The sequence below is a fragment of the Nocardia sp. NPDC051321 genome, assembly GCF_044455225.1.
GTDB lineage: Bacteria > Actinomycetota > Actinomycetes > Mycobacteriales > Mycobacteriaceae > Nocardia.
This window is the reverse complement of the sequence record NZ_JBITEM010000001.1, coordinates 704,532-761,052: the sequence shown is the minus strand read 5'-3', so window position 1 is coordinate 761,052 and position 56,521 is coordinate 704,532. Positions and strand designations below refer to the sequence as shown.

The following is a 56,521-nucleotide window of genomic DNA, read 5'->3' as shown; positions in this document are numbered from 1 at the left end:
GCAGGATGACCCCGCCCCAGACGATCGCCTGCACCTGGCCGCCGGGCAGCCCGGTCCGCTCGAGCAAACCACGGACCGCGGCATCGGCGAGCGCGATGGAATCCATCCGGGTGTATCCGGTGAACGCACGCACGAACGGCGTGCGCGCACCGGACACGATAACGGCACGGCGAGCAGCCTTGGTGGCCATGCGATTTCCTTTCGAGAGATCTATGACCACCAAACTTACTCCATAGTAAGTTCACCGTCGACCCCCTTCGCCGACGGTGATCCCGTGCGCAGCGGCGTTCCCCTCCACCGTCGCTGATTCCGGCCTGCCGCGCGCCGTTGCGCAACAGACCGGAGGCGCCCGTCCCGACGAACGCCCCTGCTCGTCTCGGAACGCGCTACAAGGCCGAAGTCGGGTGCGACTCGGCGCATCAGAACAGTAGCAATATTGCCACTGATTTTTCAAACATTTTCTATTGGTTTGCCTTTGCCGCTGCTCGCGCTTACCCTGGAGCGCACTATGCATAGCCCTTCGGAGCTGTCGCGGCGCCAGAAGAGATTCGGCCGAATCATCAAGGAACGCCGGGACGAGCTCGGACTCACGCAGTTACAGATCGGCGACCTCGGCGGGCCTTCGGCACCGACGATTCGCAAGATCGAGGACGGCGACGCGGCGATCAGCACGACAACGCTGAACAAGCTCGACGCGCCGCTGCGCTGGCTGCCGGGCAGTGCCGCACGCACCTACGCGGGCGGCTCGCCCGCCGTCGCCGACCCCGCGCTGTCCGCCCGCCACCCCGGCGAGTCCGTGGTGGCCGGGCCCGACTCGATCCGCTTCGAAATCGCCGATCTCACCGGCCTTCTCGCGACCGCGGGCCGGCTCAACGACGCCGTCGACAAGGGCACCGCGTCCGATCCCCAACTGGTCGCCGCGATCAGCGAGCTCAACCGGGTGGTCTCCACCCTGTCGGCGCGCTACGCGACCACGATGCTCGAACGCAACGGCGGCCCGGGCCGAGTACTCCACCCGCTCGTCGAAATGGCGTTCGCGCACCTGCTCGAGGTGCCCGCCGAGGCCAGCGACGCGACCGAACTGCAGGAACGGCGATACCGGCGCTGGCTGGCCGGCCGATCGGAGGACGTGGATGCTGCGACAGAAGGCCAGTTCCAGGCACGGTGGCTGGCTGCCAACCTGGCCACGACCGCGAGTCGAAACGGTGAGCACTGAGATGGCAGACAACGCGCCGACCGACGGAACCCTCACGCTGAGCCACAAGATCAACCGGTTGTTCGCGGTCGTGCACCCCCGCTCCGCGCCGGAGCGCAGCAACGCGGCGGTAGCCGAGCAGGCAGGCGATTACCTACGCCGAGCCGTCCCGGCGAGCCAGCTGGAGCGACTACGCAGCGGCGAATTCGACGGCGAAAATGCCCTCGGCACAGTCGAATCGGATCTGCTCGCGGCCATCGCGCAAAGCTTCGGCGTTGCCGCCGATTACCTCACCACGACAGGTCCGGCGGCCGCGGCCATCGACCGTGAGCTCGAACTGCTCGCGACCATGCGCGACGCCAATGTCTCCAGCATCGCGCTGCGCGGTTCCAACGTGGACCAGTCGATTCTCGCCAGGATCATCGAGAGCACGGATCGGCCCGTACCGCCGAGTCGGTAATATCGCTACCTACTGGGGGCAACGAGCTTGCTGTAGGAGAACGATCGCATGGCCATGCAGGCCCGGTTCCGGAACCTGACCCGAGACGTACCGATTCCGCACCCGTGGGATCTGTCGAGCTATCTCGACGATGTCGCGCAGTATCGCGGCCGCAGCATCAGCCTGCTGCCGATCGATACCGCGCTGCTCGCGGGCACCGGATGCGGCACCGGCAGCGGACTGTGGATCGCCAAGCAGGACAGCGATGTCATCGTCCATGGCGCGGACACCACCGAGTGGCACGCCGAGCACATCATCGTGCACGAGCTCGGCCACATGCTGCTCGGCCACGGCCCGGAGCGGCCGGCCGACGGCGAGCCCGCGCCGAGCACACCCACGGTGGCCGCGGTCGCCGAACTGCTGCCGTCGATCTCGCCGGAATCCATCGCGCACGTGCTCGGCCGCACCGACTACGGCACCACCCGCGAACGCGATGCCGAGACCTTCGCCGACATGGTCATGTTGCACGCCATGCGCCCACCACGCCGAGACTCGTTGCTGCACCGGACATTCTTCCGCGACCGCCGTCGGTGAGCTCGCCGGTCCCCCCGGTGTTCGCGGTGCCGGTGATCATCTTCGTCGTCGCCGTGTTCCTCGGGCGCCGCGTGCTGCTCAACGGCACCGCGATCGACCGCCTGCTCAACCGCGCCCTGGCCTGGACCGCGCTGTCGCTGATACTGCTCGAGCGGGGCATCGCGCCGCGCTTCGGCAGCCTGCTGCACCAGCTGTCGATGGGCGCGACCATGCTCGGCATCGCGAGCCTGTTCGGCGCCGCGCTGCTGTGGGCCGACGCCGCCCCGCGGCTGGCCGCGCGCCGCCAGCGCTTCTTCGACCTGGCCGCCGCCGCGTCCGTGCTACTGATCCTGATCATCGGCACGCCTTACCGGCGGGCCGGGACGCTGCTCGGGCAGGACAGCAGCTGGCAGGAGTTCGTGGTGTCGGCGGTGATGTGGATTCCGCTGATCGCGGTGGGCACGCTGGTCTGGCGGGCCGGCCTGCGCGAGCTGCGCGGCGGCGAGGTCACGCGGTACGAGCGCGTCGTCTTCACCGCCCTGCTGGCGACGCCGTTCATCGCGAGCGCGAGTCTGGCCAGTTCGATCGCCAGGCACACCGGCCATTGGCAAGCCGACGACCCGGGGCTGACTCGTTGGGCCGCACCTAATTTCGGCACGGTGTTCGTGCTGGCCGCGATGCTGGCCGTCCCGCTGATCGAGCTGTTGTCGGCGCGCACCGGCTGGAACCGGGCCGGGCGGTACTGCCGCCGACTGCGGCCGCTGTGGCGCGATCTCACCGCGGCGGTACCCGAAATCGTGCTTCCCACAACAGATTCGACCCCGCCGGACGCACGCTTGCTCCGCATGACGGTGGAGATCCGCGACGCACTGATGCAGTTGCACCGGTACCTACCCACCGACAAGGCGACGGAGCTCGGCCCGCCGAGTAGCACGCGCTACGCCAGGCAGCTGCGGCAGGCCATCGCGGCCAGGCGCGACGGTGCCGCACCGGCCACCGCCCCGCGCGAGGCCGATCGTTTCGGCGCGCCGTCGAGCGATATCGACTCGGACATACGTCGCCTGCTCGACCTCGCACGGATCTGGCGCAGCCGCGAAATCCGCACCGCGACAACGGATATGACGGATTTCGTGGCGAAGCCTAGCCTAGACGGCTGATCACTTCGACCAGAGCGGGTCTCCGGGCACCCAACTCGAGCGCTGACTGCCCGGAGCGGCGGATTGGTGAAGCCTTTGGACTATGCGAGCCGGATCAGGCCGTAGTCGAAGGCGTGCCTGCGATAGACAACCGACGGTCGGTCGGTCTCGCGGTCTTGGAAGAGGAAGAAGTCATGGCCGACGAGTTCCATCTGGTAGAGGGCGTCGTCGACGGACATCGGGGTCGCGGTGTGCACCTTGGTGCGAACGATATGGCCGGGCCCGGCCGCGTATTCCGAGTTTTCCGGCATCCCGTCGGAGCGGCGGCGGGCGTCGCCGTCGGGGTGGTCGTGCGCGGTGGTGGAGCCGTTTCCGTTCGGCTGGGCGAACAGGCTCTCGTCCACCAGGTCGGCGGTCGCCTGGGCGACGGAGACGGGGGTCTTGTCCCCGTAGTGCACCTTGCGGCGATCCTTGGTGCGGCGCAGGCGGCTCTCCAGCTTCGCCGTCACCGACTCGAGCGCGGCGTAGAAACTGTCGGCACATGCCTCGGCCCGTACGATCGGGCCCTTGCCACGCGCGGTGATCTCCACCCGCTGACAACTCTTGCGCTGCCGTCGATTTCGCTCGTGGAACAGTTCGACGTCGAAGATGAAAATGGACGGATCGAAGCGTTCGAGCCTGGAGAGTTTCTCCGCGACATAGATTCGATAGTGATCCGGAACTTCGACATTGCGACCCTTGACCACGACGTCCGCGCGGGGCGTCTTGGCTTGGTCGGCAAGGGATTGTTCGGTCACGTCCAAGGTGCTGTCATCCAACACCGAAGGATCGGCGTCTTGCACTGAAGGTCGTGAAGAAGTCGTCACGCGTACCTCCCGAATATGGCCGCACAAACGAACGTGCGTGCGGCGGGAATGAGCCGTGCCGATCGACGATCTCTCGGCACATGTTGTCCGAGGCGCCACCTCCAAACTCCCGGTTCGGGTGTGTGTTCGCGACGCTAGTACGACATCGGGGAGTGCGCCAGTGTTCACGCAAATTTCCCGGAGTCAAGCAGCACAGATAACCAGTACGGCGTGTGGCCGGAGGCCGATTCGAGTCAGCGCGCGCACCGACGCACCGGCCGTCGCACCGGTTGTCAGCACGTCGTCGACCAGCACTACCTCGGCGTTTTCCGGCATCTCCGGCGTGGCCGGGCGGCCGGGTAGTGTGGTGACACGACCGCCGAGATTGTGAACCCGCTCACCGGGTGTCAAGCCCACCGAATCACGCACACCCCACCACACTCGCAGCAGAGATACCATTTGGCTATCGGGCAGCCAACTCGTGGCTACCTGAGTCATGCGCAGCACCGGATCCCCGCCCCGCCTGCGCGCCGCGACCGTCCGGCTCGGCGCGGGCACCAGCAGCAGCGGCCGGTCGCCGGCCCGCAAGCGGGCGAGACCGCCGGCGAGCGCCAGCCCGAGCGGCTCGGCCAGATCCCGGCGCCCCTGCTCTTTGGCCGCGAGCACCGCCCGGCGCCCCGGCCCCGCATACGGGCCGAGCGCCCAGCACGGCACCCCGGGCTCGGTCCTCGGCCATACCCGCGTCGGCGGACCCGCCAGCGCCGCCGCGCATTCGGCGCACCAGCCGACGCCAACGGCGCGACAGCCCGCACACGAGGCGGGCAGGATCAGATCAAGCAGGGTCCGCATCGCCCGAGTGTGCGCGCACCCACCGACAACGTCTCGATGCCCGGCCCGGCACATCGCTGATCCCGTTGCCGCGGAACCATTTACCGGAAAGCGCTCAGCTCGGCAGCACCGGGACGGCGTTCGCGCCGAGCCCAGGTACCTCACGCCAGTACGGCTCGCCACCATCCGGGTTGCTGGTCAGCTCCAGCACGGCCCGAGAATCCGCGGCGTACTGGTGTTCCGGAGTGGCACTGACCTGCCGCACGGGTGCCGTCAGGTTCCGGCTGGTCTGCGGGATCGGCTGCGACCCGTCGATCGACACGGTGCCGACCGGATCGACATTGCCCTCCCTGGAAATGATCAACCGGTCGCTACCGAACCACGACAACGACACGGCCGCCGCACTCGAATTGACGCCGACGGGCAACGGTGAGGCCAGCGCGAAGCCGCCGCCCGGCTTCGGAATGACCACCGCGACATAGACTTTGCCGTCGGCGATCAATGCGGCCCGCACGCCGGTACGGGAGATCCGCAGCTCGGTGATGGGCCCGTGGAAGGTCGATCCCGGTCCCGCCGAGGTGAGCGCGGAGGTGTCCACGTCCTGTATCGAGACGGTGTTGGTGGTTCGGTCGTTGACCGCGCGGATCACCCGCTCGCCATCGATGACGGCCCACGCGGCGGTGCCGTCGATGTTCCAGGACGGCCGGGTGATGGTGGTACCCGTTTCCACCGGAATCGCATTGCCGCCGTAGGTGCCGATCATCAGCGTGCGCGGCGGCTCCGCGGGCCGTCCGGTATCCGCGACACCGGCGACCAGCTGACTGTCCGGCGAAAGCGCGGCGGACAGCAGGTTGTTCACGGTGCCGAAGTAGCCGGGTGCGGGCACGATCGGGGCGTTGTTCTCCGGAACCTGCACCAGCGCGCCGCCGCGCAGCGCGTGCAGCCCGATCTGACTGTTGCCCAGCGTCGGCTGGCTGTACTGCTGGACGTCGGTAATCGACCAGCCGCTGCCGGTGAACCGGTCGTCGAACGGTTTGCCGTCGGCCAGCAGCATGTAGGGGCCCTGCACGTCCGCGCCCGCGAGGGTGAGCACCACCTGCGCGGCGAGTAGCTCACGATCGTGCGGATTGAGCGCCGAGGCGCCGGCGAAGTCGATCTTCACGCCGCCGAGCCCGACGCCGACCTCGTCCGGATCGCCGTTGGCCTTGGTGATGGGGCCGCGCAAGGTGATCGGCGCGGCCAGCTCGTTGCGCAGCACCGGGGCGAGCGCGGGTTGGGTGCCCTCGCCGAGCATGCCGAGCAGCCGCTGGGTCGCCTGCGCCTTGGGCACGGCGGCCCAGCGCAGGTCGGGCACCACGACGCTGCTGGTCGGATCGACGAAGTAGAGCACGTAGCGCCGGTACATCTTGCCGAACGCGATGGCATCCATCACCACACCGTCGGGCAGTTCGTCGATGCGCCACTCGTCGTTGACCTTGGTCATCTCGATCTTGTTCTCCAGCGGCGGATCCGCCGAGGCGCGGTACGCGCCGTTGCTTTCCAAGTCGGCGACCTTGCGCGCGCGGATGCGATACGTCGCCTTGTCGCCAGTTCGCGACTCGCGCAAGGTATCCGGCTTCTCCACGATGGTGGTGCCCGCGGCGTCGTCCCACTGCGCCGCGGCCGACGGGGTCATGTACTGACGGGCCGCCAGATGCCGATTGGTGGGGTCGGCGGTGGCCAGCAGAAAGTCACGCAGCAGCAGATCGGGGTCGCGTCCCTGGATGGGGGCCGGTGGCCCCTCCGAGGTCGGCTCGCGGTTGATGGTGCCGAGCGCCTGCGGCGCCGAGGATTCCGGCAGGCTCGCGCACCCGGGGAGCACGATCAACGCGGCAAGGGCCGCCGCGGCGAACGCGAACAGCCGCCGCACTTTCGCAGCACCGACACGCATGCTCATCAAACCCCTTCCCCGCAACCGCCGCCGCGGGCGCGCTTCGGATAGCCTGAGCCGGGCGGGTAACGCCAACTCATGACGGTACGTCCCCGGATTCGGTCACCGCGTCGGCACCCGGCTGCGCTGGTGCGACGGGCGCCGATCCGTTCCCGGTGACCGGCGCGGCCGCACTATCGCCCGGCGTCGTATCCGGCTCCGGCTCAGCCGAATTCGGCACGATCTCCAGTTCGACCTGTCGCCCGGCCGCCTGCTTGCGCACCGGCTCCAGGGAGAGCGGGCTCGCGCCGAGCTTCTTGCCGCGCACCAGCGGCAGCGTCAGCCGGAAGCTCGCGCCGATCCCGACCTCGCCCCAGGCTTCGAGCCTGCCTTCGTGCAGATTCGCGTCCTCGACGCTGATCGACAGCCCGAGACCGGTGCCGCCGGAACGGCGCATCCGGGACGGATCCGATCGCCAGAACCGGTTGAAGACCAGCTTCTCCTCGCCGGGCCGCAGGCCGATGCCCTGGTCGCGCACCACCACCGAGACCGCGTTGGCGTCGCTGTCGCCGCGCATCCTGATCAGCACCGGCTTGCCCTCGCTGTGATCGATCGCGTTCGCGAGCAGATTCCGCAGCACCCGCTCGACCCGGCGCGGATCGACCTCGGCGACCAACGGCTCCTCCGGCAGATCCATCACGACCTCGACGCCTGCGTCCTTGGCCAGGTGGCGCACCGTCGAGATGGCCGCCCGCGCGCACATCCGCACGTCCAGCGATTCGATCTGCAGCTCGGCGACGCCCGCGTCGTGGCGGCTGATCTCGAGCAGATCGTTGAGCAGTCCCTCGAACCGGTCCAGCTCGTTGACCAGCAGCTCCGCGCTGCGGGCCAGCGCCGGATCCAGATCGTCACTGCTGCCGTGGATCAGGTCCGCGGCCATTCGCACCGTGGTCAACGGGGTGCGCAGCTCGTGGCTGACGTCAGAGGTGAAGCGGCGCTGCAGGTTTCCGAATTCTTCCAGCTGGGTGATCTGGTTGGACAGGCTCTCGGCCATCTCGTTGAACGCCTGCGCCAGCCGGGCCATGTCGTCCTCGCCGCGCACCAGCATGCGTTCCTTGAGCCTGCCATCGGCGAAGCGACCGGCGATCCGCGCCGCCGAACGAATCGGCAGCACCACCTGTCTGGTCACCAACGCGGTGATCGCGGCAAGCAAGACGAGCAGCACGATGCCGCCGATCAGCATGGTGCCGCGCATCAGCGACAGGCTGCGCGCCTCGCTGGCCAGCGGGAAGATGAGGTAGATCTCCAGCGTGGGCACCTCGGTGCTCGGGCTGCCGATGATCAACGCAGGCCCGTGATACCCGCTCGAGTCCGAGACGGTGGTGAACTGACGGCTGACCTGTCCGCGCCGCACGAAGTTGCGCAGCTCGTTGGGCACGTCCTGGATCGGGCCCGCGTTGACCTCCTGCTGGCCGCTGCTCATCATCACCAGCGCCACGTCGTAGCTGCCCGCGACACCGGTCTGCGGGCTGCCGTCGCTGGACAACGCGTTGCGCGCCTCTTTCAGCTGGGCGCCGGTGTCGTGCGTGCCGACCAGCTGCTGGTGCACCGCGTTACGCGCGCGGCCCATCTCCTCGACCGCCGCGTTGATCTTGGTGTCCAACATCCGGTTGGTGATCTGGTCGGTCAGCACCACGCCGAGGATCGTGATCACGATCAGCGACAGGGTGATCGTCGAGACCGCGACGCGCAGTTGCAGCGATCGCTGCCAGAGGTGACCGAGCGCGGTGCCCAGTTCGGTGAACCGGACTCCCACCGCGGCCAGTCGCCGCTCCAGTTGGTTTCTGGAGCGATCGCTCACTGCCGCGCCTCGTCGGCGCTCGATGCCTCCGTCCGCACGAACGCTGCCACGATTCGCGAAACGCGACCGATCACGGCGGTCCGGCCTTGTAACCGACACCGCGAACGGTCAACACGATCTCCGGATTCTCGGGATCCTTCTCGACCTTGGCGCGCAGCCGCTGCACGTGCACATTCACCAGGCGGGTATCGGCGGCATGCCGGTAGCCCCACACCTGTTCCAGCAGCACCTCGCGGGTGAACACCTGACGCGGCTTGCGGGCAAGCGCGACAAGCAGATCGAACTCGAGCGGCGTCAGCGAGATCTGCGCACCGCCACGGGTCACCTTGTGCGCGGGCACATCGATCACGATGTCGGCGATGGACAACAGCTCGGCGGGCTCGTCCTCGGTGCGGCGCAATCGAGCGCGCACCCTGGCGACGAGTTCCTTCGGCTTGAACGGTTTGACGATGTAATCGTCAGCACCGGACTCGAGTCCGAGCACCACGTCGACCGTGTCGGTCTTCGCGGTGAGCATCACGATCGGTACTCCGGAATCGGCCCGCAGCACGCGGCATACATCGATGCCGTTCATGCCGGGCAGCATCAGGTCCAGCAACACCAGGTCTGGGCGGATCTCGCGAACCGCCGCCAGGGCCTGTGTGCCGTCGCCGACCACGTGCGGGTCGAACCCTTCCCCGCGCAGGACGATCGTGAGCATCTCTGCGAGTGCCATATCGTCGTCGACGACCAGAATCTTCGGCTTCATAATTACTATGTTGTCATCTCCCAGGCCAGGATCGGGCTGCCACGCCAACACTGGTGTGAACCCGCCGCACATCTAACCCTAATGGGTAATCAAATCGGCCAATCGCGCAGCCAGCGTGGCTGGATCGTCACCGGATCGGAATATCCACCACGGCCCATACCAGTTCCGTTGAGCGAGCTCACGGTACACCGCGCCGGTACGGTGCTGCAGCCCGCCATCGCGTTCATACGCGTCGAGCGCCCTGCTGTCGTCGAGTTCGCCGCGCCTGCGCGCCCGCTCGGCCGCGACCTCGGTCGGCACGTCGAGCAGCACCTGCAGTGCGGGCACCGGCAATTCAAATCGCCCGAACTCCAATTCCCCTACCCAGTGCACGAATTCGCCGTCGCCCGACTGCGCCGACCGGGCCGCCGAATATGCCGCATTGGACGCGACATACCGGTCGAGCAGCACGATGTCATTGTCGGCCAGCAGCTTCGACAGCTCGCCTCTCGCTTCCGCTCGATCGAGGGCGAACATCAGCGCCATCCCGTTGATCGACTCGGCCAGATCGCCGTGTCCGCCGCGCAAAGCCTCGGCCGCCAAGTCGGCGTGCACGGATTGCCCATAGCGTGGAAATGCCATTGTCCGCACGCGCACCCCGCGCGCCTGTAGATCACCGACGATCGCATCGATCAGTGTGCGTTTCCCAGCCCCGTCGAGGCCCTCCACCGCAACCAATGCACCCATGCGCAGCAGGTTAGTGGCTGGACGCCGAGTGCCGGTGCGCGGGTTCGCCTGCCAGGTAACGTTTTCGCGTGGGATCGCGACTCACGCACCGTCTACCTCAGTTGAACACGATCCATCTGGAGAACCATGAGCTCGTCCGTCCTGTCACGCAGTTCGATCCGCATGACCCTGGCCGCCGTCGGAATCGGCGCGGCACTCGTCCTCGGCGGCGGTACCGCCGCGGCGGCGCCACTCGGCCTCGGGTCCGCCGCATCGCCGGTGGCCGGCGACTCGCCCACCGCCGCTGTCGCCGATAGCGGTTCGGGCACGAGCGGGTCGGCCGGCCCCGGCTCGGTCCTTTGCTGGCTGCTGCACCCGAGTCCGACCTGCCAGATCTGACGTCGGCCGATCAGCGTCGAACCTGCCCTGCCGGTCCGGAAGGACCGGCAGGGCAGCTGTTTCAGTAGCGGTAGTGCTCCGGCTTGTACGGGCCGTCGACATCGACGCCGATGTACTCGGCCTGATCCTTGGTGAGCTTGGTCAGTTCGCCGCCGAGCGCCTCGACGTGGATCTTGGCGACCTTCTCATCGAGGTGCTTGGGCAGCCGGTAGACCTCGTTGTCGTATTCGTCCGGCTTGGTCCACAGTTCGATCTGCGCGATCACCTGGTTGGAGAAGCTGTTGGACATCACGAACGACGGGTGGCCGGTGGCGTTGCCCAGGTTCAGCAGGCGGCCCTCGGACAGCACAATGATCGACTTGCCGGACTCCTTGAACGTCCACTCGTCGACCTGCGGCTTGATGTTGATCCGGGTCGCGCCGGAGCGCTCAAGGCCGGCCATGTCGATCTCGTTATCGAAGTGACCGATGTTGCCGAGGATCGAGTGATCCTTCATCGCCTTCATGTGATCGAGGGTGATGATGTCCTTGTTGCCGGTGGAGGTGATCACGATGTCGGCGTCGCCGATCGCGCTCTCCACGGTGACCACGTCGTAGCCGTCCATCAGCGCCTGCAGCGCGTTGATCGGGTCGATCTCGGTGACCTGCACCCGGGCGCCCTGTCCGGCAAGCGATTCCGCACAACCCTTGCCGACGTCGCCGTAGCCACAGATCAGCACCTTCTTGCCGCCGATGAGCACATCGGTGCCGCGGTTGATGCCGTCGATCAGCGAGTGGCGGGTGCCGTACTTGTTGTCGAACTTGGATTTGGTGACCGAGTCGTTGACGTTGATCGCCGGGAACACCAGCTCGCCGGCGGCGGCGAACTGGTACAGCCGCAGCACGCCGGTGGTGGTCTCCTCGGTGACGCCCTGCACCGAATCGGCGATGGCGCTCCACTTACCCTTGTCGGACTCGAAGCGCTCGCGCAGCAGGTTCAGGAACACCTTGTACTCGGCCGAGTGGCTCTCGTCCGCAGGCGGCACCACGCCCGCCTTCTCGAACTGCGCGCCGCGCAGCACCAGCATGGTGGCGTCACCGCCGTCGTCGAGGATCATGTTGGCCGGCTCGTTCGGCCAGGTGAGCATCTGCTCGGCGGCCCACCAGTACTCCTCCAGGGTCTCGCCCTTCCAGGCGAAGACCGGGACACCCTTTGGCTCGTCGATGGTGCCGTGCGGGCCGATCACGATGGCGGCCGCCGCATGGTCCTGGGTGGAGAAAATGTTGCAGGAGGCCCAGCGAACCTCGGCGCCGAGCGCGACCAGCGTCTCGATCAGCACCGCGGTCTGCACGGTCATGTGCAGCGAGCCGGAGATGCGCGCGCCCTGTAGCGGCAGCACATCGGCGTATTCGCGGCGTAGCGCCATCAGGCCGGGCATCTCGTGCTCAGCGAGCCGGATCTCCTTGCGGCCGAATTCGGCCAACGCCAGATCTGCCACCTTGAAGTCGATGCCATTACGGACATCGGCGGTGAGTTCAGTTCGGGCGGGAAGTTCTGAGGTCGTCATAGCCTCTGTCTGCCTCTCCTGGAATGTCGGTACCAACACGCAAGGTTAATCGCTGGCGCGGCGGATGGGTACACCGTACTCACCCTTGCTAGCTTGGCGCGATGCCGAACCTCCGCGCCATAGTCACGACCGCCGTCGCCGGGTCCCTCGTCCTCGGGGTGAGCGCCGCCTGCGACAGCCGATCCGACTCGTCACCGGCTACCCCACCGCGAACGGTGGAGCTGCAGGCGCACCGCGGCGGCCGCGGTCTCACCGCCGAGGAGTCGCTGCCCGGCTTTGCCAAGGCGATCGAGCTCGGCGTGAGCACGCTGGAATTGGACATCGTGCTCACCGCGGACAAAATGCCGATGATCTGGCACGACCCGACGGTGCTCGCGACCAAGTGCGCGGACACCGCGCCGGTGGTGCCTGCCGATCCGCAGTTCCCCTACGTCGGCAAGCTGGTGCACGACCTGACCTACGCGCAGACCCAAACACTGGACTGTGGCAAGACCCTCACCGACTTCCCCGGCCAGCAGGCGGTGCCCGGCAACAAGATAGCCACGCTGCCCGCCCTGTTCGATCTGGTGAAGACCTACCGTGGCGCGCACCTGCGCTACAACATCGAGACGAAGGTGGAGGCCGAGCATCCCGAGCAGTCGGCGGCGCCGCAGGAGTTCGTCGATGTCATTCTGAGCACGGTCGCCGCGGCGGGCGAGACCGGCAACGTCGACGTCCAGAGCTTCGACTGGCGTTCACTTCCGCTGGTGCGCAAGGCGAATCCGGCGATCCCGCTGGTGGCGCTCTATGACGACACCACCTTCGTGGCCGGCTCGAAGTGGCTCGGCCCGATCCGCTACGAGGACTTCGCAGGCGATCCGCTCGGCGCGGTGCGGGCGCTCGGCGCCAATGCCGCCTCGCCGGGTTATTCGGTGCCCTCCGGCAAGAAGGTGGGCGAACCAGGCTTCGCCCTGGTGGCGGACAAGGCCTACGTCGAGCGCGCGCACGGGCTCGACCTGCGGGTGATCCCGTGGACGGTGAACGACAAGGCCACCATCGCCGCGCAGCTCGACACCGGCGTGGACGGCGTGATCACCGACTACCCCGACCGCGCGCGGGAAGCATTGCGGGAGAAAGGGTTACCCCTGCCTCCCGCCTACCACCACTGAGCCGGGGCAGCCGGACGACTACGCGGCGCCGGACTCCCGCACCTCGGACTCCGCCGAATCCCGCGGTGCCGGGGCCGAACCTGCCTGGGCCGCGGCACGCAGCGTCGCGACGGTCCCGTACTGCTCCAGCAGGCGACGGCGCTTGCGCGGATGGATATTCGCCTTGGTGACGTCGCCGTCGTAGTGCTCGAGTACCCGATGGTCCATGATCGCCCGCCACACCGGCGGCACGATCGCGAACAGAATCATCGTCGCGTACCCGGCGGGCAGCTGCGGTGCCTGCATCGAACTGCGCAGCGTCTGATACCTGCGGCCGGGATTGGCGTGATGGTCGCTGTGCCGCTGCAGATGGAACAGGAAGATGTTGGTGACCAACCGATCGCTGTTCCAGCTGTCGCGCGGCGAGCAGCGTGCGTAGTTCCCGTTCGGGCGCTTGGCCCGCAGCAAGCCGTAATGCTCGATGAAGTTCACCGTCTCCAGCAGCGACGCGCCGATCGCGGCCTGCAAGAACAGCCACGGCAGGATGCCGATACCGAAGATCGCGCACATGGTGCCGAACAGCACCACGCTCATCGACCACGCCTGCAGGATGTGATTGTGCACGCTGAACCAGCGCAGGCCTTTTCGCTGCAGCCGCACCCGCTCCAGCTCGATGGCCGAGCGGAAGCTGCCGAACACGCTGCGCGGCAGGAACTCCCACAGCGTCTCGCCGAGCCGCCCGCTGGCCGGGTCCTCGGGAGTCGCCACCCGCACGTGATGGCCCCGGTTGTGCTCTACGAAGAAATGACCATAGAACGACTGCGCCAGCGCGACCTTGGCCAGCCAGCGCTCCGCGTGCTCGACCCGGTGGCCGAGCTCGTGCGCGGCGTTGATGCCGATGCCGCTGACGAAGCCGAGTGTGGCTGCCAGGCCTAGCTTGTCGACGATGCTCAGCTCGTGACCGGCCCACATGGCGCAGGCGATCAACAGGCCGATCAGTTGAACAGGAAGGAAAAGATAAGTGCACCACCGGTAGTACCGGTCGTTGCTCAGCAACTCGTAATCCTCATCGCGCGGGTTGGTGCCGTCCTCGCCGACAACCCAGTCCAGGACCGGGATGACGATCAACACGATGATTGGACCGATCCACCAGAACACCTTTGCGCCCGTTTGCAACACGAGTTGCGAGGGCAAGAGTGCGCTCAGTGGAGCGATCAAGCCGAAAACCCATAAGTGACGTTTGGGATCAGTAGATACCGCCGGTTTGCCAACCGTTTGCACGTTTGCCCCGCTAAATAGGAACCCTAACTCCGATGTACGAGAATAGTTCCAGACTGTACGGCCATTTCGCAGAACTTGACGGCCGAAACGTGATGAGGGTTACATCCATGGCAGTTGGTTTTTAAGCGGGCTCACAGACGCTTGAAGTCCTGGCTTACTTAGTGCAAACAGACTGGGGTTCTTCAGGGTTCGATCAGTGATCGATCCGGGCCGCCAGAATCGCCTCGACGTACGGACTCAGCAACGCACTCAACTCTCCCGGCGCGTCCTGTCCGGGACCCGGCGGCGTCGGGATGTAGCTCATCGCGATGCGAACGAGCGCGTGCGCGATGATCTCCGATTCGGCTGCGGTGGCCGCCACCCAGCTGTGCTGGAAAGCCAGGGACAGGCGGCCGGTCGCTTGGGCGAGCAACGGCCCAGCATCAAGGGTGATGAGCCGCAGCAGATCCAATTTCACCTCGCCGGCGAGCAGTGATTGCACCAGCGGATCGGACGCGGCGTCAACAAAGAAATTGGTCATTCCCTCACGGAACGCCGCGCGCACATCACCGACATTGCCGGTGATCGCCGCGTCCACATGATCGACCAGATCGTCGGCTAGGCGCAGCGCGTACGACTGCGCGAGGCCACTGCGGGAACCGAACTCGTTGTAGAGCGTCTGCCTGCTCACCCCGGCCTTGGCCGCCACATCACCGAGGGTGATCTTGGACCAGTCCCGTTCGGTGAGTAGTTCGCGCATCGCCCCGAGGACCGAGGCGCGCAAGAGTTCACGCGCCGCCTCCTGATAGGGGATGCGGGTTCCGGAGCGCGGCATACCGGCGACACTGTCACGGGCGGTTCCCGCAGTCAAAACCTCACGACCGTTCGATTTCGACCATGAAGAAGTCGGCCTTGGCCGCGCCACAGTCCGGACAGGTCCAGTCGTCGGGGATATCGTCCCAGCGCGTTCCCGCGACGATCCCGTCTTCCGGCCAGCCCTTGGCCTCGTCGTATTCGAAGCCACATTGAATGCACTGAAAGAGTTTGTAATCTGTCACTTAACAGCTCCCATCGGTTCGAAGTCGATCTTTTCCCGGACACCGCAGTCCGGGCAGCACCAGTCATCGGGAATTTTTGCCCAGGAGGTTCCCGGGGGAAATCCTTCGTGCGGCGCACCTTTCGCCTCGTCGTAAACGTAATCACAGACGGGGCAGCGAAAACGCGTCATGCCCGCACCTCGCCGGTCGCGGCACCGCCTTGGTAGCGGGCAATGATCTTGTCCCGCTTCGCCGGGTGGATGTTCGCGCGCGTGATGTCCCCGTGATAGTGCGCGAGCACCCGCTTGTCCATCACCCGGCGCCACAGCGGCGGGAAATAGGCCAGCAGGATCATGCTGGCGTAGCCGCTCGGCAGGTTCGGCGCACCGTCCCAGCTGCGCAGCGTCTGGTAACGCCGGGTCGGGTAGGCGTGATGGTCGCTGTGCCGCTGCAGGTGGTACAGGAAGATATTGGTCACGATGTGGTCACTGTTCCAGCTGTGCACCGGCGCGGGCCGCTCGTACCGGCCCGACGAAGTGCGTTGCCGGACAAGGCCGTAGTGCTCCAGGTAGTTGACCGCCTCGAGCAGGCTGAACCCGACCACCGCCTGCAGCACCAGGTAGGGCAGCAGGGCGATGCCGAACACCGCGACCAGGACCACGTACAGCAGCGCCGACATCAGCCATGCGCTCAGCACCTCGTTCCGCAGGCTCCACGGCTTCTTGTCGAGCCGCGCGAGGCGAGCCTTCTCCAACCGCAACGAGGACGTCAGGCTGCCCCATACGGTGCGCGGCCAGAAGGCCCAGAAGCTTTCGCCGACACGGGAACTCGCCGGATCTTCCGGCGTCGCGACGCGCACGTGATGGCCGCGATTGTGCTCGATATAGAAATGCCCGTAGCACGATTGGGCCAGCGCGATCCTGGACAACCAGCGCTCGAGCTGAACCTTCTTGTGCCCCAATTCATGTGCGGTATTGATGCCGATGCCGCCGAGCATGCCGACCGTGATCGCCAAGCCGATCTTGTCGACCAGGTGCAGGCCATTGTCGAAGCCGAGCCAGCTCACCTGGTCGGCGGTGATCAAATAGCAGGCCATGATCAGCGACGCGTACTGGAACGGCAAATACAGATAGGTGAGATATCGGTAGTACTTGTCGTGCTCCAGGTACTCCATCACCTCATCCGGCGGGTTGTCACCGTCGGGACCAAAGAATATGTCCGCCAACGGAATCAGGATGTACACCAGAATCGGCCCGAGCCAGAACGGCACCTGGGCAAGGTGACTCCAGCCAATTGCGTTGAGCGCCAGGATCAGTGGAATCCCGATCAGGAAAAGGCCGGTGGGGGCGAACAACCCCCACAGCCACATGTAGCGCTTGCGATCGCGCCAGTCCGGGGTGGTCGCCGGCTGCGCGGACGTGTCGGCCTCTGTCGACATCGTTGTCTCCAATCCAAAAGCGGCACGTCACGAGTGACATGCGTTACCTCTGAAATGGACGATAGAACTCGATTTGTCGTTTGTCTAGACAAATCAGCTGATTTGTAAAGCCATACTGGTGACGCGAACGCAAACACCCCGGTCGGAGCGAGTCGGGCCGGGGTGTTGGTTGTTGAGGGGGGTTACCGCAGCAGCACGTCGGAGTTCGCGGGCAGCGCACCGACCGGCCACCAGCGCAGGTCGGTCGACTCCGCGCTGCGCACCGGGACGGCACCCGCGGGCGCGGTGATCCGGAACAGCAGATCGAGATGCCTGGTCGGCACGCCGAGCGAGCAGGTGATCGGATGCGCCTGGGCCCCATACAGTTCCGGCTCCAGCCGCAACCCGTCGATGCCCGACTCCTCGATCGCCTCACGCAGCGCGGCGCCCGCCACCGTGTCGTCGCTTTCCTCGCAGTGGCCGCCGAGCTGGATCCAGCTGCCGACCCGGGGATGCAGGGTCAGCAGCACCTCGCGCTCGTCGTGCGAGAAGACCACCGCCGAGGCGGTGATGTGCCCCGGCGCGTGCTCGCGCAGGCAGCCGCGCGGGGCCGAGCCGAGGAACGCGAGCATCGCCTGCCGCAGCGATTGGTCGGCGCCCTCGGCGGGAGACCAGGTTTCGAGTAGTTCCGTGGCCGAGGCGTGCAGCGAAGCCGCGGTCACAATTCCACAAGCCCGAACCCGGCCCCAGCCACCGAGCGCGGCGTGAGCTCCTCGAGCGGATGGCCGATGGCGATGGCGCCCAACGGATTCCAGTCGTCATCGAGACCGAGCACGTCGCGGGTGAGCTCCGGCGCGAAGATGGTTGACCCGATCCAGCAGCTGCCGAGCCCCTCGGTGGCCAGCGCGACCAGCAGACCCTGCACCGCCGCGCCGACCGCGACGGTGAACATGGTGCGCTCGTTCGCCCGGCGCCGCTCGTCCGGATAGGCGTGCGCGCCATCCGGCACACAGAACGGGATGATCACCTCGGGCGCGTCGAAAAGGATTCGGCCACGGGCGATTCGGCGCTCCACCCGATCGGGTGCCAGCCCGTCCGCGGTGAGATCGGCACGCCACTTCTCGGCCATCGCCGCCAACAGCTCGGCCCGCAGACCCGGCTTGCGCAGCCACACGAAGCGCACCGGACGGGTGTGATGCGGCGCGGGTGCGGTCAGTGCCACCGCGACCGCGGCGCGGATCCGTTCGGGATCGACCGGGGTATCGGCGAATTGGCGGATCGAGCGGCGCAGCAGCACCGCCTCGCGGCGGCCCCGGTCGATCGCCTCGGCGGTGCCGAGCCAGAACAGGTCATCGACGCCGCCGCGCAACAGATCCGCCGCGCTGGATCCGTCGTCGGTGATCGGCAGCCCGCGCACCACCGCGACCGGCACGCCGCCCAGCTTGCCCTTCACCAGATCGGCCGCGGCGGCCAGCTCGTCCGCGATCGCGACCTGGGTGACGTGCAGCTCGTTGCCCTGCCCGTCCACCGCGCCCGTGTAGTCGTGCAGCACCCGCAGGCCGGAGGCGCCGATCGCGGTGTCGGTCTGGCCGTTGCGCCAGGCCCGGCCCATGGTGTCGGTGACGACCACGGCGACCCGCACGCCGAGCCGCTCGGCCAGCGCCGACCGCAATGCCTTCGCGCTGGCGTCGGGATCGGCGGGCAGCAGGACCAATTCGCCCTGTTCGACATTGGAGCCGTCGATGCCGGACGCGGCCTGCACGATGCCGAGCTTGTTCTCGGTGATCAGGGTGCGGCCCTTGCGCGCGAGCACCCGCACCGCCTCCTGCTCGACCAGGGCGCGGCGCATCGCGTCGCGCTCTTCCGGATCCAGCGGCGCCTCGACGATGCGCCCCTCGACCTTTGCGACGATCTTGCTCGTCACCACGAGCACATCCCCATCGGCCAGCCAGGGCGCGCGGTCGGCGATGTGCTGAGCGAGGTCGTCGCCGGGACGGAACTCCGGCAGCCCCGTGATCGGCAGGATGCTCAGCTCGCCTGCCGCGTGATCGATGGTCATTACTTCACTCCCGCGAGGTCCAGCGCCTCCCGCACCATCTCGGCGGTGGTCGGCGGATCGGTCATCAACAGCGGCACGCTGCGTACTTCGACACCGGGCACGTCCGCGGTATCGGTGGTGTGGATAAGCCAACCATCCAAAATGCCGGTGGCCGAGCGGGCCCCGTAGTAACGCCCGATCGCCTCGGCGGTCGTCTCGACCCCGATCACCGACAGACACTCGTCGGCCATCCCGCGCAGCGGTCTTCCGTCGATCACCCCCGAAATTCCGATCACCTTGGCGTCGGTCGTGCGCAGTGCGCCACGAATACCGGGCACCGCGAGGATGGCGCCGATGCTCACCACCGGGTTCGAGGGAGCGAGCAAGACCACATCCGCCGACTCTATGATCTCGATCACATTCGGGGCCGGTTTGGCATCCTCTGCCCCAATTGTGGCGAATCCATGGGTCTCGATGTTCGCCCGATAGCGAACCCACCACTCCTGAAAATGGATCGCGCGACGTTCGCCAGGGTTGTCAGGGTCGCTCACAACCACATGCGTTTCACACCGATCGTCGGTTGCCGGGATCAGTTTCACGCCGGGCTGCCACCTGTTGCAGAGCGCCTCGGTCACCGCGGACAGCGGGTACCCGGCACGCAGCATTTCGCTCCGGACCAGGTGGGTGGCGAGGTCGCGATCACCGAGACCGAACCAGTCCGGCTGCGCGTTGTACTTCGCCAGCTCTTCCTTGGCGTGCCAGGTCTCGGCGGGCCTGCCCCAGCCGCGCTCGGTATCGATGCCGCCACCGAGGGTGTACATGCAGGTATCAAGGTCAGGACAGATTCGGAGGCCATGCATCCAGACGTCGTCACCGACGTTGACGATCGCGGAGACATCGGCATCGGGCAGCAGTTCCCGGACGCCCTGGAGGAAGCGGGCGCCGCCGACACCCCCGACCAGGACGGCAATCCGTGGCCCGCCGACGGGTTCGGTGTCCGCTTGAAGGGAAGTCACATCCGCACAGCCTATGCGCTGTCGGACCGGGCGATGTTCGGGCCATAGTTGCTGGTCATTTGCCCTACTCCGACTCAAGATCATCTTCGAAAACGTTCGCGGATAGTAACGGAATAGCGACGGCCGCTTGACCATCGACACGTCCGGCGTGTCTAATCACAGTCATGTCATTTCGGGTTCGCGCGAGAGTGCAAGGCGCGAACGGCTTTTCGAACAGATGTTCGCATCGAGATGACGAGCTCGGGGACGTCCGCGGGACAACGTCGCGGGGTATGGCCGTCGGTAAGCGTGTTGGTCCGACGGATCGAATCATTCTGCGCTAACACACAGTGAGGAGGCGGAGCGATGGCCAACGAGATGGTCTCGCCGACCGATTCCACAGCAGGCGCAGCACGTGGCGTCTGCGCAGACAACGGCTGGATCGATCGTGAGGGGGGTGACGAAGTCCCGATGGTTCAACCTGACCAGGGTGACGAAGCGTCAGCGCCCCGGCTCAGCCTGATCGTCACGGGCTTCGACGAGATGTTCGAATCCATCGAAGAGCAGTGGCAAGAGCGTGCCCTGTGCGCGCAGACCGATCCGGAGGCGTTCTTCCCAGAGAAGGGCGGCTCGACTCGCGAGGCGAAACGGATCTGCATGGGCTGCGAGGTGCGCGACGAGTGCCTGGAATACGCACTCGCCCACGATGAGCGCTTCGGCATCTGGGGTGGCCTCTCCGAACGGGAGCGCCGCCGCCTCAAGCGTGGCATCGGCTAGAAAAGACTTGGGTTGACCCCCGAGTTATCCGTAAGCGCGACAAGTCGCCACGGCGGCAACGATTCTCGCGAGACACGGGTAGCTCCGGGGGTACGCCCACCCCTCGCCCGAAGCCCGTCGGCAGGCAACACGGCCGACGCGGGCAGCACTGGGTTCGCGGGCGCCGGGCGGGCTGACTAGGTTTTACCCATGGCACGTTCCCGGAATCGTCGTCCACCGACCGCGCGGTCGGTGATCCGCCGTGGTCGCGGGGTACGTGGGCCGATGTTGCCGCCCACGGTGCCCGCCTGGCGCACCAGGGGCCAGAAGTTCGACCGGCTGGTGCTCGAGGCGTTCGCCCCACTGGACACGCGCTGGCACGACCGGCTCACCAAACTCGATATCGCGGTCGACGACGTGCCGAAAATCCGTCCGCTGCACCCCGATTCGGTCACCTGGCCGGACGAAGTCGTCGCCGACGGCCCGGTGCCGCTGTCCCGGCTCATCCCGGCAGGCGTCGACCGGCACGGCACGGCGACCCGCGCCAGGGTGGTGCTGTTCCGCAAGCCACTCGAGCTGCGCGCCAGCGATCCCGACGATCTGGTCGACCTGCTGCGCGAGGTGCTTGTCCAGCAGATCGCCACCTATCTCGGCGTCGACCCGGACATCATCGACCCCGAACCCGAGTAAAGACAGACCAAGCCGCGCGCACCTCGGTAACGAATGTTGTTGCGAGCGGCGATAACTGATTACCGACACCGCGTGCGCGGCCCGCAGACCGCGCACCGAAACCACCTCGGGTGCCACCGCACGGCCCGAGGCCCCTCGCCCGTCTCCGGCAGCCGCCGCGTGACGGGAGTTTTTGCCCGGTTCCTGAGCGTGTCTATCCACATCGGCACGCCGGGAGGGTTACTCTCATCGGCGTGATCCCCATGCGTCGTTGCTGCCGTCCAGGTTGCAAGAATCCGGCCGTCGCGACGCTCACCTATGTGTACTCGGACTCGACCGCCGTCGTCGGACCGCTCGCGACCGTCGCCGAACCACACTCCTGGGATCTCTGCGAAACACACGGCTCCCGCATCACCGCCCCGAAGGGCTGGGAAATGGTTCGCCACGAAGGCGGATTCTCCTCCAGCACACCGGATGACGACGACCTGACCGCGCTCGCCGAAGCGGTCCGCGAGGCCGGCCTGCGCCGCCGCCCGCCCGAACACGACCAGCGCGGCTACCGTGACTACGCCCCGCCGCCGCAGCGCACCACGCGCACCGGCCGCCGGGGACACCTCCGGGTACTTCCGGACCCGCCTTCCTGAAAACCGCGCACCGGCCCAAACCCTTGCGTCCCTACGCCGCCTGCCATCCGCTGTGCTCAACCCACCCCGTCGGCTACGCCGCCTGCCACCCCCTGTGCTCAACCCACCCCGTCGGCTACGCCGCCCGCCATCCCCTAGGGTGGTCACCATGACAGTCGCCCGCTCCGCCGAATTCGTAAACGCGGTGATCAAGGCTTACGACGTTCGCGGTGTGGTCGGTGAACAGATCGACGCCGAATTCGTCAGGGACATCGGCGCATCCTTCGCCAGGCTGATGCGCGCGGAAGGCGCGACGCGGGCCGTCATCGGACACGACATGCGCGACTCCTCCCCCGAGCTGTCCAACGCCTTCGCCGACGGTGTGCTCGCCCAGGGCCTCGACGTGGTGCACATCGGGCTCGCGTCCACCGATCAGCTGTACTTCGCCTCCGGCAGCCTGAACTGCCCCGGCGCCATGTTCACCGCGAGCCACAACCCGGCCCGCTACAACGGCATCAAGATGTGCCGCGCCAAAGCCATTCCGGTGGGCCAGGACACGGGCCTGGCCACCATCAAGACCGAGGTCGCCGAGGGCGTGCCCGGCTACGACGGGCCGCACGGCACCGCCACCAGCGTCGACCTGCTCGCCGATTACGCGACCTTCCTGCGCGGCCTGGTCGATCTGTCCGCGGTCCGCCCGCTCACCATCGCGGTGGACGCGGGCAACGGCATGGGCGGCCACACCGTGCCCGCCGTGTTCGACGCGCTGCCGCAGGTGACCATCGTCCCGCTGTACTTCGAGCTGGACGGCTCGTTCCCGAACCACGAAGCCAACCCGCTCGATCCGAAGAATCTGGTCGATCTGCAAGACCTGGTGGTGAAGTCGGGCGCCGACATCGGTCTCGCCTTCGACGGCGACGCCGACCGCTGCTTCGTGGTCGACGAGAAGGGCGACCCGGTGTCCCCGTCCACCATCACCGCGCTGGTCGCCGAGCGCGAGCTGGTCAAGGAGCCCGGCGCGGTCATCATCCACAACCTGATCACCTCGCACGCGGTACCCGAGCTGGTCACCGCGCTCGGCGGCACCCCGGTGCGCACCAGGGTCGGCCACTCGTTCATCAAGCAGCAGATGGCCTCGACCGGCGCGGTGTTCGGCGGCGAGCACTCCGCGCACTACTACTTCCGCGACTTCTGGGGCGCCGACTCCGGCATGCTCGCGGCGCTGCACGTGCTTGCCGCACTCGGTGAGAAGGACCGGCCGGTCTCGGAGCTGATGGCGGCATATGAAACGTATGCGGCCTCCGGAGAGATCAATTCCACAGTGCCGGACGCGAAGGAGCGGACGATGGCTGTGGTTGAGGCATTCGGGGATCGGACGATCTCGGTGGATAGGCTGGACGGCGTGACCATCCAGCTGGCCGACGACGCCTGGTTCAATCTGCGCGCGTCGAATACCGAACCGCTGCTCAGGCTGAACGTCGAAGCCAGATCGCCGGAAGAAGTAGACGTACTCGTAACAGAGATTCTGAGCATCGTCCGCTCCTGACTGGAATAGTGGAATCACAGGCCTTGGATTCGCCCGACTCGGGCCCGGCGTGGCAGCTGACCCGGGAGCGAGCGAGGGCGGAAACGACTCAGCGCGATGAGGGGAGGTGGGACGCCCGATGATCGCTGGAACACCTGTACTCGATCTGGATGACGCCGCTTCGCTGGAGGCGGCCGATACTGGCGGCGCCCTGCGCTCGGCCGCCTCCGGCGGCGCTCAGGTCCGTGCCACCGCGGCAGCCGTCGGCGAGGCCGCGCTCGCGCGGCTGGAGGGACTGCGACCGCGCAGCGTGGTGCTGGTCTCCGGCTCGGGCCGGGCCGCCCGCGCCGCGAGCCTGCTCGTCGCCGCGCTCGGTGATCGTGCGGGTCTGCCCGTCGTGCCCGTCACCGCGCTGCCGCCCTGGGTCGGACCGCTCGACGTTGTCCTGGTCGCCGGTGACGACGCGGGCGATCCGCGCCTGACCGACTCGGTGGACCGGGCGCTGCGCCGCGGCGCCGAGGTGGTCGTCGCCGCACCCATCGAGGGACCGATGCGTGCCGTCGTGGCAGGCCGGGCCGCCGTACTTGCGCCTCGGGTCCAGGTACTCGATCACAACCGGCTGCTGCGCTTCCTGGCCGCCGGAATCGCCGTCCTGCGCGCGGTCGACCCGCAACGCAGCGGCACGCTCGTGCCCGACCTCACCGAGCTGGCCGATGTGCTCGACGCCGAGGCGTTGCGGGCCGGGCCGACCAACGAGGTCTTCCGCAACCCGGCCAAGACCCTCGCCTCCCGCATGCATCAGCGTGGCGTCGTACTGGCGGGTGACTCCCCCGCCGCGGCCGAGCTGGCCGAGCACGGCGCCGAGGTGCTGCTGCAGTCGGCGGGCCGAGTCGCCACCGCGGTGGATCTGGCCGAGGCGGTGGCCGCCAAGTCCCGAATGGTCGAGGCCGCAGGCGAATCCGCGCCCGGCTTCGATCCGCTGTTCCACGACGAGGAGCTCGACGGCCCGGCGCAGGTGGAACGCATCCGGGTGTTCGTGCTCAGCGCCGACCCCGACCAAGCGGCCGCGCGCCGCCGGATCGCCGTGTTCGGCGGTGGCGGGTCGAGCCTGGTCGACGCCGACCTGGTGAACGCCGAACTCGACCTGCTGCATACCGGCCTCATCGACCCCTCGGTGCCCGTACCGCCGCGCTCCGAGGAGCCCGCTCCCGGCTCCGGCGGCGAACTCGAACAGTTCGCCGTGCTCGCCGTGCGACTGGAAATGGCCGCCGCCTACCTACGGCTGATCGGAACCCGCGGCACCGCGACCGACAGCCAAGGGCAGTTCGGGGGAAGCTACTAGTGCACGAACTCGTTGGTGCGCTGCGCTCGTATGCCTGGGGCTCGCGCACCGCGCTCGCTCAGCTGTGCGGCCGTCCCGTTCCGTCCGCGCATCCGGAGGCCGAACTGTGGTTCGGCGCGCATCCGGCCGATCCCGCGCACGTCCTGGTCGACGGCGATCCCCGATCGCTGCTCGATTTCGTCGCCGAGGATCCGCAGCGCGAATTGGGCCGCGCCGCGCAGGAATTCGACGGCAAGCTGCCTTTCCTGCTGAAGATCCTGGCCGCCGAGGAGCCGCTCTCGCTGCAGGCGCACCCGAGCACCGCGCAGGCGCGCGCCGGTTTCGAGCGGGAGAACCGCACCAAGGTGCCGCTGGACTCGCCGATGCGCAACTACCGCGACGACAACCACAAGCCGGAACTGGTGGTGGCACTGGATCGGTTCGAGGCGCTCGCCGGCTTCCGCGACCCGCACCGCACCGTCGAACTGCTCAGGGCGTTGCAGGTCGACGGACTGGGGTCGTTCGCCAACCTGCTTGCCGCGCAACCGGATTCCGACGGGCTGCGCACCCTGTTCACCACCTGGATCACGCTGCCCCAGCACGTGCTCGCCACGCTGCTGCCCGAGGTGCTCGACGGCTGCGTGCGGTACCTGTCCGGAAAAGGCAAGCGCGAGTTCATCCCTGAGGCGCGCACCACCCTCGAACTCGCCGAGGCTTACCCCGGCGACGCCGGCGTGCTCGCGGCGCTGCTGCTGAACCGGCTGACGCTGGAACCCGGCCAGGGACTGTTCCTCGCGGCCGGCAATCTGCACGCCTACCTGCGCGGACTCGGCGTGGAGATCATGGCCAACTCCGACAACGTGCTGCGCGGCGGCCTCACCCCCAAACACGTCGACGTGCCGGAACTGTTGCGGGTGCTCGACTTCGAGCCGATCAACCTGCCCGTCGTGCTGCCGGAACCGGCGGGCGACGGATCGGTGCGCTACCGCACGCCCGCGCCGGAATTCGAGCTGCGCCGCTTCGACCTCACCGCTGGCTCGGCCCAGGTGCCGCTCACCGCGGCGGGTCCAGGCATCGTGCTGTGCACGGCGGGCTCGGTGCGGCTGCTGCAAGGCGCGTCCGAACTGACGCTGGAGCGCGGCGCGGCCGCGTGGATCTCGGCCGCCGACACCGACATTCGCGCTCGCGCGCTGGACGGCGCGGCCCAGCTCTTCTGCGCCTGCGTCGGCAAGCTCTGATTCGGCGCGCATTCCCGCGACCGCGGTGATCGGCCGGGCATCGGGCTCTCGGATGCCAGCACACGCTAAGTTAGCCAGGATCGGGCAATTCGGAGAGAGGACGTCCAGGGCATGTCGGCTGGTGGTGGCAAGAAGGCGATTCTCGCCGCGTTGTCGGCGAACGCGGGGATCGCCGTTGCGAAGTTCGCCGGCGCGCTGATCACCGGTTCCGGGTCGATGCTCGCCGAGGCGGTGCACTCGGTCGCCGACACCGGCAACCAGGCGCTGCTGCTGCTCGGTCAGCAGCGCGCCGCGCAGCAGGCCGACGCGCTGCACCCGTTCGGGTACGCACGCAACCGCTACTTCTACTCGTTCATCGTCGCGCTGGTGCTGTTCACCCTTGGTTCCGGATACGCGCTCTACGAGGGCGTGCACAAGGTGCAGCATCCGGAGGAACTGAGCTCGCCGATCGTGGCGATCGTCATCCTGTTCATCGCGATCGCGCTGGAGTCCTACAGCTTCCGGACCGCGATGCGGGAGTCCGCGCCGCTCAAGGGCGACGCGAGCTGGTGGCGGTTCATTCGTAACTCGCGCAGCCCGGAACTGCCGGTGGTGCTGCTGGAGGACACCGGCGCGCTCATCGGCCTGGTGTTCGCCTTCGCGGGCGTCGGGCTGACCATGCTCACCGGCAACGCGGTGTGGGACGGTGTCGGCACCCTGGCCATCGGCGCCTTGCTCGGCGTCATCGCCGTCGTGCTGATCGTGGAGATGCAGAGCCTGCTCATCGGTGAGGGCGCGACCCCCGCCGAGGACCGCCTCATCCGGGAGAACCTGGTCGACGGTGACCGCATCGACCGCGTGATCCACCTCAAGACCCAATACCTCGGTCCCGAAGAGCTTTTGGTGGCCGCCAAGATCGGCGCGGTGCCCGGCCTCGACGTCGCTCAGCTCGCCAAGGCCATCGATGACGCGGAAGCGCGAGTCCGCGCCGCCGTTCCCGCCGCACGCGTCATGTACCTCGAACCCGACCTCTACCGCACCGGGCCCGTCTAGGCGCCGCGGAGCAGGTCCAGCGGGTCGGTGGTGATGTCGAAGCGCTGGCGCAGCACGTGGCGGGCGGCGTGCAGGCCGGACATGCCGTGCACGCCTGGGCCGGGCGGGGTCGACGAGGAGCACAGATATACGCCGGGAAGTGGTGTGGCGTAAGGGTTCCAGCGTGGGGTGGGACGGAAGGCGAACTGGCGCAGGGTCATCGCGCCCGCCGAGATGTCGCCGCCGATGTAATTGGCGTTGTGCGCGGGCATTTCGGCGGCGGTGTAGACGTGCTTCGCGAGGATCAGGTCGCGGAAGCCAGGAGCGAAGCGCTCGACCTGGGCGATGACCGCCTCGCTGACGTCCAGGGTCGAACCGTTCGGCACGTGGGCGTAGGTGTAGAAGGTGTGCTTGCCCGCCGGTGCCCTGGTCGAATCGACAACACCGGGCTGGATGGACAGCACATAGGGCCGCTGCGCGTGTTGCCCCGCGGCGACCGCGTGTTCGGCGGTCATCGCCTCGGCACGGGTACCGATCAGATGCAGCGATCCGGCGCGGTCGAGGCCATCTGCCTGCCACGGCACCGGGCCGGCCAGCGCGAAATCGACCTTGCACGCGGCACCGCCGTAGCGGAAACGCCTGAGCCGCTTGGCGTATCGGTCCGGCAGCCGATGACCCGCGATGCGAATCAATTCCGCGGGCGTGAGATCGAGGACGACCGCGCGAGCGTCGTCGAACTGCCCGAGCGAGTCGACGCGGTGTCCCGTGTGCACCCGGCCGCCGAGGCGTTCGAGCTCCGCGATCAGCGCATCGGGGATCGCCTGGCTGCCACCCCGCGGAATCACCCAGCCGCCCGCGTGGGCCAGCGTGCTGAGCAGCAGTCCGGCGCCCGCGGCGGGCACCCGGCGCGGCGGGGTGATCGCGTGCGTGGCGACGCCGGTCAGCAACGCGGGGGCGACGTCGTCGCGAAACCTGGTGTTCCACAACGGCGATCCCTGCTCGAGCGTCCGCAGGCCGAACCGCACCGCGGTCAGCAGGTCCTTCGGCGGGCGGCGCAGATCCGACATCGCCAGGTCGACAACCGACTCCCAGTGCCGCACCAGCGGTTCGAACAGCGAGCGCCAGGTGGCACCGTCGCGGCCGAGGCCATCGACGGTTCGCTCCAGATCGCGCCAGGCCACTCCGGCCGTGCCGCCGTCCATCGGATGACCGTAGGACGCCTCCGGCGTGAGCAGCTGCACGCCGTGCGCCGCGAGATCGAACGCGCGGAAGAACGGGGAGGCCAACGCCATCGGATGCGCACCGGCACACACGTCGTGGTGAAATCCGGGCAACGTCAGCTCGGCCGTCCGCGACCCGCCGCCCGCCGCGAATTCGGCCTCATAGACCTCCACCGAGAGCCCGGCCTTCGCCAGGATCACCGCGGCGGCGAGACCATTCGGCCCAGAACCGACGACCACAACATCAGGCATATCCCCACGCTACCGATCGGGACTCGCTCGCTCGCGAAATGCGCGTCCGATCACACCCGACTCGGCCGGTCGGCGGCGGAGGCGACTGGCACCGCAGGTTCGATTCGCTGAGCGGGAACAGGATTCGCCCACGATGCGGGACTATGCGGAATCCGCGCCGACTGCGGCCAGCCATTCGCCGACGAGGATGTCGAGGCGTTGTTCACGCAGGTCCGGGCGGAGGCGACCGCCGCGGTCGAGGGTCGCGAGGCCGTGCATCGCACTCCAGGCCACCTCGGTCCTGGCACCGACGTCCGCCTCGTCGACGAACGGACGGAACAGGGCCTCCAGCTCGGCGAAGGCGTCGACCAGCGGCTGCGGCGCGTCCAGGCCGAAAACCAGATCGAGGTTCATCATGAACATCGCCTCGTACCGGGCCGGGTTGGCGGCCGCGAAATCCAGATAGGCGCGGGTGACGCGGTACAGCGCGTCGGCCGGGCTCGTCGCCTCGGCGTGCCCCCGGCGCATCGCGGAGGTCAGATCGACGATCCCCTGCAGCGCCACCGCCGTCACGATGGCCGATTTGCCCGCGAAATGGCTGTAGAGCACCGGCTGGCTGTACTCGATCCGCTCGGCCAGCTTGCGCACCGTCACCGCTTCCCAGCCCCGCGCTTCCGCCAGCTCACGCGCGGTATCGATGATCTGCTGATGGCGTTCGGCCCGTTCACGTTCCTTGCGGGTCTGGGGACTCATGCCCAAATTCTAGCAGCGCTAGACAAGCTATCGAGGCTCCGTTCGATCCCGAATCAACTGTCCGGTGGCGGCGTCCTGAAACTGGTCGGCACCTATATCCGGATCAACCAGCTGCTCAGTAGACTCAGGACATGACCGCAGCACACAACGAGTACGAAGAGGTCCATCGCCTGGTGGATCATCTGTCGGCCAATCAGGTTCGGCGGTTGCGGTTGCTCGTCGCTGACGACCCCGAGCTCGGCAAGATCGCCGGTGCGCTTGCCGAAGCCCATACAGACCAAGCATCCGACATCAGCAAACCGCGTCGCCGGTCCTTGGGCTTCATCGGCACCCTTGAAGCAGAGCCCGATCTAGCCGAGCGATCGGCCGAAATAGTTCGAGAGGGCCTTGGCGGCACTGAATGATCGTCCTGGACACCGGGCCGATCGTCGCCGCGATAAACAGTCGAGATAATCGACACCAGCAATGCGCTGACCTGCTCGAGACGGCTGAGGGTCCGCTGATCGTGCCCGCACCAGTAGTGACCGAGGTCTGCTACCTGTTGGAGCAACGCAGCGGCACGCACGCCGAGGCGATGTTCATTGCCGCGCTGCTGGATGGCGGACTCGAACTGGAGGCACTGACGCACGCCGACTTACGGCGGGTGCACGAACTGATCCTGAAATACGCCGACCTGCCGCTCGGATCGGTGGACGCATCAGTCATCGCTGTGGCCGAACGGTTGAACGCGAAGAACGTGGCGACACTGGACCTCAAGCATTTCCGCTTGGTGCGACCTCGCCATCTGTCCGCATTCAACCTGCTGCCTTGACCCCGGACATGGCGAAGGGCCCGCAGATCCTGCGGGCCCTTCGTGTTTCACAGAGCAGCTAGGCCGAGACCAGGTCCTTGGTCTCGGGCCCCTGCTGCGGCTGCGCGGCGTGGTCGTTGTCGACCATGGTTTGTTCGTCGAACGGCAGTTTGCGATCGAGTACTTCGCGGGTGCGGTCGACGTCGATGGTTTTGGTCCAGGTGCCGATGAGCACGGTGGCGACGGCGTTGCCGGAGAAATTGGTGAGGGCGCGGGCCTCGGACATGAAGCGGTCGATGCCGACGATCAGGCCGACGCCGTCCAGCAATTCGGGGCGGTGGCTCTCCAGGCCGCCTGCCAGGGTGGCCAGGCCTGCGCCGGTGACACCGGCCGCGCCCTTGGACGCGACGATCATGAACACCAGCAGGCCGATCTGCTCGCCGATGTTGAGCGGTTTACCCATCGCGTCCGCGATGAACAAAGAGGCCATTGTCAGGTAAATTGCAGTGCCGTCCAGATTGAACGAATAACCGGTCGGCACAACCACACCCACGGTCGTCCGCTCGACGCCCATGTGCTCCATCTTCGCGATCAACCGAGGCAACGCCGACTCGGACGACGAGGTCGCGAGGATCAACAGGTATTCGCGGGCCAGATAGCGGACCAGCTTCAGTATCGACACCCGAGCAATCGCCCACATCATCACCCCGAGCACGCCGAACACGAATATCAAGCAAGTCAGGTAGAACGCGATCATCAACGTTGCCAACTTCAGCACGGCGTCCAGACCACTCTTACCGACCAGATTCGCGATCGCGCCGAAGGCACCGATCGGCGCCAGCCACAGAATCATCACCAGCACGCGGAACACGAGCTTCTGTATCACTGCCACGCCACGCACGATCGGCTCGCCGGTTTTGCCCATGGCCTGCACCGCGAAACCGACAAGCAGCGCGATGAACAGCGCCTGCAAGGTGCTGCCCGAAGTCAACGAGGACAGCATTGTCGTCGGAACGATGCTGGTGAGAAAGTCCCAGGTGCCGCCGGCGCCGTGTGCGTTCCTCGCGAGATCATGGCCCGCATTGACCGTCTTACCGACATTCAACCCGGTGCCTGGCGAAATCACATTGCCGACAACAAGCCCGATGATCAACGCGACGGTCGACATCACCATGAAGTACGCGATGGTCAACCCGCCGACCTTGCCGACCGTAGCCGCCGACCGGATCGACCCGATGCCGAGCACGATGGTGCAGAAGATGACCGGCGCGATCATCATCTTGATCAGGTTGACGAAAATGGTGCCGAGCGGAGCAACCGATTGCCCGAACCCGGGCGCGAGCCAGCCCACCAGAATTCCCGCGATGACCGCGACGATGACGGCCAGATACAGCCAGTGGGTGCGGTCACGCTTGCGCGGTGGTGCTTCCGGTGTTGCTTCGCTCATAAGTGGTGATGTCCTCCGAAGTGGTGCCGACGTGAGGTGCCTCACGCCTTCCAGGCAGAATGATGACGGTCCGGGTGACGCCGGTCACGGTTTGGTGCATTACGTTCAGTGGAGGAAAACAGCTAGTGAGACGCGGTCGGCTATCCCTGGCCGGTCAGGCCTTCGCGCTACAGCTGATCGTGTTGACTCTGATGGTCGCTGTCGGCGCGGTCCTGGCGGTGCTCGACGCACGGCACCACAGCGACGTGACGACCACCCGCGAAGTACGGGATGTCGCGGTGAGCGTGGCTGAGGCGCGGTCCACCCTGAGTGCCATTTACACCACCGACCCGACGGCCCAGCTGCAGCCGGTGACCGAGCGGATCCGCAACGCGACCGGCATGGACTTCATCGTCGTCATGGCGCCGGACCGCACCCGCTACACGCACACCAACCCGGCCATGATCGGGCAGCCGTTCAGCGGGAACATCGACCGCGCGCTGGCCGGGGAGACCTTCACCGAAACCTTCACCGGCACCCTCGGCCCGTCCATCCGCGCGGTGACACCGGTCTATGACGGCGGGCGCGTGGTCGCGCTGGTGTCCGCCGGGGTGACCAGGGCCAAGATCGGCGACCAGGTCGCCACCCAGCTGCCGTTGATCCTCGGCGTTGCGGCGGCGGGCCTGATCGTCTCCGGCAGCGGGTCGTTCCTGCTGAGCCGTCGGCTGCGCAGGCAGACACACGGGCTCGCGCCCGAGGAGTTGCGGGCCATGTACGAGCAGCACGACGCCGTACTGCATTCGATCCACGAGGGACTGGTGGTCTTCGGCATGGCCGGTGAGCGCGCCGAGGTGGTCAACGACGAGGCGCGCAGGCTGCTCGAGCTGCCCGACGGCGAGGTGCGCCGCGGCGACCTGCCGACCTCGATGCGGCAGATGAGCTGGGGCGTTGTCCGCGACGAGATGCACGTGACCGGCGACCGGATCCTGCTCATCAACCAGGACATCGTCACCTGGGAGGGACGGCCGATCGGCACCGTGATGACCATTCGCGACCACACCGAATTGCGGGCGGTGATGGGCGAACTCGACTCGGTGCGCAGTTTCGCCGAGTCACTGCACGCGCAGGCGCACGAATCGGCCAACCGGCTGCACACCGTGATCACCATGGTCGAGTTGGGCCGCTACGCAGAGGCGGTCGACTTCGCCACCTCGGAACTACAACTGTCCCAAGCGCTTATCGATCGGTTGCTGGACGCGGTCGGCTCGCCCGCGCTGGCAGCGCTGCTGCTCGGCAAGGTGAATCAGGCGGCCGAACGCAGCATCGAGTTGACCATCACCGAGGAGACCGCGCTGGACTCGATCGAGCCGCTGACCCCGCAGGAGACGGTCACCCTGGTCGGCAACCTGATCGACAACGCCATCGACGCCGCCGCGGAGAGCCCGTCGGGCTGGGTGGAGGTCACCGTCCGGCACCAGGGTGCGGCCGGGGAAAACGCCGAAGCTGTTTCGGCTGAGCACGATTCGGCGCTGTATGTGCGCGTCGCCGACAGCGGGCCCGGGATGTCCGAGGAAACATTCGCGCGGGCGTCGCAGCGCGGTTATTCGACCAAGGCCGACCATCACGGGCTCGGCCTCGCCCTGGTCCACCGGCTGGTGGCCAGGCACGGGGGGACCATCCGTACCGAACTAGATCCGGAAAGCGCGGTAACCGTGACGATTCCGCGAAAGGACGCACAGTGATCCGAGTGCTGATCGTCGAGGACGAACCCCTCATCGCCGAGGCACACCGCGCCTATGTGGACCGCATCGAGGGCTTCACGCCCGTCGGGGTGGCGCACACCGGTCGCGAGGCGATGCGTGCGGCCGCCGATGCCGCGGCCGAGGGGACGCCGATCGACCTGGTGCTCATGGACATCGGGTTGCCCGATGCCAGCGGCCTCGATGTCGCGGCGGCGCTGACCGGTCTCGCTCCCCGACCCGACGTCATCGCCATCACCTCGGCCCGCGACCTCGCCATGGTGCGCACCGCTGTCTCGCACGGCGTTGTCCTCTATCTCTTGAAGCCGTTCACCTTCGCCGCTTTTCGGGACAAGCTCGATCGCTATCGCGAATTCCGCACCGCCCTCCCCGCGGGCGAAACGGCGGTCTCCCAGCACGACATCGACCGCGCCCTCAGCGCGCTGCGCACCCCCGACCAGCGCGCCACCACCCCCAAAGGCGTTGCGCCGCAAACCCTTGACGAAATATCCCGCACCGTAAGGGCCGCGCCGGAGGGCATCACCGCCGCGGACACCGCCAGCACGATCGGCGTCTCCCGCATCACCGCATGGCGCTACCTGGAGAAGTTAGCTGACGACGGATTGGTCACCCGCCGTTCGGATTACGGCCGTGCGGGCCGCCCGAAGACCCGCTACGTCTGGAAAACCAAAGCATAAAGCCGCACGGGTGATGCTCAACTAGTAGATCGACGGTGGCGGTCGGCGCGAATCTCATCGCGCCGACCGTTCCGGCGAAAAGCCGGGCAAGCCGCTATACGTCGGTGGAGAACCGGATTCCGCCGTCTGGGATCTCCACCCCGGGCCAGACGCGCGCGCCCCGTAGTAGTTCGCAGCGAGCACCGACCTGCGCGCCGTCACCGATAACACCGTCACGCACCAGGGCACGCGGCCCGATGCGCGCGCCGAAGCCGATGATCGAGCGTTCGACGGTGGCACCGGCCTCGATGATCGCGCCGTCGAAGATGACCGCGCCGTCGAGGCGGGCGCCCGCGCCGACCTCGGCGCCGCGACCGACGACCGTGCCGCCGATGAGCAGCGCGCCCGGCGCGACGCCGGCACCGGGGTGAACCAGCGATTCACCGCGCTGCCCCGGCAGGGCGGGCGAGGGCGCGATGCCGCGGACCAGGTCGGCGGAGCCGCGGACGAAGTCCTCGGGGGTGCCCATGTCCCGCCAGTACGACGAGTCGACGTGCCCTTGCACGCGCGCGCCCTCGGCGAGCAGCGTCGGGAACACCTCGCGCTCCACCGAGACCGGGCGGCCCGACGGGATCTTCTCGATGTACTCACGGCGGAAGACGTAGCAGCCCGCGTTGATCTGATCGGTCGGCGGATCCTGCGTCTTCTCCAGGAACGCGGTGACTCGGCCGTTCTCGTCGGTGGGCACGCAGCCGAAGGCGCGCGGATCGCTCACCCGGACCAGGTGCAAGGTGACATCGGCGTTCGTCGACTCGTGCGTATCGAGCACCGCGCCGAGTTCGGTGCCGCCGAGCACGTCACCGTTGAACACCATCACCGTGTCGGCGCGCAGCTTGGGCAGCACATTGCGGATGCCGCCGCCAGTGCCGAGCGGCTCGGTCTCGGTGACGTACTCCAGCTCGAGGCCGAGGTCGGAACCGTCGCCGAAGTGCTCCTCGAACACCTCCGCCTTGAACGAGGTGCCAAGCACGACGTGCGTGATCCCGGCGTCGGCGATGCGGGCGAGCAGATGCGTGAGGAATGGCAGCCCGGCCGTCGGCAGCATCGGCTTGGGTGCCGAAAGGGTGAGCGGGCGCAGTCGTGTGCCCTGCCCGCCAACCAGGATCACGGCGTCGGTGCCTGCATTTCCTGCCATTCAAGGTCCCCTGTTCACAGTGGATCGATTGTTGCGCGCGCCGATCGGCCCGCGGCCTGCGCCAGTTCACGCCGGGCCGCATCGAATACATGCGGGCCCGTTCGCCCATTGTCGCCCAGCCGCGTGTCTAGTGACCCGCTTCTTGCGCCTGTTGGCGCAGCGCAGATCGAACCGCAATCCGGGAGCGCACCGCAAGTCCGGCCCGCAACGCGAGCCGCAACGGCAGCTGCCACCAGTGCGGATGCCGGTCGGCCTGGAATCGGTAGGCACTGGCGTGGTGCGCGGGCAGCATCACCTCGGGATGCCTGCCCGCTGCGTGTCCCTTGGCGTGGGTGACCTCGGCGGATGGCACGAATACGTTGTGCCAGCCCGCCTTGCCCATCCGGTCGCCGAAGTCGACGTCCTCCATGTACATGAAGTAGCGCGAGTCGAAGCCGTCGATCGAGTCGAAGGCGGCGCGGCGCACCAGCAGGCAGGACCCGGACAGCCAGCCGACGACGCGCTCGGAGACCTGCTCGTTTTCCTGGCGGTAGCGGCGGGTCCACGGGTTCGTCTTCCACACCGTGCCGAGGATCGCGTGGCCCGCGCCGTCCAGCAGGCCGGGCACCTGGCGGGCGGACGGGTAGACGCTGCCGTCCGGTTCCAGCACCAGCGGGCCGAGCGCACCGGCCCGCGGCCAGCGCTTCGCGGCTTCGAGCAGCTTGTCGATCGAATCGGTGCCCCAGCGGATGTCCGGATTGGCGATCACCACGAACTCGATATCCGGATCGATCTCGGCGACGGCCCGGTTGATCGCGCCGCCGTAACCGATATTGCCGCCGGTGCGCAGCAGCCGCACGTGCGAATTGGCCTCGGCGATCAGCTCCGGCACCCCGTCGGTAGATCCGTTGTCGGCGAGAATCACCTGCGGTTTCTCGGAGGTGGCATCGGCCAGCGTGGTGATGAAGTGCTCGAGGTGCTCGCCCGGTGAATAGGTCACCGTGACGACGGCCAGCCCCGGCTTGGCGGAATCGGAAAGGCTCACAACTCCGCCTCGCTGACGCTCGGCTCCGTTGTGACCGCTTCGGCGGCCGTGCCTATGGTTCGCTCGCTGCGCTCACTCACGACCGCACAGCCTAGTCGGATACCCGCGCCAGCGCGTCCCCCAGTGCCACCTGCCACGGACGCAACGGAGTCAACCCGGCGTCATCCCACGCGCGATGCGACAACACCGAATATGCCGGGCGCCGTGCGGGTCTCGGAAATGCGGACGAGTCACACGGCCGGACCCGCGCCGGATCGGCACCGACTCCTTCGAATACCGCCCGCGCGAGCTCGAACCAGGTGGCCTGCCCGGCATTGGTGGCGTGCAGCAGCCGGGGCGCGTCCGGTCGACCCGCGAGTTCCAGCAGGGCGGCCGCGAGATCCGCCGCGTAGGTGGGTGCCCCGAGCTGATCGTCGACCACGTTCACGGTGTCGCGCTCGCGCTCCAGCCGCCGCATGGTGGCGACGAAATCGCTTCCGCGCCCGGTATATACCCATGCGGTACGCACCACGTGCGCCCGCGGAGCCAGCGTCAGCACCGCCCGTTCACCAGCGAGTTTGGACTCCCCGTAGACACTGACCGGTCCGGTGGGATCGGTGGTCTCGTACGGACGATCGTGCACGCCCGCGAACACGTAGTCGGTGGACAGTTGAATAAGCCTGGCCTCGACCCGCGCGCAAGCGGCGGCGAGCACGGCGGGCCCGGTCTCATTACCCGCGAAAGCCGCCGCGACGTCGGATTCGGCCTGGTCGACCGCGGTGTAGGCGGCGCAATTGAGCACCACATCACCCGGTTCGAGCACGGCGGCGACCGCATCCGCGTCGGTGATGTCGAGGTCGCGGCGTCCGAAGGCACGGGCATCGGGCGCGCGGCGGAGCAGTTCCCGCCCGAGTTGCCCACCCGCTCCCGTCACGACGAGGCGCGCGGGCCGGGTGGCGTCGGACGATGTCGAGGCTGTCACGGGGTCGAGTCTGGCACGCCGCCACACCTGCGGATTGCGGGTGCCCGCGCCGCCATTCGTTAGCCTTCAGTCAGTTGCCCTCGGCTGGTGCCCACCGCGAACAAGGGTTTGCCACATGGGTGCCCGGGGATACAGAAAGGTGGGGTGGTCAGACGGACCGTGCTGTCGAAAGAGGCCCCGAGCTTGTCGAAAGGATGTCGAGTTGTCGAGAGGACACAAAGTAGCTGCGGCGCAGGAGGTTCCGGGTGACCCGGCCGCGCGGCGCTGAATCGCTTTTACCGGCAGGTGGCCCGCTGCGTGGCTTCGCCGCGGTCCTCGCCGTGCTGGTGCTCGTCATCACCGGCTTCGCCTGGCACAGCGTCGACAGCCTGATCTCCAATATCGAGCGGATCGGCAACCTCGGCCTCGGCGGCGGGCGCGACGGCGCGGTGGACATTCTGCTGGTCGGCGTCGACAGCCGGACCGACGCGCACGGCAATCCGCTGTCCGATCGGGAGCGCGTGCTGCTGCACGCGGGTGACGAGGTCGGCACCAATACCGACACCATCGTGCTGATCCGGGTACCCAACGACGGCCGGTCCGCGACCGCCATCTCCATTCCTCGTGATTCCTATGTCGACATCCCCGATCTCGGCAAGGGCAAGATCAATTCGGCGTATGGCGCGACCAAAGAGACACAGCGACTGAAGCTGATGAACCAGGGCGTCGCGGAGGCCGAGGCGGACAAGCAGTCCACCCAGGCGGGCCGCCAGGCCTTGATCAAGTCGGTGGCCAACCTCACCGGCATCAGCGTCGATCACTACGCCGAGGTGAGCCTGCTCGGCTTCGTGCTGCTCACCGATGCGGTCGGCGGGGTCGAGGTGTGCCTGAACAATCCGGTCGACGAATGGATGTCCGGCGCCGACTTCCCGGCCGGACGCCAGCGCCTCGACGGCCCGGCGGCATTGAGCTTCGTGCGACAGCGGCACAATCTCCCGCGCGGTGACCTCGATCGCATCGTGCGCCAGCAGGTGTTCATGGCCCAGCTGGTCGGGCAGGTGCTCAACGCGAAGACGCTCGGCAATCCAGGAAAGATGAAGCAGCTCAGCGACGCGGTCGGGCGCACGGTCGTGCTCGACGACGACTGGGACGTGCTCGCGTTTCTGCAACAGTTGCAGGACCTTTCGGGCGGGCAGGTGAAGTTCGAGACCATTCCGGTCACCGATCTGAACTACATGACCGACCGGGGCGAATCGGTGGTCCGGGTCGACCCCAAGGCGGTGAAGACCTATGTCGGCTCGCTGGTCGACGGGAAATCCGCCGAATCGGACGAGCCCGCGGTGGATCCGGGCACGGTGGCCGTCAGCGTGTACAACGCCAGCGGCGTCGGTGGCCTGGCCGGTCAGGTCGCACAGGCGTTGAGCGGGAAGGGTTTCCGCGAAGGGCTGGTCGGCAACTACACCGGTCCCAGCGTCTCGAGCAGCCGGGTACTCGCCGCGAACACCGCCGACCCCAAGGCCAAGGCGGTGGCCAAGGCACTCGGCGGGCTGCCGGTGCTCGCGGATACGACGCTGTCGCCGGATTCGGTGAGCGTGGTGCTGGCGAGCGACTATTCTGGTCCGGGCTCGGCGGCAGGGGGCATGTTCGACTTCTCCGGAACGTCGAGCGCCACCGCGACGCCAGTCCCGCCAGCCCCACCGATCGACGCAGGCCAGAACGGACCGAAATGCGTGAACTAGACCATGCGTGAATTCGACCAGGCGCTCACCCTCACCGAGCAGGTGCTCGATCCGATTCTCGCGCGCGAGCCGGCGAATCCGCGCGTCACCTACTACGACGACGCCACCGGCGCCCGGATCGAACTGTCCGGGCTGACCCTGGCGAACTGGGCGGCCAAGACGGCCAACCTGATCCGCGACGAATGCGGCCTCAGCCCCGGCGCCAGGATCGCGGTGCTGCTGCCCGCGCACTGGCAGACCGCCGCCGTGCTACTCGGCTGCTGGTGGGCGGGCACCGAGGTGGTGCTTCGCCCCGACCCGGACGCCGAACTGGCCCTGGTGACTCCCGACCGGCTCAATGATGCCGACGGGATCGCCGAGGTCGCGGCGCTGTCCCTGGACGCGATGGGCTCCCCGGTGCGTGATCTGCCGGTCGGCGTGACCGACTTCGCCACCTCCGTGCGGGTGCACGGCGATCAGTTCCTGCCGGGTGGCGCGGGTGCCGCACTGGACGGCATGCCGGTGCCGGAGGTGTTCGCGGAAGCGAAGAAATCGGCCATGCGCCAAGGGTTTTCGGAGGGCGACCGGGTGCTGTCGAGCACCCCGTGGGACACCCCCGCCGAACTGATCGACGGCTTCGTCGCGGTACTCGCCGCGGGCGCCTCCCTCGTCCAGGTCGTCAACCCCGACCCGGCCCTGCGCGACCGCCGCATCGAATCCGAACGCGTCACCGCCCAGCGCGCCTGATCCCCAAACCGACCGAAGGTCAGCTGTACCGACCGAGGCGATTTCGACCGAAGGGCACCTTCAGCGGGCAAGATGGTGTGAAGGGCGCCTTCGGTCGAGCCTGGTTTGCTCCTACCACGGTATAGGCGGAAGTCCGACTAGAGGACGTTCCACATTTTGGCCGGGTTCCGTACGGTGGAAATATCTCACAACGACGGAGTTGGTGAATGATGAAGCCGCAGTATTGGTTCCGCTGGTTATCCGTCCAAGGCGCACCCCGGCTCGTGCTGCGCACGCAGGCACGGCGCGGTGAGCCGTTCGCCGAACTGATGGGCGGGCCCACCGGGTTCGCCGATCCTTATCCCCTCATCGAGCGGTTACGCGGTGCGGGCAGGCTGATCCGCACCTCTATCGCCTGGGCGAGTTTCGATCACGAGGTGTGCCGATCCATCCTGCGCGACAACCGATTCGGCGTGCGCACCACCGAAAGCTTCAACACCCCCGCGCCGATGCGGAAGCTGGCCAAGCACTTCCCGCTGCCGCCGAACCCGGTGGAGCCGCCGTCGATGCTGGTGATCGACCCGCCGGAGCACACCAAGATGCGCAAGCCGGTCGCCTCCGCGTTCACCCCGCGCGCCATCGCCAGGCTGCGCGACCGGGTGGAAACGGTCACCGCGGAACTGCTCGACGGGCTGCCGTCGAGTGGCTCTGCCGATCTGGTCACCGCCTTCGCCGCGCAGGTCCCGATCGCGATCATCTCCGAAATGCTCGGCTTCCCCGACGCGGACAAGGAACGGTTCCTGCACTGGGGCGACCGGATGACCCCGCTGCTCGACGTCGGCATCTCCTGGCGCGCGTACCGGCGCGCACTGCAGGCCATGGAGGTGATGAACGACTATTTCGACGAGCACATCGCGCGGCTGCGCCGCACCCCGGGCGAGGACATCCTCAGCACCCTGGTCACCGCCGGAGAGCTGGATATGTTCGCGCTCAAGGCATCCGCGAGCCTGCTGATGGGTGCGGGCTTCGAGACCACGGTGAACCTGATCGGCAACGGCGTCGTCCAGCTGCTCGAGCATCCGGAACAGTTGGCGCGGCTGCGCGCCGAGCCGGAGCTGTGGCCGAATGCCATCGAAGAGATTCTTCGCTTCGACTCGCCGGTCCAGACGACGGCGCGAACCGCGTTGTGCGACGTGGACATCGACGGCATCCAGCTGCGCGCGGGCGACACGGTCGTGCTGTCGCTGGCGGGCGCGAACCGCGATCCCGCGGTGTTCGCCGAGCCGGACCGCTTCGATGTCGGCCGCGCGAATGCCAAGGAGCACTTGTCGTTCAGCAGCGGCGTCCACGTCTGCCTCGGTGCCAGCCTGGCCAGGATGGAAGGCGTCTACGCCCTGCAGTCGCTGTTCGACCGCTTCCCCGATTTGCGACTGGACGGAGCACCGCGGCGTCGAGAGTTGTTCACGCTGCACGGATATGAGCAGCTGCCGGTCCGTCTCGGGCGCCGGGCCCGCACCCCGGAACCCACCGCCGTCTGAGCGCGCACCGCGGCGGTCAGCCGAAGCCGACCGCTTGCTCGCCCCACGCGGTGTGCAGATCCGTGTCCGGGTCGTCGACAATGCGGTCGACGGTGTCGATCAGCAAGGTGGTGCGCGTCGACGGACGGTACGGCGGCCAGTGTTTCGAGCCATCGAGCGCGGCGGGAACGCCGTGCGTGGCAAAAGCCAACCAGCGCCGCATCATTCGGCCCGATACCTCCATGGCCACCTTGCGGCCGCCGAGCCAGAACGTCGGGTCATGGTTGAACGAGCCGAAATTGCCGAACACATAAGGCAATTCGGTGGCGTGCCCCGCGCCGACCCGGGCGGCGCGCAGCATCGGCGTCGCGTGGTCGAAGCGGTACATCCAGGTCGGTGAGTGCTGCGCGTGCGCGTCGGCCACCCAGTGCGCCGGCATCCGGAACGCGGCATCGCCGGACATCGCCAGCGCGCCGCGCGTCTTGTCCAGATCCGGGTAGGCGGAGGTGATTTCGGCGATCCGCTCGTGCGACAGCTCCGGATGACTGGCCGCCACGTCGCTGAGCATCGCGTTCACCGCGTCCGGGGTCACCGGCATGATCGGCGAGCGGAACACCCGGAACAGCGACGCCTCGTCCTTGTTGGTGCCGATCATCAACGGCACCCGATGCGAGCGCCCGTGCTGGAACCGCTCGATCGGATAGGTCGGCAACAGGTCGCCGTCCACCACCGGCGCCGCCGCCAGCCGGCCCGGCTCCTTCAACGGAATCTCGTCGAGCAGGATGCCGGCGACCTCGACGATCTTCTCGATCGGCCAGTCGAGCAGTTCGACGGCCCGGTGGGCGGGCAGTTCCAGCAGCTCGAGGAACCGCCGGGCTACTCCGGCGGCCCGTTCCTGACCGAAAACGGTAGTCGCGGGCGGACTCTCCGCGATGGCCTTGTGGAACAGCCCGGCCGCGCGCGGCGAGGTCAGCAGCGCGGTGACGCAACCGGCGCCGGAGGATTCGCCGAACAACGTCACGTTGCCAGGGTCGCCACCGAACGCGACGATATTGTCGCGCACCCATTCCAGCGCCGCGATCTGGTCGTGCAGCCCGAGATTCGGGGTGAACGGGCCCGGCAGCGAGGACAGATCGAGAAAGCCGAACGCACCGAGCCGGTAATTCACGGTGACCACCACAACGTCACCGGCCTCGGCCAGCTTGCGTCCGTCGTAGATGCCCTGCGCCGCGGTACCGAGGCAGTAGGCGCCGCCGTGCAACCAGACCAGCACCGGACGCGGTTCGCCGGTCTCGAAGGTGTGCACCACGTCGCCGACGTCGCGGCGGGGCGACCAGACGTTCACCCAGAGACAGTCCTCGCCCATCCGCAGGTCCGAGTCGACGGGGACCATGTTGCCCATGGTCTGCGGGGCGATGTCGCCGAAGACCGCGCAATCCCGGGTTCCCGACCACTCGGGCGCGGGCAATGGCGGAAGGAAACGATGTTCCCCGCTCGGCGCCGCCGCGTACGGAATGCTGCGCCACACTGCCACCGGACCGTCCCAGCGCCCGCGCACCTCGCCCGATGTAGTGGCGGCGATCGGCGCGGAGCCCACTTCCCAACCCGGTGCGGTCTCGAACTGAGTGCCCGGAGTGGCTGTACTGATCGGCTCGCCGCGTTCGCGCATGGTTCGCACCTCCTGCCAGGGACCCATCGGTGTGCTGCCGGTTTGCTCCAGCGGGCCCCGCACCTCGTGATCTCTTCTTCGAGAGTACGTCCATGCTGACGACCTGGGCACGCGACGCACCATTATGCGACCCCGGCGGTACGCTTGACCGATGCCGAGTTACAGCTATCGGTGCCGCAGTTGCGGGGACACTTTCGAGATGAACCGCCCGATGGCGGAGTCGTCGAGTCCGGCGTCCTGCCCGAGCGGCCATGCCGACACAGTCAAGCTGCTGACCACGTTTGGCACGGTCAGCCGGGGTAACGCGGCGCCTGCGCCGAGCCAGGCCGCGCCCCCGGCCGGTGGCGGGTGCTGCGGCGGCGGCTGCTGCGGCTGAGCGGCGCGGTACCGCGATCGAGTGTCGCCGGGGCCGGGTTCAGTCCCGGCGATCGGCGTGGCCGAGATCACGGTCCGGCGCGACCCGATCACGCACCCGCTGTTTCAACACCGCGATATCGGGAAAACCGCCGTCGGCCTTGCGTTCCCAGATTTGTTCAGCGTCGACGGTGATCCGGAAAACGCCGCCCGTCCCCGGAATCAGTGCCACCTCACCGAGTTCGGTGGCGAAGGTGCTCAACAGCTCCTGCGCCATCCAGCTCGCGCGCAACAGCCAGCGGCACTGGGTGCAGTACTCGATCGCGACACGGGACATAGTGGGTCACGGTACTCAGGCTTCGATTTCGCCGTCGAGGTAGACCCAGGCTCCGTCGGCGCGCAGGAACCTGCTCACCTCGTGCAGGGAGCCGCGGGTGCCCTCGGCCCGATAGTGCGCGACGAACTCGACCAGGCCGGTCTCGTCGAACAGCCCGCCGTCGGCGGTGCGCAGTATCTCCAGGAACAACCAGCGCTGCCCCGGGTCGAGCTCCAGCGTCGCAGGCCTGGTCCGCGGATGCCACGATCCACGGAGATAATCGGTGTCCCCGACCGCGAAAGCGGTGTAGCGCGAACGCATCAGCGCCTCGGCGGTCGCCGCCGCCCGCTTCCCGTTCAGCACCGGCCCGCAGCAGTCATCGAAGGCCTCGCCCCGGCCACACGGACACATCCGCGTCCCACTCATCCGTCGATTGTCGCGCGTCGCCCGCAACAAGATCGGGCCGGGTAGGCAGGACCGGGCGCACACCGTCGCGAGCGAGCCGGCCCGGCCGTCGATTCCGCCGCTCAGCGGGCCTCGACGGCCGACAGGGCCTTGGCGATCGCGACGGTTTGTTCGCGCCAGCGGCGTAAGTCGGTGACACTGGGCGCGAGCTCGTAGTCGTGGTGGTGCGCGGCCCTGGAGAGCGCGGCCCACAGGGCGGCGACCTGCGCGGCCACCTCGGGACCGGCGAAGGTGCGCAGTGCGATCAGCTGGGCGCGCATCGGACAGCGCGTCAGGGCGGGCGCCAACCGGATCCACAGCTCATCGACGGACTGCTCCAACGCGATTCGCAGAATCCACGCGGTGGCGCGGGACCACAGGCCGCCCGCGTCGGTCACCGATCCGGCCAGCAGGCGATCCACCGTGTCGAGCCGCTCGGCCACCGACGGCCGCGGCCGCCTCGGGCTCTTCGCCGGTCCGCGCTTTCCGCGCCCGCCACCGTTCGGTCCCCGGCGCGGCCCGCGCTGCGTCATCGCCACCGCGCGGTCACCTCGCCAGCCATGCGACGAAACGTTCGGTCTCGGTGATCAATTCGCGCATGCCGCGCCCGATCGGCACGTGCGCACCGGCCGTCGCGTCGCGCAGCGCCTCGACCACCCATTTCCCTTCGCGCGCAACGAGATACTTGTTGAGATCGTCGACCTTACCGCCGACACCCATCACCGCGAGGGCGACCTTGGCCCTGGTGGATTGGGCCGCATCGATGTGGCGCTCCACCTCGCGGTGGTTCATGCCGTCCGCGAGCAGGGTGCGTCTGGCCCGGCCAAGGCTCGCGGCCTCCACCGCGGAACGACAGCAGGTGGCGACGAGTTCGTCGGCGATGGCCTGCGGCAACTGCGGGGTGCGCACGAGCGCGCGGGCGTCGTCGAGATAGCGGCGGACCGGATCGCTGGATACCCGCACCTCGACCACCGAACGGTCGCGGCGCTGCACCTCGAGCACGGTGGCGTCCAGCTGCATCCGGCGCACCGCTTCGGCGAGGCGCTCGTCGTGGGTGAACACGACCACCTGCCGGGTCCACGCGACCGCGGCGAGCACCCTGGCCAGCCCGTCCACCTTCGCCGGGTCCATCGCCTGCACCGGGTCGTCGATCATGACGAAGCGGAACGGGCTCTCCTCGACCGTGGCCCTCGGCAGGAACAGCGACAGCCCGAGTGCGTGCAGCTCGCCCTGGCTCATCACACCGAGCGCGGCCCCGTCCACGTCGTCGACGGTGACGTCGAGCAGCACCCGGCGGGCGGTTCCGGCGTTGCCCTGCAAGGTGATCGAGCCGAGTTCCACGTTGCTCTGCTGGCGCAGCGTCTGCCAGACCCAGCGCGCCGTGGTCTCCAGCGGCGTCATCCGTTCACCGCGCAGGCCAGCGGTGGCGGCCTTGAGCCAGTCCTCGGCCTTTTTGACGGTGCGCAGTTCGGCGGCGTGCGCGGCGACCTCGCGCGCGCCCTCCAGCCAGCTCACGATGCGCGGCACCAGCGGGGTCCACACCTCGTCGAGGCGGTCGAGTTCCTTGCGGGTGCCCTGCTGCACCTGTTCGAGTTCGTCGACCAGTCGCGCGTGCGCGCCGCGCAGCCGGTCCGGCAGGTCAGGGCTGTAGTCGGCGGAGGTGAGCGCGGCCCAGTCAGCCCAGGCCCGGCGGACGGCGGCGGTGTCCACCGAGGGTGGGTTGCGCGGGTCGAAATCCAGTTCCGGCGGAATGAGATCCGGCAGCGACCGCGCCGCGCGCATCGCCTCGCCGAGTTCGGTGCGCGCGGTGGTCAGCGCGTCGACCCGCGCGGCAAGGGCGGCGATCGAGGCGTCGGCCTCGCGCGCCCACGCGTCGTCCAGGTCGCCGCGACCGCACACCGGGCACGGACAGGTACCGGTTGCGGTGTGGTGGTCGCGGGCCCGGCGCAACAACTCAAGCACACGCAGGTCGGCCTCGGCGTCGGCAGTCGTACCGCGGGTCAGCGCCGTGCCGCATTCCACCAGCCGGGCGGCCACCCGCGCCACCTCCGCCGCCGTCGGCAGGGTGAGCCGCACGATCGCGCGCAGACCCGCCGGGCCGTCCGGATCGTCGAAGGTGCCGATCACCTCGCGCCCGACGGCGGCGAGGTCCGGTTGCGCGGGGCGGAGCAGGCCGTTCACCCGCACGGCACGGTCGTCGGCCACCGTCTCGAGTGCCTCGAGCAGCTCGAGGCGTTCCTGGCGTGAATCGCGCACGGCGCGTTCCAATTCCAGGCGGCGCAGCCGAATTCGCTCCTGCGCCAAGGTCAGTTCGTCGAGGCCGAGCAGTTGGTGCAGCGCGTCGAACAGGTCGCTCGGTTTGCCGTCGACCAGCGCGCCGAGCTCGCTGTAGGACAGAAACGGGCGGTAGAGCTCCAGCCTGCCTGCCCAGCGGTCCATATCGAATTCGGTTGGCGCGGTGGGCGGGTGCTGTTCGGTCCAGGTCGCGTCGGGTAGGTCCGCGTCGGCGGCCCATTCTTTGGCGATGGTCAGCTGTGGCTTGCTGCCGGTGGTGAGCAGTTCCACCTCGATGCGGGCGGTGCCGCCGTCGTGCAGGTTGCGCCAGCCCTCCCGCCAGGCCGCGGATCGACCGTCCCAGCGGCGATTTCCGCCGGTGAACACCAGCTCGGCGGCCTCGGCGAAGCTGGACTTGCCGCTGCCGTTGCGGCCGACGACCAGGGTGAGGCCGGGGCCGGGCGGCAACTGCAGCTCGGCTTGCGGGCCGATGCCGCGGAAGCCACGCACCCGGATGGCGCGCAGAAAGATCCCGCCGTCGTCGAATTCGGTTGCCCGCTCATCGTTCTCGGTGCCGCCGAGGGCGCGCAGCACGGTTCGTGCGACCGACGGGGTCACCGAGGGGTCCGCGGCGAGCCTGCGGGTAACCACCTCGGTCAATCTCGGCACCGGATCGGCGTCGGGACGCACTTTGATTGGACCCCCTCCACCACCGAGCCGCTACCGGTCCTCCGGCTCCGTGCACGGCGCCACTGTCGAAGCTGTGCGAAACGCTACCCGATCGCGTCGGATTCGCCCACCGGAGGAAATCCTCCGGACCCGATGCGAATCTGCCCGCGCGGGGATGGATATGGCCATCGAAACGGCTGGGGCCGCGCTTCGATGTCCACCCCTCGCCAGCCCCGGCGGGCAGCTCGTCGGTGTATCACCCGATTTGGATGGTTCGGTCGAGCCGAACAGGACAGAATGCCAGAGAACACCCATGTACGCAAGAGGTTTTCGGCATCGAAACCCGCGACGGCACAGCAATTTCCGTGCGAAACACACCGGCCGGGTCGGCACTTGTCGGTGCTCTGGGGTAGAAATCCGGTCAACCGACGAACGGGGGAAGACATGACGCGCTGGAGCGAGGACCAGGTCACGGCGCTCGCGCCGGACGCGAGCTCGCTGTCCGCCGCGCGGAAACTCGCGAGCCGCTGGCGCGGTACCGGGCAGCACGACACCGCGCTGTGGGGGCTGTGCCAGGGCAGCGGCGCCAAGCCGTATCAGACGATCGTCGACCTGTCCGGGCCCGCGTACAAGTGTTCCTGTCCGAGCCGCAAATTCCCGTGCAAGCACGCGCTGTCGCTGTTGCTGGAGTGGACGGCGGGCCGGGTCGAGCAGGCACCGGAGATCGTCGATTTCGCGGCGAGCTGGATCGACGGCCGGATCGCCAAAGCGGCCAAGCCCGCGGCGGAGGCAGCCACTCGCACCGCCAATCCGGCGACCGCGGAACAGCGGCGGGTCCGGGTCACCGCTGGGCTTGCCGAACTCGATGTGTGGCTCGGTGATCAGGTGCGCACCGGCCTGGCACAGACCGACCGATCGTTCCGGGCGTTCGAGGCGATCGCCGCCAGGATGGTCGACGCGCAGGCACCCGGCGTCGCCTCGGCGCTGCGTCAGCTGCCGACCGCGGTGGTGACCAGGGCCGACTGGCCGGAGGTGGTGCTGCGCGAATACGCGCGGCTGCACCTGCTCGTCACGGCGCATAGCAGGCTGGACGAGCTCGCGCCCGAGCTACGCGCCAGCATCCGCGCACACGTCGGCTATCCGAATCCCGCCGAGGCGGTGCGCACCGAGCCCGCGGTGCGGGATCGGTGGATGGTGCTCGGCGTGCGGATCACCGAGGACGAGCGCCTCTACACCCGACGAACGTGGTTGTACGGGCGCGAGTCCCGGCGTTGGGCGCTGGTGGTCGACCACTCGTTCGGGTCACCGGGCTTCCCCGCGGACGTGCCGCCCCTCGGCCTGCTCGCCGACGCCGACCTGCACTACTACCCCGGCGCCGCGCCGCTGCGCGCGCTCTGGGGTGAACGACACCGTGCGGCCGAGCCTTTCACGACGCTGCCGGCCGATCCGAACCGGCCGGGCACGGTGGCCGCCGCGCTCGCCGACCACGCCGCGGCACTCGGCGACGATCCGTGGCTGCGCGGCTGGCCGGTGCTACTCGTCGACGTGGTACCGGTACTCACCGAAAGTGGTTGGTACATCACCGAATCCGACGGCACCGCACTGCCGATGACACCGACCGAGCAGCCGTGGCGGTTGCTCGGCGTGTCCGGCGGTCATCCGGTGACCGTTACCGCCGACTGGACCATCGACGGCTTGGTGCCGATCTCGGTATTCAGTGCCGGCGAGGTGATCGATCTGGCCAGGATCGATCCGGTCGGCCGGAGTGCGTCGAATGCTCGAACGGCGTCCTCCTCGCACGCCGCCGACCTGACCTCCGTCGCGCTGCTCGGCACCGCGCGCCGGGCACCGGACCTCACCCGGCTGGCCGCGCCGGTGGCCGACGCCGCCGACCGGCTACCCGCCGATCCGGCGCTGCGCCTGCTCGAATCCGCCGCCCTCCAGGATATTTTCGCGCGCGGCGGGGTCCGCCCGGCCACCGCGAAGGCACCCGAGCCCGCCGAGGACGACACCCGGTTGCTGCTGCCGCCCAGCGCCGCCGGTCGCCTCTCCCGGATGCTGCAAGAGCGTTCCCCCTTCCTGCCCGAATGGTTCACCGCGGCAGCGCCGCACGACTATCGCGCGCCCGACGCGCTGTGCGGCCAACTGCTCGACCAGGCGAAGAGCAATGCCGAGCTGCGCGAACCGCTGCTGCGCCTGGCCGGTACCCGGGGCCGGTGGCTGGCCGGCCAGCATCCGCAATGGCGAAACCTGGTGCGGCAGCAGCCCGCCGCGGCTTCCGCCGAGGAGATCTGGCAGTTCGGGCAGCCGCCCGAGCGCCGGGGCTGGCTGGCCGACCTGCGCCGCCGGGACGCCGACGCGGCACGCGAAACGCTCGCCGCGGCATGGCCGAAAGAGTCCGGGCCGCTGAAGGCGGAGCTGCTCGCCGTACTCTCCGAAGGGATTTCGCGGGCCGACGAACCGCTGCTGGAAGCCGGGTTGGACGATCGGCGTTCCGACGTCCGGCGGACCGCCGCCGGTCTGCTCACGCTGCTGCCCGATTCGGCGTTCGCGCATCGGATGACGCGGCGAGCGAGCGAATGGGTCCGTGTCGAACACCGCATGCTGCACACCGAACTCGTTGTCGCCCTGCCCGATACGCTCGATCCGCCCGCGCATCGCGACGGCATCACCGACCGCAGCGTTGAGTTCAGCTACCGGTGGGGCGGCGCGCCCGACGTCACCGCGGGCAGGCTGCGCCAGCTGGTGGCGGCGACACCGCTCAGCCACTGGGCGAGCGTGCTCGGCGCGCCCGACAAGGCGGTCAAGGCCACCATCGACGACCGCTTCCGCCAGCCGGTCTTCGACGGCTGGGTGGACGCCGCACTGGCACAGCATGATTCGGTGTGGGCGCGGGCGGTGTTCGACGCGGGTGTGCCGACCGACGTCGCCATGCTGCGCAGGCGCGAACTGTTCGCGCTGCTACCGGTGGCCGACCGCACCCGGCACCTGCTCGAATTGGACGGCTCCTGGCTCTCCGAGATCGAGGCGCTGCTGCCCGCGATGGGGCATCCGTGGCCGGAACCGCTCGCGCAGCACCTGATGCTGCTGCTGTTCGAACGTGCGCGCGCGGCGGCTCGCCGCCCGGAGGCGCACGGCAATACCCCCAACGCGCACCGGTCGCTGCTGTCCGCGGCGTCGGTGCACCTACCCGTTGGCGCCGCGGGCGCCGCCGCCGTGGTGGCCCGCCGCTGCGGCGATCCCACCTGGGAGCGAGCCTTCGACCAGCTCGCACACGACCTCAACCACCGCTCGATGATGCTCGAGGAGTTGCAGTGACCACTACCGACGTGACGCCCGACCTGCTGCGTCCGCATGCCGAACAGGCCTACGCCGACGAACTGCGCGCCCTGGCGGCCGCCGACGAGCGCCCGTGCCCGCCGTCCTGGCGGCTCTCCCCGTGGGCGGTAGTCACCTACCTGCTCGGCGGCACCCTCGACGACGGCACCGTGATCAGCCCGAAGTACGTCGGTCCGCGCAGGCTGATGGAGGTGGCGGTCGCGACGCTGGCCACCGACCGGGCGCTGTTGCTGCTCGGCGTGCCCGGCACCGCCAAAACCTGGGTGTCGGAGCATCTTTCGGCCGCCATCTGTGGTGAATCGACGCTGCTCGTGCAGGGCACGTCGGGGACTGCGGAGGAGGCGATCCGGTACGGCTGGAACTACGCGCGACTGCTCGCCGAGGGCCCGAGCGAGGGCGCGCTGGTGCCGTCGCCGGTGATGACCGCGATGCGCGCGGGTTCGATCGCCAGGGTCGAGGAGCTCACCCGCATCCCCTCCGATGTGCAGGACGCGCTGATCACCGTGCTGTCCGAGAAGACGCTGCCGGTACCGGAACTCGGCACCGAGGTGCAGGCGGCCAAGGGCTTCAACGTCATTGCCACGGCCAACGATCGCGACCGCGGCGTGAACGAGCTGTCCTCCGCGCTGCGCCGCCGCTTCAACACCGTGGTGCTGCCGCTGCCCGCCAGCGAGGACGAGGAGGTCGCCATCGTCAGCCGCCGCGTCGAACAGCTCGGCGCCTCGCTGGAACTGCCGAAGGTGCCCGCCGCGGCCGAGGAGGTGCGCCGCGTGGTGCGCGTCTTCCGCGAATTGCGATCCGGCATCACCGCCGACGGCCGCACCAAGCTCAAATCGCCCTCCGGCACCCTATCCACCGCCGAGGCCATCTCGGTGATCACCAACGGGATCGCCCTGTCGGTGCACTTCGGTGACGGCGTACTGCGTGCCGCCGACATCGCGGGCGCCGTCCTGGGATCGGTGATCAAGGATCCGGTCGCCGACGCGGTCGTGTGGACCGAGTACCTGGAGGCCGTTGTCCGCGAACGCCCGGAGTGGTCGGACTTCTACCGTGCGTGCCGCGAGGTATCCGGATGAGCGTCGGAATCAGCAGGGGGTGACACAATGACGCAAGCGCAGCACGGCGCCGCGGCCGACGATCGGTCGATGTCCGGCGACCCGCAGACCCGCGTGTTCGGCATCCGCCATCACGGGCCGGGTTCCGCGCGATCACTTCGGTTGGCGCTGGAGGCATTTCAGCCCGACACCATCTTGATCGAGGGGCCCGCCGACGCCGATCCGCTGGTCGGGTATGTCGCGGCCGAGGGGATGGCGCCGCCGGTCGCGCTGCTTGCCTACGTGCCGGACGCACCGGCGAAGGCGGCGTTCTGGCCGTACGCGGTGTTCTCGCCGGAGTGGCAGGCGCTGCGCTATGCCGCCGAACACGGTGTGCCCGTTCGGTTCTGCGATCTGCCCGCCACCATGGTGCTCGCCGCCGAGGAGGAGCCCGGCGATCGGTTCGACCCCTTGACCGAGCTCGCCGCGGCGGGCGGATACGACGACGCCGAGCGGTGGTGGGACGCGGTCGTCGAATCCGCCCCCGACGCCACCGCTTTCGAGGCGATCACCGAGGCGATGGGTGCGCTACGCGAAGGCGCCGAGCAGGTTTCGACCGAGCTCGAGCCGAACACCGCCATGCTGGACGATCCCGCCGCGGCGGTCGAACTCGATGCGGACGAACAAGATTCGCCGCCGCGGTCGGCGCAACCCACGATCGACCTGCGACCGGACGACGACAAATGTGAGGCGGGCACGAACTCGGTCGCCGAGGCAACCGCCGATGTCATCGAGCTGGAACCGATCCGGCTCGAGCCCGTCCGCATCGACGCGCACACGCTGCGGCGCGAGGCTTACATGCGGCAGACGATGCGCAAGGCGCTCAAGGACGGGGCGGTCCGCCTCGCGGTGGTATGTGGCGCCTGGCACGCGCCCGCCCTCGCAGGCAAGCTCGGAACCGCGGCCGCGGATACCCGGCTGCTGAAGGGACTTCCGAAGACGAAAGCCACCCTGACCTGGGTGCCGTGGACGCATTCGCGACTGTCCACGATCTCCGGATACGGCGCGGGAATCACCTCGCCCGGCTGGTACCACCACCTGTTCACCGAGACCGAGCGGCCGATCGTCCGCTGGCTCACCAAGGTGGCCGGGGTGCTGCGGGCGCACGATCTGCCGGTGTCGAGCGCGCACATCATCGAGGCCGTCCGACTCGCCGACGCCCTCGCCGCCATGCGTGATCGCCCGCTGGCCGGGTTGTCCGAGGTCACCGAGGCCACCCGCGCGGTGATGTGTGCGGGCGACGAGACCATGCTTCGGCTGGTCGTCAACGAACTCGTCGTCGGCGAGGCGCTCGGCACCGTGCCCGAGGGCACGCCGACCGTCCCGCTCGATGCCGACCTGCGCGCCCGGATCCGCACGCTGCGGATGAAGCAGGAGGCGCTGTCCCGAATCCTCGACCTCGACCTGCGCAAGGAACGCGAGGTCGAGCGCTCCCGCCTGCTACACCGGCTGCGCGTGCTCGACATCCCCTGGGGCACGCTCACCACCAGCGAGGTGCGCAGCACCGGCACCTTCCGGGAGACCTGGACGCTGGAATGGCGACCGGAGTACGCCATCTCGATCATCGAGGCCTCCCGCTGGGGCACCACCATCCGCACCGCCGCCGAGGCGAAGATCCTCGACACGGCGAGCCGCGCGGACAGCACCGTCGGCGACCTCGCCGCGGCACTGGAAGTCGCGCTGCTCGCCGATCTCGGCGGTGCCACCGACGGATTGATCACCCGGCTGGCCTCGGCCGCCGCGCTGGACCACGACATCACCCATTTGCTCGCCGCACTGCCCGGCCTGATCCGGACGCTGCGCTACGGCGACGTCCGCGGCACCGACACCAAGGCGCTCGCGCACGTCGCCGACGGCCTGCTCGTGCGCGTCTGCGCGGGCCTGCCCGGCGCCGTCACCGGCCTGGACACCGACGCGGCCACCGAGCTCCGCACCATGCTCGACGCGTCTCACACCGCCATCAACACCCGCGACGACGGCTGGGCCACCGGCGAATGGCTCGGCGCGCTCGGCAAGCTCGCCGATCGCGACGACGTGCACGGCGTCCTCGTCGGCCGCGCCGTCCGGCTGCTATGCGACGCGGGCATCATCGACGAGATCGATTCCGCCCGTCGGCTTTCCGCCGCCCTATCGGTCGGCAATACCGCCGCCGCGAAGGCCGCCTGGGTGGACGGCTTCCTCAGCGGTCGTGGGTTACTGCTGGTGCACGACCGAGAGTTGTTGCGCCTCATCGACGATTGGCTGCGCGCACTGCGTGAAGATCAGTTCGTCGAGACACTCCCCCTGCTGCGCAGAACCTTCGGTGCCTTCGAGTCGGGCGAGCGCCGCGCCATCGGCCAGGCGGTCCGCGACGGCGGTGCCGCGCCCACCGGGACCGGTGCGGACGACGGAAGTTTCGACGTCGCGCGCGGCACCATCGCGCTACGCGCCGCCGCGGAAATCTTGGGGGTCTCGGTATGAACATGCCGCCAGTTGCCGCACATTCCGGCACAAGCGCCCTGGTGCGGCAGCTCCGTTCCGCTCGGCCGACGCGGAGCTTCACCTCGAGCGATGACTCGACCGGCACTCAGGGGACGCGATGAACGCCATCGATGAAACACAGTCGCGCCGTTGGCGTTTGGTGCTCGGCGCCGCCGCCGAGGCGGGGCTCGGCGGACTCGGCGATGGCGACGACGTCGCGATGGACCGGGCACTGTCGGCGCTCTACAACGACGACGAGCGGACCTCGGGCAAGCGCTCGGGCGGGCTGGAGGGGTCCGCGCCTCGGGTGGCCCGCTGGCTCGGCGACATCCGCAACTACTTTCCCTCGACCGTCGTCGAGGTCATGCAGCGCGACGCGGTGCAGCGGCTCAACCTCACCCAGCTGCTGCTGGAGCCGGAGTTGCTCGAGGCGGTCGAGCCGGACGTGCATCTGGTCGGCACCTTGCTCAGCCTGAACCGGGTGATGCCCGAAACCACCAAGGCCACCGCGCGGCTGGTGGTGCAGAAGGTGGTGCGCGAGATCGAGCAGCGCATCGCCGCGCACACGGTGGCCGCCGTCTCCGGCGCGTTGAACCGGGCCGCGCGCGTCTCCCGCCCCCGGCTGCGCGATATCGACTGGGATCGCACCATCCGCAAAAATCTGGCCAACTACCTGCCCGAGCATCGCACCGTCGTGCCCGAGCGGCTGGTCGGCTACGGCCGCAAAGCCCAAGCGGTACAACGCGATGTCGTGCTCGCCATCGACCAATCGGGCTCGATGGCCGCCAGCGTCGTCTACGCCTCCGTCTTCGGCGCCGTGCTGGCCTCGATGCGCTCGCTGAAGACCTCGCTCGTCGTTTTCGACACCGAGATCGTCGACCTCACCGACAAACTCGACGACCCCGTCGACGTCCTGTTCGGCACCCAGCTCGGCGGCGGCACCGACATCAACCGGGCCATCGCGTACTCGCAAACCCTCATCACCCGCCCCACCGACTCCCTCTTCGTGCTCATCTCCGACCTCTACGAGGGCGGCGTCCGCGACGAAATGCTGCGCCGGGTCAACGCGATGAAGGAGTCCGGCGTCCAGGTGGTTGTGCTGCTCGCCCTCTCCGACGAAGGTGCCCCCGCCTTCGACCACGACAATGCCGCGGCCCTGGCCGCCCTCGGCGTCCCTGCCTTCGCCTGCACCCCCGACAAATTCCCCGCCCTACTCGCCGTAGCCCTGGACCGCGGCGACCTGCGCGCATGGGCCAACGCCAACACGAGCCACAGCTGAGGGGATGTTGGTCATGTATCCTTCTATGTATATCGCCAACATTGAAACCGAGGTGTGCCATGACGGTGACGCAGATCGACTTGGACGACGACGCGCTTGCACAGACCATGACATTATCTGGCGTCCGAACGAAGAAAGAGGCGGTCAACTTGGCCCTCCGCTTCTACGCCGAACAGCAGGAACGCGCCGCCAAGGTGCGCAAACACTTCGAGCGCGCACGAACCTGGGGTGCGGTAGCGGACGCCGAGCAGCGGCACCGCGACGAAAAAGCGGCGCGCAATCGGTGATCTACCTGCTGGATACCTCTGGGCTGGTCCGGCTCCTCGCGGACCCGGCCATCCAGTCGGCGTGGGAGGAAGCCATCGTCGCGCAGACGGTCGGATCCTGTTATGCGCAGCGCTCGGAGTTCCTTTACAGCGCCCGTGACGCGCAGGAGTTCGATGAGCTCTGCGAGATGTTCGCAGACCTCTACCCTGATGTTTCGGTACCGAAGCAGGCAGGCGCGTGGATCAACGCCGCGCAGCACCGCATGTCACGACACGGCCAGCATCGCAGCGCTTCCGCCTTGGATCTGATCATCGCGGCGACAGCCGCTCATCATGGGCTGACCGTGCTACACGACGACAACGACTTTCGCACCCTCGCCAAGCACGCAACCGACCTGACCGAGCACAACATTCGTAATTTTTAGCGGAAGGATCAGCCGGACAAGCTGGAGATCGCCGAAATCAGGTTGATCAACTGCACGGCGATGCCGAGCAGGGTGGAGAGCGTGGTGAGGAATTCCATCGGGCTCCTATCTGAACGGGCGAACCGGACAGCTCAGGAGATCCTACGACAGGGGTCGCGGGCGTGAGCCGCGTTCGACAGCCCGCCGGATGACAAGTTTTCAGCTGGTCACCAGCGGTTTTGCCGCGACGGGGCCCATGATGCCCCATGCGGTCGCCGAGGTCGGGACGAGCTTCGGATGCAGCAGCGCGGCGACGGCCAGCAAACCGATCGCAACGATGATGTCGAGCCAGTAGTGGTTGCCGGTGCCGACGACGATCAGGGTGGTCAGCACCGGGTGAGCCAGGGCCAGCCAGCGCCACCGCGTGCGGGTCGCGGCGACCATGGCGAAGGCGAGCAGCAGCGCCCAGCCGACGTGCAGCGAGGGCATGGCGGCGAATTGGTTGGACAGGCCGCCGGATTCGGCTGAACCGTAAACGGATTGGCCGTGCACGGCGGCCAGATCGACGAAGCCGTACTCCGGCAGCATGCGCGGGGGCGCGAGCGGAATCAGCACGTGCACGACGAGCGCGGCGGCGGTCAACGCGACCATCAGGTTGCGGGTCCATCGATAGTGCTCCGGCCGAAACATCCACAGCCACAACAGGACCGCCACCGCGACGGTGAAATGCGCGGTGGCGTAATAGAAGTTGGCGGGCAGGGCGAAGGAGTTGTGCCGCACGAAGACCGACTGCAGC

The 56,521-nt window shown here is 68.1% G+C and carries 55 protein-coding genes (2 of these 55 only partly in view); 27 read left to right on the top strand and 28 right to left on the bottom strand.

Going from position 1 to position 56,521, the window contains the following annotated elements:
• Positions 1-190 carry the start of an acetyl-CoA C-acyltransferase gene (locus ACIA8C_RS03580; protein ID WP_397130641.1) on the bottom strand. The gene continues 1,103 nt to the left of window position 1, outside the view, so 190 of the gene's 1,293 nt are visible here — the first part of the coding sequence; its start codon is at positions 188-190; its stop codon lies beyond the left edge, outside the window.
• A gap of 318 nt (positions 191-508) precedes the next feature.
• On the opposite strand from ACIA8C_RS03580, the gene ACIA8C_RS03575 reads away from it, so the two are divergent.
• The 4 genes from ACIA8C_RS03575 to ACIA8C_RS03560 are packed head-to-tail and all read left to right on the top strand — an operon-like array spanning position 509 to position 3,364.
• Positions 509-1,216 (top strand): helix-turn-helix domain-containing protein, encoded by a 708-nt coding sequence (locus tag ACIA8C_RS03575; RefSeq protein ID WP_397130640.1) that lies wholly within the window; start codon positions 509-511, stop codon positions 1,214-1,216.
• A 1-nt stretch (position 1,217) separates the two neighbouring features.
• The gene (locus ACIA8C_RS03570) at positions 1,218-1,655 is read left to right on the top strand and encodes a hypothetical protein (protein ID WP_397130639.1); all 438 of its coding nucleotides are present in this window, start codon (positions 1,218-1,220) and stop codon (positions 1,653-1,655) included.
• A gap of 48 nt (positions 1,656-1,703) precedes the next feature.
• A complete protein-coding gene (locus ACIA8C_RS03565; protein ID WP_397130638.1) occupies positions 1,704-2,228 on the top strand; it encodes a hypothetical protein in 525 nt (174 codons plus the stop codon).
• Positions 2,225-3,364 (top strand): MAB_1171c family putative transporter, encoded by a 1,140-nt coding sequence (locus tag ACIA8C_RS03560; RefSeq protein WP_397130637.1) that lies wholly within the window; start codon positions 2,225-2,227, stop codon positions 3,362-3,364. Before ACIA8C_RS03565 ends, ACIA8C_RS03560 begins: the two co-directional genes overlap by 4 nt.
• Positions 3,365-3,444: 80 nt before the next feature.
• On the opposite strand, the gene hpf is transcribed toward ACIA8C_RS03560, so the two are convergent.
• From hpf to ACIA8C_RS03530, 6 genes are all read right to left on the bottom strand, one after another.
• Entirely contained in the window at positions 3,445-4,209 is a 765-nt protein-coding gene (gene hpf, locus ACIA8C_RS03555; RefSeq protein WP_397130636.1) for a ribosome hibernation-promoting factor, HPF/YfiA family, read from the bottom strand.
• 183 nt (positions 4,210-4,392) lie between these two features.
• On the bottom strand, positions 4,393-5,037 hold the full coding sequence (locus ACIA8C_RS03550) for a ComF family protein (protein WP_397130635.1): 645 nt from the start codon (positions 5,035-5,037) through the stop codon (positions 4,393-4,395).
• 94 nt (positions 5,038-5,131) lie between these two features.
• Positions 5,132-6,952, bottom strand: coding sequence for an MtrAB system accessory lipoprotein LpqB (gene lpqB / locus ACIA8C_RS03545; protein ID WP_397130634.1), 1,821 nt, complete (start codon positions 6,950-6,952; stop codon positions 5,132-5,134).
• 70 nt (positions 6,953-7,022) lie between these two features.
• On the bottom strand, positions 7,023-8,786 hold the full coding sequence (mtrB, locus tag ACIA8C_RS03540; protein WP_397130633.1) for an MtrAB system histidine kinase MtrB: 1,764 nt from the start codon (positions 8,784-8,786) through the stop codon (positions 7,023-7,025).
• A gap of 70 nt (positions 8,787-8,856) precedes the next feature.
• The gene (gene mtrA, locus ACIA8C_RS03535; protein WP_069163595.1) at positions 8,857-9,534 is read right to left on the bottom strand and encodes an MtrAB system response regulator MtrA; all 678 of its coding nucleotides are present in this window, start codon (positions 9,532-9,534) and stop codon (positions 8,857-8,859) included.
• Positions 9,535-9,612: 78 nt separating this feature from the next.
• On the bottom strand, positions 9,613-10,260 hold the full coding sequence (locus ACIA8C_RS03530) for a dTMP kinase (protein ID WP_397130632.1): 648 nt from the start codon (positions 10,258-10,260) through the stop codon (positions 9,613-9,615).
• A gap of 126 nt (positions 10,261-10,386) precedes the next feature.
• Between ACIA8C_RS03530 and ACIA8C_RS03525 the strand changes: the two genes are divergently transcribed.
• Positions 10,387-10,638: a hypothetical protein gene (locus ACIA8C_RS03525; protein ID WP_397130631.1), complete on the top strand. Its 252-nt coding sequence runs from the start codon at positions 10,387-10,389 to the stop codon at positions 10,636-10,638.
• 61 nt (positions 10,639-10,699) lie between these two features.
• Here ACIA8C_RS03525 and ahcY read toward each other — a convergent pair whose 3' ends face one another.
• Positions 10,700-12,184, bottom strand: coding sequence for an adenosylhomocysteinase (gene ahcY / locus ACIA8C_RS03520; RefSeq protein WP_397130630.1), 1,485 nt, complete (start codon positions 12,182-12,184; stop codon positions 10,700-10,702).
• A gap of 101 nt (positions 12,185-12,285) precedes the next feature.
• Here ahcY and ACIA8C_RS03515 point away from each other — a divergent pair, with 101 nt between their 5' ends.
• Complete coding sequence (locus ACIA8C_RS03515; RefSeq protein ID WP_397130629.1) at positions 12,286-13,332, top strand: glycerophosphodiester phosphodiesterase; 1,047 nt, start codon at positions 12,286-12,288, stop codon at positions 13,330-13,332.
• Between the two features lie 18 nt (positions 13,333-13,350).
• On the opposite strand, the gene ACIA8C_RS03510 is transcribed toward ACIA8C_RS03515, so the two are convergent.
• From ACIA8C_RS03510 to cofD, 8 genes are all read right to left on the bottom strand, one after another.
• Positions 13,351-14,592 carry an alkane 1-monooxygenase gene (locus ACIA8C_RS03510; protein ID WP_397130628.1) on the bottom strand — a complete coding sequence of 414 codons (1,242 nt, stop codon included), beginning with the start codon at positions 14,590-14,592 and terminating at the stop codon, positions 13,351-13,353.
• 193 nt (positions 14,593-14,785) lie between these two features.
• Positions 14,786-15,406, bottom strand: coding sequence for a TetR/AcrR family transcriptional regulator (locus ACIA8C_RS03505; RefSeq protein ID WP_396992635.1), 621 nt, complete (start codon positions 15,404-15,406; stop codon positions 14,786-14,788).
• A 40-nt stretch (positions 15,407-15,446) separates the two neighbouring features.
• The gene (locus tag ACIA8C_RS03500) at positions 15,447-15,629 is read right to left on the bottom strand and encodes a rubredoxin (protein WP_397130627.1); all 183 of its coding nucleotides are present in this window, start codon (positions 15,627-15,629) and stop codon (positions 15,447-15,449) included.
• Entirely contained in the window at positions 15,626-15,799 is a 174-nt protein-coding gene (locus ACIA8C_RS03495; protein ID WP_397130626.1) for a rubredoxin, read from the bottom strand. Before ACIA8C_RS03495 ends, ACIA8C_RS03500 begins: the two co-directional genes overlap by 4 nt.
• Complete coding sequence (locus tag ACIA8C_RS03490) at positions 15,796-17,058, bottom strand: alkane 1-monooxygenase (RefSeq protein WP_397130625.1); 1,263 nt, start codon at positions 17,056-17,058, stop codon at positions 15,796-15,798. The genes ACIA8C_RS03495 and ACIA8C_RS03490 overlap by 4 nt, the downstream gene beginning before the upstream one ends.
• A gap of 170 nt (positions 17,059-17,228) precedes the next feature.
• Positions 17,229-17,747: an NUDIX hydrolase gene (locus ACIA8C_RS03485; protein WP_397130624.1), complete on the bottom strand. Its 519-nt coding sequence runs from the start codon at positions 17,745-17,747 to the stop codon at positions 17,229-17,231.
• Positions 17,744-19,084: a coenzyme F420-0:L-glutamate ligase gene (locus ACIA8C_RS03480; protein ID WP_397130623.1), complete on the bottom strand. Its 1,341-nt coding sequence runs from the start codon at positions 19,082-19,084 to the stop codon at positions 17,744-17,746. The genes ACIA8C_RS03485 and ACIA8C_RS03480 overlap by 4 nt, the downstream gene beginning before the upstream one ends.
• The gene (cofD, locus tag ACIA8C_RS03475; protein WP_397130622.1) at positions 19,084-20,079 is read right to left on the bottom strand and encodes a 2-phospho-L-lactate transferase; all 996 of its coding nucleotides are present in this window, start codon (positions 20,077-20,079) and stop codon (positions 19,084-19,086) included. Before cofD ends, ACIA8C_RS03480 begins: the two co-directional genes overlap by 1 nt.
• 522 nt (positions 20,080-20,601) lie before the next feature.
• Here cofD and ACIA8C_RS03470 point away from each other — a divergent pair.
• The 7 genes from ACIA8C_RS03470 to ACIA8C_RS03440 all read left to right on the top strand — a co-directional run bounded on the left by ACIA8C_RS03470 (position 20,602) and on the right by ACIA8C_RS03440 (position 27,222).
• A complete protein-coding gene (locus ACIA8C_RS03470) occupies positions 20,602-20,835 on the top strand; it encodes a WhiB family transcriptional regulator (RefSeq protein WP_029901515.1) in 234 nt (77 codons plus the stop codon).
• Between the two features lie 189 nt (positions 20,836-21,024).
• Entirely contained in the window at positions 21,025-21,504 is a 480-nt protein-coding gene (locus ACIA8C_RS03465; protein WP_167768837.1) for a metallopeptidase family protein, read from the top strand.
• A 242-nt stretch (positions 21,505-21,746) separates the two neighbouring features.
• Positions 21,747-22,127: a DUF3499 domain-containing protein gene (locus ACIA8C_RS03460; protein ID WP_396993298.1), complete on the top strand. Its 381-nt coding sequence runs from the start codon at positions 21,747-21,749 to the stop codon at positions 22,125-22,127.
• Positions 22,128-22,275: 148 nt separating this feature from the next.
• Entirely contained in the window at positions 22,276-23,652 is a 1,377-nt protein-coding gene (locus ACIA8C_RS03455; RefSeq protein ID WP_397130621.1) for a phosphomannomutase/phosphoglucomutase, read from the top strand.
• A 118-nt stretch (positions 23,653-23,770) separates the two neighbouring features.
• Complete coding sequence (locus tag ACIA8C_RS03450) at positions 23,771-24,973, top strand: tobH protein (protein ID WP_397130620.1); 1,203 nt, start codon at positions 23,771-23,773, stop codon at positions 24,971-24,973.
• Positions 24,973-26,190 carry a mannose-6-phosphate isomerase, class I gene (gene manA, locus ACIA8C_RS03445; protein WP_397130619.1) on the top strand — a complete coding sequence of 406 codons (1,218 nt, stop codon included), beginning with the start codon at positions 24,973-24,975 and terminating at the stop codon, positions 26,188-26,190. The genes ACIA8C_RS03450 and manA overlap by 1 nt, the downstream gene beginning before the upstream one ends.
• Positions 26,191-26,301: 111 nt before the next feature.
• Complete coding sequence (locus tag ACIA8C_RS03440; RefSeq protein ID WP_397130618.1) at positions 26,302-27,222, top strand: cation diffusion facilitator family transporter; 921 nt, start codon at positions 26,302-26,304, stop codon at positions 27,220-27,222.
• Here the strand turns inward: ACIA8C_RS03440 and ACIA8C_RS03435 are convergent.
• Both ACIA8C_RS03435 and ACIA8C_RS03430 read right to left on the bottom strand, forming a co-directional pair.
• Positions 27,219-28,673, bottom strand: a complete 1,455-nt coding sequence (locus tag ACIA8C_RS03435) for a phytoene desaturase family protein (RefSeq protein ID WP_397130617.1) — start codon at positions 28,671-28,673, stop codon at positions 27,219-27,221. The genes ACIA8C_RS03440 and ACIA8C_RS03435 overlap by 4 nt on opposite strands.
• Positions 28,674-28,814: 141 nt before the next feature.
• Positions 28,815-29,405, bottom strand: coding sequence for a TetR/AcrR family transcriptional regulator (locus tag ACIA8C_RS03430; protein WP_397130616.1), 591 nt, complete (start codon positions 29,403-29,405; stop codon positions 28,815-28,817).
• Between the two features lie 131 nt (positions 29,406-29,536).
• Here ACIA8C_RS03430 and ACIA8C_RS03425 point away from each other — a divergent pair, with 131 nt between their 5' ends.
• The gene (locus ACIA8C_RS03425) at positions 29,537-29,809 is read left to right on the top strand and encodes a hypothetical protein (protein WP_397130615.1); all 273 of its coding nucleotides are present in this window, start codon (positions 29,537-29,539) and stop codon (positions 29,807-29,809) included.
• Positions 29,806-30,216: a type II toxin-antitoxin system VapC family toxin gene (locus ACIA8C_RS03420; RefSeq protein WP_397130614.1), complete on the top strand. Its 411-nt coding sequence runs from the start codon at positions 29,806-29,808 to the stop codon at positions 30,214-30,216. Before ACIA8C_RS03425 ends, ACIA8C_RS03420 begins: the two co-directional genes overlap by 4 nt.
• 58 nt (positions 30,217-30,274) lie before the next feature.
• Here the strand turns inward: ACIA8C_RS03420 and ACIA8C_RS03415 are convergent, their stop codons facing one another.
• A complete protein-coding gene (locus ACIA8C_RS03415; protein ID WP_397130613.1) occupies positions 30,275-31,642 on the bottom strand; it encodes a cation:dicarboxylate symporter family transporter in 1,368 nt (455 codons plus the stop codon).
• 125 nt (positions 31,643-31,767) lie between these two features.
• Here ACIA8C_RS03415 and ACIA8C_RS03410 point away from each other — a divergent pair, with 125 nt between their 5' ends.
• Positions 31,768-33,363 carry an ATP-binding protein gene (locus ACIA8C_RS03410; protein WP_397130612.1) on the top strand — a complete coding sequence of 532 codons (1,596 nt, stop codon included), beginning with the start codon at positions 31,768-31,770 and terminating at the stop codon, positions 33,361-33,363.
• The gene (locus ACIA8C_RS03405) at positions 33,360-34,058 is read left to right on the top strand and encodes a response regulator (RefSeq protein WP_357380854.1); all 699 of its coding nucleotides are present in this window, start codon (positions 33,360-33,362) and stop codon (positions 34,056-34,058) included. Before ACIA8C_RS03410 ends, ACIA8C_RS03405 begins: the two co-directional genes overlap by 4 nt.
• Positions 34,059-34,152: 94 nt before the next feature.
• Here the strand turns inward: ACIA8C_RS03405 and ACIA8C_RS03400 are convergent, their stop codons facing one another.
• From ACIA8C_RS03400 to rfbD, 3 genes are all read right to left on the bottom strand, one after another.
• Complete coding sequence (locus ACIA8C_RS03400; RefSeq protein ID WP_397130611.1) at positions 34,153-35,232, bottom strand: sugar phosphate nucleotidyltransferase; 1,080 nt, start codon at positions 35,230-35,232, stop codon at positions 34,153-34,155.
• A 127-nt stretch (positions 35,233-35,359) separates the two neighbouring features.
• The gene (locus ACIA8C_RS03395; protein WP_396992618.1) at positions 35,360-36,256 is read right to left on the bottom strand and encodes a glycosyltransferase family 2 protein; all 897 of its coding nucleotides are present in this window, start codon (positions 36,254-36,256) and stop codon (positions 35,360-35,362) included.
• A gap of 91 nt (positions 36,257-36,347) precedes the next feature.
• Positions 36,348-37,217 carry a dTDP-4-dehydrorhamnose reductase gene (gene rfbD / locus ACIA8C_RS03390; RefSeq protein ID WP_397130610.1) on the bottom strand — a complete coding sequence of 290 codons (870 nt, stop codon included), beginning with the start codon at positions 37,215-37,217 and terminating at the stop codon, positions 36,348-36,350.
• Between the two features lie 293 nt (positions 37,218-37,510).
• Here rfbD and ACIA8C_RS03385 point away from each other — a divergent pair, with 293 nt between their 5' ends.
• From ACIA8C_RS03385 to ACIA8C_RS03375, 3 genes are all read left to right on the top strand, one after another.
• Complete coding sequence (locus tag ACIA8C_RS03385) at positions 37,511-38,935, top strand: LCP family protein (RefSeq protein WP_397130752.1); 1,425 nt, start codon at positions 37,511-37,513, stop codon at positions 38,933-38,935.
• A gap of 3 nt (positions 38,936-38,938) precedes the next feature.
• The gene (locus ACIA8C_RS03380) at positions 38,939-39,661 is read left to right on the top strand and encodes a TIGR03089 family protein (RefSeq protein WP_397130609.1); all 723 of its coding nucleotides are present in this window, start codon (positions 38,939-38,941) and stop codon (positions 39,659-39,661) included.
• Between the two features lie 209 nt (positions 39,662-39,870).
• The gene (locus ACIA8C_RS03375; RefSeq protein WP_397130751.1) at positions 39,871-41,178 is read left to right on the top strand and encodes a cytochrome P450; all 1,308 of its coding nucleotides are present in this window, start codon (positions 39,871-39,873) and stop codon (positions 41,176-41,178) included.
• A 16-nt stretch (positions 41,179-41,194) separates the two neighbouring features.
• On the opposite strand, the gene ACIA8C_RS03370 is transcribed toward ACIA8C_RS03375, so the two are convergent.
• The gene (locus ACIA8C_RS03370) at positions 41,195-42,826 is read right to left on the bottom strand and encodes a carboxylesterase/lipase family protein (RefSeq protein ID WP_397130608.1); all 1,632 of its coding nucleotides are present in this window, start codon (positions 42,824-42,826) and stop codon (positions 41,195-41,197) included.
• Between the two features lie 151 nt (positions 42,827-42,977).
• Here ACIA8C_RS03370 and ACIA8C_RS03365 point away from each other — a divergent pair, with 151 nt between their 5' ends.
• The gene (locus ACIA8C_RS03365; RefSeq protein WP_397130607.1) at positions 42,978-43,202 is read left to right on the top strand and encodes a zinc ribbon domain-containing protein; all 225 of its coding nucleotides are present in this window, start codon (positions 42,978-42,980) and stop codon (positions 43,200-43,202) included.
• Positions 43,203-43,241: 39 nt separating this feature from the next.
• Here ACIA8C_RS03365 and ACIA8C_RS03360 read toward each other — a convergent pair whose 3' ends face one another.
• From ACIA8C_RS03360 to ACIA8C_RS03345, 4 genes are all read right to left on the bottom strand, one after another.
• The gene (locus ACIA8C_RS03360) at positions 43,242-43,517 is read right to left on the bottom strand and encodes a SelT/SelW/SelH family protein (RefSeq protein WP_396992613.1); all 276 of its coding nucleotides are present in this window, start codon (positions 43,515-43,517) and stop codon (positions 43,242-43,244) included.
• Positions 43,518-43,532: 15 nt separating this feature from the next.
• Positions 43,533-43,922, bottom strand: a complete 390-nt coding sequence (locus ACIA8C_RS03355) for a YchJ family protein (RefSeq protein ID WP_397130606.1) — start codon at positions 43,920-43,922, stop codon at positions 43,533-43,535.
• Between the two features lie 101 nt (positions 43,923-44,023).
• A complete protein-coding gene (locus tag ACIA8C_RS03350; RefSeq protein ID WP_397130750.1) occupies positions 44,024-44,473 on the bottom strand; it encodes a hypothetical protein in 450 nt (149 codons plus the stop codon).
• A gap of 13 nt (positions 44,474-44,486) precedes the next feature.
• Positions 44,487-46,904 carry an AAA family ATPase gene (locus ACIA8C_RS03345; RefSeq protein ID WP_397130605.1) on the bottom strand — a complete coding sequence of 806 codons (2,418 nt, stop codon included), beginning with the start codon at positions 46,902-46,904 and terminating at the stop codon, positions 44,487-44,489.
• Positions 46,905-47,327: 423 nt separating this feature from the next.
• Between ACIA8C_RS03345 and ACIA8C_RS03340 the strand changes: the two genes are divergently transcribed.
• The 6 genes from ACIA8C_RS03340 to ACIA8C_RS03315 all read left to right on the top strand — a co-directional run bounded on the left by ACIA8C_RS03340 (position 47,328) and on the right by ACIA8C_RS03315 (position 55,746).
• Positions 47,328-50,201, top strand: a complete 2,874-nt coding sequence (locus ACIA8C_RS03340; protein ID WP_397130604.1) for an SWIM zinc finger family protein — start codon at positions 47,328-47,330, stop codon at positions 50,199-50,201.
• Complete coding sequence (locus ACIA8C_RS03335; protein WP_397130603.1) at positions 50,198-51,298, top strand: AAA family ATPase; 1,101 nt, start codon at positions 50,198-50,200, stop codon at positions 51,296-51,298. The genes ACIA8C_RS03340 and ACIA8C_RS03335 overlap by 4 nt, the downstream gene beginning before the upstream one ends.
• 69 nt (positions 51,299-51,367) lie before the next feature.
• Entirely contained in the window at positions 51,368-53,776 is a 2,409-nt protein-coding gene (locus ACIA8C_RS03330) for a DUF5682 family protein (protein WP_397130749.1), read from the top strand.
• 118 nt (positions 53,777-53,894) lie between these two features.
• On the top strand, positions 53,895-55,055 hold the full coding sequence (locus tag ACIA8C_RS03325) for a VWA domain-containing protein (protein ID WP_397130602.1): 1,161 nt from the start codon (positions 53,895-53,897) through the stop codon (positions 55,053-55,055).
• Between the two features lie 59 nt (positions 55,056-55,114).
• A complete protein-coding gene (locus ACIA8C_RS03320; protein WP_397130601.1) occupies positions 55,115-55,342 on the top strand; it encodes a type II toxin-antitoxin system VapB family antitoxin in 228 nt (75 codons plus the stop codon).
• Entirely contained in the window at positions 55,339-55,746 is a 408-nt protein-coding gene (locus ACIA8C_RS03315; protein WP_397130600.1) for a PIN domain-containing protein, read from the top strand. The genes ACIA8C_RS03320 and ACIA8C_RS03315 overlap by 4 nt, the downstream gene beginning before the upstream one ends.
• 198 nt (positions 55,747-55,944) lie before the next feature.
• On the opposite strand, the gene ACIA8C_RS03310 is transcribed toward ACIA8C_RS03315, so the two are convergent.
• Positions 55,945-56,521: the 3' portion of a phosphatase PAP2 family protein gene (locus ACIA8C_RS03310; protein WP_397130599.1), read on the bottom strand. 251 nt of this gene lie beyond the right edge of the window; 577 of the gene's 828 nt are visible here — the last part of the coding sequence; its start codon lies beyond the right edge, outside the window; its stop codon occupies positions 55,945-55,947.

Excerpts from the sequence above, each read along its gene's own strand:
- ACIA8C_RS03440 (WP_397130618.1), top strand. The coding sequence starts at position 26,302 with ATGTCGGCTGGTGGTGGCAAGAAGGCGATTCTCGCCGCGTTGTCGGCG.
- ACIA8C_RS03420 (WP_397130614.1), top strand. The coding sequence starts at position 29,806 with ATGATCGTCCTGGACACCGGGCCGATCGTCGCCGCGATAAACAGTCGA.
- ACIA8C_RS03470 (WP_029901515.1), top strand. The coding sequence starts at position 20,602 with ATGTTCGAATCCATCGAAGAGCAGTGGCAAGAGCGTGCCCTGTGCGCG.
- ACIA8C_RS03455 (WP_397130621.1), top strand. The coding sequence starts at position 22,276 with ATGACAGTCGCCCGCTCCGCCGAATTCGTAAACGCGGTGATCAAGGCT.
- ACIA8C_RS03375 (WP_397130751.1), top strand. The coding sequence starts at position 39,871 with ATGAAGCCGCAGTATTGGTTCCGCTGGTTATCCGTCCAAGGCGCACCC.
- ACIA8C_RS03450 (WP_397130620.1), top strand. The coding sequence starts at position 23,771 with ATGATCGCTGGAACACCTGTACTCGATCTGGATGACGCCGCTTCGCTG.
- ACIA8C_RS03400 (WP_397130611.1), bottom strand. The coding sequence starts at position 35,232 with ATGGCAGGAAATGCAGGCACCGACGCCGTGATCCTGGTTGGCGGGCAG.
- ACIA8C_RS03565 (WP_397130638.1), top strand. The coding sequence starts at position 1,704 with ATGGCCATGCAGGCCCGGTTCCGGAACCTGACCCGAGACGTACCGATT.
- ACIA8C_RS03370 (WP_397130608.1), bottom strand. The coding sequence starts at position 42,826 with ATGCGCGAACGCGGCGAGCCGATCAGTACAGCCACTCCGGGCACTCAG.
- ACIA8C_RS03360 (WP_396992613.1), bottom strand. The coding sequence starts at position 43,517 with ATGTCCCGTGTCGCGATCGAGTACTGCACCCAGTGCCGCTGGCTGTTG.
- ACIA8C_RS03465 (WP_167768837.1), top strand. The coding sequence starts at position 21,025 with ATGGCACGTTCCCGGAATCGTCGTCCACCGACCGCGCGGTCGGTGATC.
- ahcY (WP_397130630.1), bottom strand. The coding sequence starts at position 12,184 with ATGACGACCTCAGAACTTCCCGCCCGAACTGAACTCACCGCCGATGTC.
- ACIA8C_RS03480 (WP_397130623.1), bottom strand. The coding sequence starts at position 19,084 with ATGACCATCGATCACGCGGCAGGCGAGCTGAGCATCCTGCCGATCACG.
- ACIA8C_RS03570 (WP_397130639.1), top strand. The coding sequence starts at position 1,218 with ATGGCAGACAACGCGCCGACCGACGGAACCCTCACGCTGAGCCACAAG.
- ACIA8C_RS03365 (WP_397130607.1), top strand. The coding sequence starts at position 42,978 with ATGCCGAGTTACAGCTATCGGTGCCGCAGTTGCGGGGACACTTTCGAG.
- ACIA8C_RS03330 (WP_397130749.1), top strand. The coding sequence starts at position 51,368 with ATGTCCGGCGACCCGCAGACCCGCGTGTTCGGCATCCGCCATCACGGG.
- ACIA8C_RS03530 (WP_397130632.1), bottom strand. The coding sequence starts at position 10,260 with ATGGGTGCATTGGTTGCGGTGGAGGGCCTCGACGGGGCTGGGAAACGC.
- ACIA8C_RS03515 (WP_397130629.1), top strand. The coding sequence starts at position 12,286 with ATGCCGAACCTCCGCGCCATAGTCACGACCGCCGTCGCCGGGTCCCTC.
- ACIA8C_RS03380 (WP_397130609.1), top strand. The coding sequence starts at position 38,939 with ATGCGTGAATTCGACCAGGCGCTCACCCTCACCGAGCAGGTGCTCGAT.
- ACIA8C_RS03575 (WP_397130640.1), top strand. The coding sequence starts at position 509 with ATGCATAGCCCTTCGGAGCTGTCGCGGCGCCAGAAGAGATTCGGCCGA.
- ACIA8C_RS03325 (WP_397130602.1), top strand. The coding sequence starts at position 53,895 with ATGAACGCCATCGATGAAACACAGTCGCGCCGTTGGCGTTTGGTGCTC.
- ACIA8C_RS03525 (WP_397130631.1), top strand. The coding sequence starts at position 10,387 with ATGAGCTCGTCCGTCCTGTCACGCAGTTCGATCCGCATGACCCTGGCC.
- ACIA8C_RS03495 (WP_397130626.1), bottom strand. The coding sequence starts at position 15,799 with ATGACGCGTTTTCGCTGCCCCGTCTGTGATTACGTTTACGACGAGGCG.
- ACIA8C_RS03320 (WP_397130601.1), top strand. The coding sequence starts at position 55,115 with ATGACGGTGACGCAGATCGACTTGGACGACGACGCGCTTGCACAGACC.
- ACIA8C_RS03355 (WP_397130606.1), bottom strand. The coding sequence starts at position 43,922 with ATGAGTGGGACGCGGATGTGTCCGTGTGGCCGGGGCGAGGCCTTCGAT.
- ACIA8C_RS03425 (WP_397130615.1), top strand. The coding sequence starts at position 29,537 with ATGACCGCAGCACACAACGAGTACGAAGAGGTCCATCGCCTGGTGGAT.
- ACIA8C_RS03505 (WP_396992635.1), bottom strand. The coding sequence starts at position 15,406 with ATGCCGCGCTCCGGAACCCGCATCCCCTATCAGGAGGCGGCGCGTGAA.
- ACIA8C_RS03460 (WP_396993298.1), top strand. The coding sequence starts at position 21,747 with ATGCGTCGTTGCTGCCGTCCAGGTTGCAAGAATCCGGCCGTCGCGACG.
- ACIA8C_RS03350 (WP_397130750.1), bottom strand. The coding sequence starts at position 44,473 with ATGACGCAGCGCGGGCCGCGCCGGGGACCGAACGGTGGCGGGCGCGGA.
- mtrA (WP_069163595.1), bottom strand. The coding sequence starts at position 9,534 with ATGAAGCCGAAGATTCTGGTCGTCGACGACGATATGGCACTCGCAGAG.
- ACIA8C_RS03340 (WP_397130604.1), top strand. The coding sequence starts at position 47,328 with ATGACGCGCTGGAGCGAGGACCAGGTCACGGCGCTCGCGCCGGACGCG.
- lpqB (WP_397130634.1), bottom strand. The coding sequence starts at position 6,952 with ATGAGCATGCGTGTCGGTGCTGCGAAAGTGCGGCGGCTGTTCGCGTTC.
- ACIA8C_RS03430 (WP_397130616.1), bottom strand. The coding sequence starts at position 29,405 with ATGAGTCCCCAGACCCGCAAGGAACGTGAACGGGCCGAACGCCATCAG.
- ACIA8C_RS03415 (WP_397130613.1), bottom strand. The coding sequence starts at position 31,642 with ATGAGCGAAGCAACACCGGAAGCACCACCGCGCAAGCGTGACCGCACC.
- ACIA8C_RS03435 (WP_397130617.1), bottom strand. The coding sequence starts at position 28,673 with ATGCCTGATGTTGTGGTCGTCGGTTCTGGGCCGAATGGTCTCGCCGCC.
- ACIA8C_RS03550 (WP_397130635.1), bottom strand. The coding sequence starts at position 5,037 with ATGCGGACCCTGCTTGATCTGATCCTGCCCGCCTCGTGTGCGGGCTGT.